Annotated in this window: 50 protein-coding genes, 2 tRNA genes and 2 pseudogenes (1 of these 54 cut by a window edge); 18 read left to right on the top strand and 36 right to left on the bottom strand. The window is 54.7% G+C overall.

Annotated features, from left to right (window positions below):
* A protein-coding gene (gene adhE / locus ACNQ0T_RS01860; RefSeq protein WP_032624107.1) for a bifunctional acetaldehyde-CoA/alcohol dehydrogenase crosses the window boundary here: on the top strand, positions 1-1,741 show its 3' portion. 941 nt of this gene lie to the left of the window's left edge; 1,741 of the gene's 2,682 nt are visible here — the last part of the coding sequence; its start codon lies beyond the left edge, outside the window; its stop codon occupies positions 1,739-1,741.
* A gap of 68 nt (positions 1,742-1,809) precedes the next feature.
* Here adhE and tdk read toward each other — a convergent pair whose 3' ends face one another.
* Positions 1,810-2,424, bottom strand: coding sequence for a thymidine kinase (gene tdk, locus ACNQ0T_RS01855; RefSeq protein WP_032622434.1), 615 nt, complete (start codon positions 2,422-2,424; stop codon positions 1,810-1,812).
* A 550-nt stretch (positions 2,425-2,974) separates the two neighbouring features.
* On the opposite strand from tdk, the gene hns reads away from it, so the two are divergent.
* Positions 2,975-3,388, top strand: a complete 414-nt coding sequence (gene hns, locus ACNQ0T_RS01850; protein ID WP_003856724.1) for a histone-like nucleoid-structuring protein H-NS — start codon at positions 2,975-2,977, stop codon at positions 3,386-3,388.
* Positions 3,389-3,589: 201 nt separating this feature from the next.
* On the opposite strand, the gene galU is transcribed toward hns, so the two are convergent.
* From galU to rssA, 3 genes are all read right to left on the bottom strand, one after another.
* Complete coding sequence (galU, locus tag ACNQ0T_RS01845) at positions 3,590-4,495, bottom strand: UTP--glucose-1-phosphate uridylyltransferase GalU (RefSeq protein WP_022648355.1); 906 nt, start codon at positions 4,493-4,495, stop codon at positions 3,590-3,592.
* 199 nt (positions 4,496-4,694) lie between these two features.
* Complete coding sequence (gene rssB / locus ACNQ0T_RS01840) at positions 4,695-5,708, bottom strand: two-component system response regulator RssB (RefSeq protein WP_003856721.1); 1,014 nt, start codon at positions 5,706-5,708, stop codon at positions 4,695-4,697.
* A gap of 89 nt (positions 5,709-5,797) precedes the next feature.
* Complete coding sequence (gene rssA, locus ACNQ0T_RS01835; RefSeq protein WP_022648357.1) at positions 5,798-6,700, bottom strand: patatin-like phospholipase RssA; 903 nt, start codon at positions 6,698-6,700, stop codon at positions 5,798-5,800.
* Positions 6,701-6,813: 113 nt separating this feature from the next.
* Between rssA and ACNQ0T_RS01830 the strand changes: the two genes are divergently transcribed.
* From ACNQ0T_RS01830 to ACNQ0T_RS01815, 4 genes are all read left to right on the top strand, one after another.
* Entirely contained in the window at positions 6,814-7,278 is a 465-nt protein-coding gene (locus tag ACNQ0T_RS01830) for a YchJ family protein (RefSeq protein ID WP_022648358.1), read from the top strand.
* Between the two features lie 41 nt (positions 7,279-7,319).
* Positions 7,320-8,162: a formyltetrahydrofolate deformylase gene (purU, locus tag ACNQ0T_RS01825; protein WP_003856715.1), complete on the top strand. Its 843-nt coding sequence runs from the start codon at positions 7,320-7,322 to the stop codon at positions 8,160-8,162.
* A gap of 157 nt (positions 8,163-8,319) precedes the next feature.
* Positions 8,320-8,404: transfer RNA gene (locus tag ACNQ0T_RS01820), tRNA-Tyr, on the top strand.
* Positions 8,405-8,438: 34 nt separating this feature from the next.
* Positions 8,439-8,523, top strand: a tRNA-Tyr gene (locus tag ACNQ0T_RS01815).
* 211 nt (positions 8,524-8,734) lie between these two features.
* Here ACNQ0T_RS01815 and narI read toward each other — a convergent pair.
* The 5 genes from narI to ACNQ0T_RS01790 all read right to left on the bottom strand — a co-directional run bounded on the left by narI (position 8,735) and on the right by ACNQ0T_RS01790 (position 17,173).
* Positions 8,735-9,412 (bottom strand): respiratory nitrate reductase subunit gamma, encoded by a 678-nt coding sequence (narI, locus tag ACNQ0T_RS01810; RefSeq protein WP_022648359.1) that lies wholly within the window; start codon positions 9,410-9,412, stop codon positions 8,735-8,737.
* Positions 9,412-10,122, bottom strand: a complete 711-nt coding sequence (gene narJ, locus ACNQ0T_RS01805; protein ID WP_022648360.1) for a nitrate reductase molybdenum cofactor assembly chaperone — start codon at positions 10,120-10,122, stop codon at positions 9,412-9,414. Before narJ ends, narI begins: the two co-directional genes overlap by 1 nt.
* Positions 10,119-11,654 carry a nitrate reductase subunit beta gene (narH, locus tag ACNQ0T_RS01800; RefSeq protein WP_032624103.1) on the bottom strand — a complete coding sequence of 512 codons (1,536 nt, stop codon included), beginning with the start codon at positions 11,652-11,654 and terminating at the stop codon, positions 10,119-10,121. Before narH ends, narJ begins: the two co-directional genes overlap by 4 nt.
* On the bottom strand, positions 11,651-15,394 hold the full coding sequence (locus ACNQ0T_RS01795; protein WP_023300281.1) for a nitrate reductase subunit alpha: 3,744 nt from the start codon (positions 15,392-15,394) through the stop codon (positions 11,651-11,653). The genes narH and ACNQ0T_RS01795 overlap by 4 nt, the downstream gene beginning before the upstream one ends.
* A gap of 381 nt (positions 15,395-15,775) precedes the next feature.
* Positions 15,776-17,173, bottom strand: coding sequence for a NarK family nitrate/nitrite MFS transporter (locus tag ACNQ0T_RS01790; RefSeq protein ID WP_022648363.1), 1,398 nt, complete (start codon positions 17,171-17,173; stop codon positions 15,776-15,778).
* Between the two features lie 309 nt (positions 17,174-17,482).
* On the opposite strand from ACNQ0T_RS01790, the gene narX reads away from it, so the two are divergent.
* Together narX and narL are read left to right on the top strand one after the other, a co-directional pair.
* Positions 17,483-19,279, top strand: coding sequence for a nitrate/nitrite two-component system sensor histidine kinase NarX (gene narX / locus ACNQ0T_RS01785; protein ID WP_023300282.1), 1,797 nt, complete (start codon positions 17,483-17,485; stop codon positions 19,277-19,279).
* A complete protein-coding gene (gene narL, locus ACNQ0T_RS01780; RefSeq protein ID WP_003856701.1) occupies positions 19,272-19,922 on the top strand; it encodes a two-component system response regulator NarL in 651 nt (216 codons plus the stop codon). Before narX ends, narL begins: the two co-directional genes overlap by 8 nt.
* A gap of 1 nt (position 19,923) precedes the next feature.
* Here narL and ACNQ0T_RS01775 read toward each other — a convergent pair whose 3' ends face one another.
* The 7 genes from ACNQ0T_RS01775 to nasR all read right to left on the bottom strand — a co-directional run bounded on the left by ACNQ0T_RS01775 (position 19,924) and on the right by nasR (position 32,316).
* Positions 19,924-21,342 carry a YchO/YchP family invasin gene (locus tag ACNQ0T_RS01775; protein WP_063199345.1) on the bottom strand — a complete coding sequence of 473 codons (1,419 nt, stop codon included), beginning with the start codon at positions 21,340-21,342 and terminating at the stop codon, positions 19,924-19,926.
* A gap of 174 nt (positions 21,343-21,516) precedes the next feature.
* Positions 21,517-23,994 carry a nitrate reductase gene (locus tag ACNQ0T_RS01770; protein WP_165746842.1) on the bottom strand — a complete coding sequence of 826 codons (2,478 nt, stop codon included), beginning with the start codon at positions 23,992-23,994 and terminating at the stop codon, positions 21,517-21,519.
* Positions 23,991-27,977: a nitrite reductase large subunit NirB gene (gene nirB, locus ACNQ0T_RS01765; protein ID WP_417929454.1), complete on the bottom strand. Its 3,987-nt coding sequence runs from the start codon at positions 27,975-27,977 to the stop codon at positions 23,991-23,993. The genes ACNQ0T_RS01770 and nirB overlap by 4 nt, the downstream gene beginning before the upstream one ends.
* 12 nt (positions 27,978-27,989) lie before the next feature.
* Positions 27,990-28,778: an ABC transporter ATP-binding protein gene (locus tag ACNQ0T_RS01760; RefSeq protein WP_022648368.1), complete on the bottom strand. Its 789-nt coding sequence runs from the start codon at positions 28,776-28,778 to the stop codon at positions 27,990-27,992.
* Positions 28,779-28,787: 9 nt separating this feature from the next.
* Positions 28,788-29,666: a nitrate ABC transporter permease gene (gene ntrB, locus ACNQ0T_RS01755; RefSeq protein ID WP_022648369.1), complete on the bottom strand. Its 879-nt coding sequence runs from the start codon at positions 29,664-29,666 to the stop codon at positions 28,788-28,790.
* A gap of 2 nt (positions 29,667-29,668) precedes the next feature.
* On the bottom strand, positions 29,669-30,916 hold the full coding sequence (locus ACNQ0T_RS01750) for a CmpA/NrtA family ABC transporter substrate-binding protein (protein ID WP_063146351.1): 1,248 nt from the start codon (positions 30,914-30,916) through the stop codon (positions 29,669-29,671).
* Between the two features lie 227 nt (positions 30,917-31,143).
* Positions 31,144-32,316, bottom strand: a complete 1,173-nt coding sequence (nasR, locus tag ACNQ0T_RS01745; protein ID WP_276169795.1) for a nitrate regulatory protein NasR — start codon at positions 32,314-32,316, stop codon at positions 31,144-31,146.
* Positions 32,317-32,389: 73 nt separating this feature from the next.
* Here nasR and ACNQ0T_RS01740 point away from each other — a divergent pair, with 73 nt between their 5' ends.
* The 3 genes from ACNQ0T_RS01740 (at position 32,390) to ACNQ0T_RS01730 (ending at position 35,070) form a co-directional block, all read left to right on the top strand.
* The gene (locus tag ACNQ0T_RS01740; protein WP_023300288.1) at positions 32,390-32,743 is read left to right on the top strand and encodes a DsrE/DsrF/TusD sulfur relay family protein; all 354 of its coding nucleotides are present in this window, start codon (positions 32,390-32,392) and stop codon (positions 32,741-32,743) included.
* A gap of 106 nt (positions 32,744-32,849) precedes the next feature.
* On the top strand, positions 32,850-34,634 hold the full coding sequence (locus tag ACNQ0T_RS01735; RefSeq protein ID WP_417929453.1) for a methyl-accepting chemotaxis protein: 1,785 nt from the start codon (positions 32,850-32,852) through the stop codon (positions 34,632-34,634).
* A gap of 196 nt (positions 34,635-34,830) precedes the next feature.
* On the top strand, positions 34,831-35,070 hold the full coding sequence (locus ACNQ0T_RS01730) for a hypothetical protein (RefSeq protein ID WP_058677189.1): 240 nt from the start codon (positions 34,831-34,833) through the stop codon (positions 35,068-35,070).
* A 30-nt stretch (positions 35,071-35,100) separates the two neighbouring features.
* On the opposite strand, the gene ACNQ0T_RS01725 is transcribed toward ACNQ0T_RS01730, so the two are convergent.
* Positions 35,101-35,796, bottom strand: coding sequence for a gamma-glutamylcyclotransferase (locus ACNQ0T_RS01725; RefSeq protein WP_017384255.1), 696 nt, complete (start codon positions 35,794-35,796; stop codon positions 35,101-35,103).
* Positions 35,797-35,973: 177 nt separating this feature from the next.
* On the bottom strand, positions 35,974-36,204 hold the full coding sequence (gene chaB, locus ACNQ0T_RS01720; RefSeq protein ID WP_003856674.1) for a putative cation transport regulator ChaB: 231 nt from the start codon (positions 36,202-36,204) through the stop codon (positions 35,974-35,976).
* A gap of 268 nt (positions 36,205-36,472) precedes the next feature.
* Between chaB and chaA the strand changes: the two genes are divergently transcribed.
* Positions 36,473-37,573, top strand: coding sequence for a sodium-potassium/proton antiporter ChaA (gene chaA, locus ACNQ0T_RS01715; protein ID WP_003856672.1), 1,101 nt, complete (start codon positions 36,473-36,475; stop codon positions 37,571-37,573).
* Between the two features lie 105 nt (positions 37,574-37,678).
* Here the strand turns inward: chaA and kdsA are convergent, their stop codons facing one another.
* Genes kdsA through hemA form a run of 6 tightly spaced genes read right to left on the bottom strand, consistent with a single transcriptional unit; the run spans position 37,679 to position 42,982 of the window.
* The gene (kdsA, locus tag ACNQ0T_RS01710; RefSeq protein ID WP_022648375.1) at positions 37,679-38,533 is read right to left on the bottom strand and encodes a 3-deoxy-8-phosphooctulonate synthase; all 855 of its coding nucleotides are present in this window, start codon (positions 38,531-38,533) and stop codon (positions 37,679-37,681) included.
* Positions 38,534-38,569: 36 nt separating this feature from the next.
* Positions 38,570-39,379 carry an invasion regulator SirB1 gene (gene sirB1, locus ACNQ0T_RS01705; protein WP_022648376.1) on the bottom strand — a complete coding sequence of 270 codons (810 nt, stop codon included), beginning with the start codon at positions 39,377-39,379 and terminating at the stop codon, positions 38,570-38,572.
* A 3-nt stretch (positions 39,380-39,382) separates the two neighbouring features.
* Positions 39,383-39,775, bottom strand: a complete 393-nt coding sequence (gene sirB2, locus ACNQ0T_RS01700; RefSeq protein WP_023300291.1) for an invasion regulator SirB2 — start codon at positions 39,773-39,775, stop codon at positions 39,383-39,385.
* Positions 39,772-40,602 (bottom strand): peptide chain release factor N(5)-glutamine methyltransferase, encoded by an 831-nt coding sequence (prmC, locus tag ACNQ0T_RS01695; RefSeq protein WP_417929452.1) that lies wholly within the window; start codon positions 40,600-40,602, stop codon positions 39,772-39,774. The genes sirB2 and prmC overlap by 4 nt, the downstream gene beginning before the upstream one ends.
* The gene (prfA, locus tag ACNQ0T_RS01690; RefSeq protein WP_003856667.1) at positions 40,602-41,684 is read right to left on the bottom strand and encodes a peptide chain release factor 1; all 1,083 of its coding nucleotides are present in this window, start codon (positions 41,682-41,684) and stop codon (positions 40,602-40,604) included. The genes prmC and prfA overlap by 1 nt, the downstream gene beginning before the upstream one ends.
* A gap of 41 nt (positions 41,685-41,725) precedes the next feature.
* Positions 41,726-42,982: a glutamyl-tRNA reductase gene (gene hemA / locus ACNQ0T_RS01685; RefSeq protein WP_003856666.1), complete on the bottom strand. Its 1,257-nt coding sequence runs from the start codon at positions 42,980-42,982 to the stop codon at positions 41,726-41,728.
* 201 nt (positions 42,983-43,183) lie between these two features.
* On the opposite strand from hemA, the gene lolB reads away from it, so the two are divergent.
* The 4 genes from lolB (at position 43,184) to dauA (ending at position 47,538) form a co-directional block, all read left to right on the top strand.
* A complete protein-coding gene (gene lolB, locus ACNQ0T_RS01680) occupies positions 43,184-43,795 on the top strand; it encodes a lipoprotein insertase outer membrane protein LolB (RefSeq protein WP_003856665.1) in 612 nt (203 codons plus the stop codon).
* Positions 43,792-44,661 carry a 4-(cytidine 5'-diphospho)-2-C-methyl-D-erythritol kinase gene (gene ispE / locus ACNQ0T_RS01675; protein ID WP_058677191.1) on the top strand — a complete coding sequence of 290 codons (870 nt, stop codon included), beginning with the start codon at positions 43,792-43,794 and terminating at the stop codon, positions 44,659-44,661. Before lolB ends, ispE begins: the two co-directional genes overlap by 4 nt.
* A gap of 125 nt (positions 44,662-44,786) precedes the next feature.
* Positions 44,787-45,734, top strand: a complete 948-nt coding sequence (gene prs, locus ACNQ0T_RS01670) for a ribose-phosphate diphosphokinase (RefSeq protein WP_003856663.1) — start codon at positions 44,787-44,789, stop codon at positions 45,732-45,734.
* Between the two features lie 124 nt (positions 45,735-45,858).
* Positions 45,859-47,538: a C4-dicarboxylic acid transporter DauA gene (gene dauA, locus ACNQ0T_RS01665; RefSeq protein ID WP_417929450.1), complete on the top strand. Its 1,680-nt coding sequence runs from the start codon at positions 45,859-45,861 to the stop codon at positions 47,536-47,538.
* Here dauA and ACNQ0T_RS01660 read toward each other — a convergent pair.
* Together ACNQ0T_RS01660 and ychH are read right to left on the bottom strand one after the other, a co-directional pair.
* Complete coding sequence (locus ACNQ0T_RS01660) at positions 47,524-48,582, bottom strand: MerR family transcriptional regulator (protein ID WP_417929449.1); 1,059 nt, start codon at positions 48,580-48,582, stop codon at positions 47,524-47,526. The genes dauA and ACNQ0T_RS01660 overlap by 15 nt on opposite strands.
* Positions 48,583-48,702: 120 nt before the next feature.
* Positions 48,703-48,978, bottom strand: coding sequence for a stress-induced protein YchH (gene ychH / locus ACNQ0T_RS01655; protein WP_022648382.1), 276 nt, complete (start codon positions 48,976-48,978; stop codon positions 48,703-48,705).
* A gap of 274 nt (positions 48,979-49,252) precedes the next feature.
* Between ychH and pth the strand changes: the two genes are divergently transcribed.
* Positions 49,253-49,837: an aminoacyl-tRNA hydrolase gene (gene pth / locus ACNQ0T_RS01650; protein ID WP_023306437.1), complete on the top strand. Its 585-nt coding sequence runs from the start codon at positions 49,253-49,255 to the stop codon at positions 49,835-49,837.
* A gap of 126 nt (positions 49,838-49,963) precedes the next feature.
* Positions 49,964-51,058, top strand: coding sequence for a redox-regulated ATPase YchF (ychF, locus tag ACNQ0T_RS01645; RefSeq protein ID WP_010432886.1), 1,095 nt, complete (start codon positions 49,964-49,966; stop codon positions 51,056-51,058).
* Between the two features lie 338 nt (positions 51,059-51,396).
* On the opposite strand, the gene ACNQ0T_RS01640 is transcribed toward ychF, so the two are convergent.
* The 10 genes and pseudogenes from ACNQ0T_RS01640 to ACNQ0T_RS01595 all read right to left on the bottom strand — a co-directional run.
* Positions 51,397-51,726, bottom strand: coding sequence for a hypothetical protein (locus ACNQ0T_RS01640; RefSeq protein WP_417929447.1), 330 nt, complete (start codon positions 51,724-51,726; stop codon positions 51,397-51,399).
* Between the two features lie 296 nt (positions 51,727-52,022).
* On the bottom strand, positions 52,023-52,250 hold the full coding sequence (locus tag ACNQ0T_RS01635) for a hypothetical protein (RefSeq protein ID WP_417929445.1): 228 nt from the start codon (positions 52,248-52,250) through the stop codon (positions 52,023-52,025).
* Between the two features lie 132 nt (positions 52,251-52,382).
* Positions 52,383-52,826 (bottom strand): DUF6386 family protein, encoded by a 444-nt coding sequence (locus ACNQ0T_RS01630; RefSeq protein WP_032676195.1) that lies wholly within the window; start codon positions 52,824-52,826, stop codon positions 52,383-52,385.
* Between the two features lie 8 nt (positions 52,827-52,834).
* Positions 52,835-53,155, bottom strand: coding sequence for a hypothetical protein (locus ACNQ0T_RS01625; protein ID WP_417929443.1), 321 nt, complete (start codon positions 53,153-53,155; stop codon positions 52,835-52,837).
* 104 nt (positions 53,156-53,259) lie between these two features.
* Positions 53,260-53,829 (bottom strand): annotated as a pseudogene (locus tag ACNQ0T_RS01620) (RHS repeat-associated core domain-containing protein); the annotation flags it as partial.
* Positions 53,830-53,963: 134 nt separating this feature from the next.
* Positions 53,964-54,284, bottom strand: a complete 321-nt coding sequence (locus ACNQ0T_RS01615; protein WP_232934624.1) for a hypothetical protein — start codon at positions 54,282-54,284, stop codon at positions 53,964-53,966.
* A 422-nt stretch (positions 54,285-54,706) separates the two neighbouring features.
* A pseudogene (locus ACNQ0T_RS01610) lies at positions 54,707-55,750 on the bottom strand (RHS repeat-associated core domain-containing protein); the annotation flags it as partial.
* Between the two features lie 296 nt (positions 55,751-56,046).
* Positions 56,047-56,565, bottom strand: coding sequence for a hypothetical protein (locus tag ACNQ0T_RS01605; protein WP_417929441.1), 519 nt, complete (start codon positions 56,563-56,565; stop codon positions 56,047-56,049).
* 284 nt (positions 56,566-56,849) lie between these two features.
* A complete protein-coding gene (locus tag ACNQ0T_RS01600) occupies positions 56,850-57,056 on the bottom strand; it encodes a hypothetical protein (protein ID WP_022648388.1) in 207 nt (68 codons plus the stop codon).
* A 5-nt stretch (positions 57,057-57,061) separates the two neighbouring features.
* On the bottom strand, positions 57,062-57,671 hold a 610-nt coding region (locus tag ACNQ0T_RS01595; protein ID WP_417929439.1), incomplete at its 5' end, for an RHS repeat-associated core domain-containing protein.

The following is a 57,671-nucleotide window of genomic DNA, read 5'->3' as shown; positions in this document are numbered from 1 at the left end:
TACCACCAAGATTCTGATTGGTGAAGTGAAAGTCGTTGATGAAAGTGAGCCGTTTGCTCACGAAAAACTATCCCCGACACTGGCAATGTACCGTGCGAAAGATTTCGATGACGCGGTAGAAAAAGCAGAGAAGCTGGTGGCGATGGGCGGTATCGGCCACACCTCTTGCCTGTACACCGACCAGGATAACCAGCCAGAGCGTGTTGCTTACTTCGGTCAGAAGATGAAGACGGCACGTATCCTGATCAACACCCCTGCTTCTCAGGGTGGTATCGGTGACCTGTATAACTTCAAACTCGCACCTTCCCTGACTCTGGGTTGTGGTTCCTGGGGTGGTAACTCCATCTCTGAAAACGTTGGTCCAAAACACCTGATCAACAAGAAAACCGTTGCTAAGCGAGCTGAAAACATGTTGTGGCACAAACTTCCGAAATCTATCTACTTCCGCCGCGGCTCTCTGCCAATCGCGCTGGACGAAGTGATTACTGATGGCCACAAACGTGCGCTCATCGTGACTGACCGTTTCCTGTTCAACAATGGCTATGCAGACCAGATCACCTCTGTTCTGAAAGCGTCTGGCGTCGAAACTGAAGTCTTCTTTGAAGTTGAAGCTGACCCAACCCTGAGCGTTGTACGTAAAGGCGCTGAACTGGCTAACTCCTTCAAACCTGATGTGATCATCGCACTGGGTGGCGGTTCCCCAATGGACGCCGCGAAAATTATGTGGGTCATGTACGAGCATCCGGAAACCCACTTCGAAGAACTGGCGCTGCGCTTTATGGATATCCGTAAACGTATCTACAAGTTCCCGAAAATGGGCGTGAAAGCGAAAATGATCGCCGTCACCACCACTTCCGGTACCGGTTCAGAAGTGACGCCATTTGCTGTTGTGACTGATGACGCAACGGGTCAGAAATATCCGCTGGCTGACTACGCACTGACGCCAGATATGGCTATCGTTGACGCCAACCTGGTCATGGAAATGCCGAAATCACTGTGTGCGTTCGGTGGTCTGGATGCGGTAACTCACGCCCTGGAAGCTTACGTTTCCGTACTGGCTTCTGAGTTCTCTGACGGTCAGGCTTTACAGGCACTGAAACTGCTGAAAGAAAACCTGCCAGCTTCTTACAACGAAGGTTCGAAAAACCCTGTAGCTCGTGAACGTGTACACAGTGCGGCAACCATCGCGGGCATTGCATTTGCTAACGCCTTCCTGGGTGTCTGTCACTCCATGGCGCACAAGCTGGGTTCACAGTTCCACATTCCTCACGGTCTGGCGAACGCCCTGTTGATCAGCAACGTTATCCGCTATAACGCCAACGACAACCCAACCAAGCAGACTGCATTCAGCCAGTACGACCGTCCGCAAGCTCGTCGTCGCTACGCTGAAATCGCAGACCACCTGGGTCTGAGCGCACCGGGCGACCGTACTGCAGCGAAGATCGAGAAACTGCTGGCATGGCTGGAAAGCCTGAAGGCTGAACTGGGTATTCCTAAATCTATCCGCGAAGCAGGCGTTCAGGAAGCTGACTTCCTCGCTCACGTAGATAAGCTGTCTGAAGATGCATTCGATGACCAGTGTACTGGTGCTAACCCGCGCTACCCACTGATTTCCGAACTGAAACAGATCCTGCTGGATACCTATTACGGTCGTAACTTCACTGAAAGCGATGTCGCTGCCGTAAAAGTCGACATCCCCGCAGTTGTAAAGGCTGACAAGAAAGCGAAGAAAAATGCTTGATTGACAGTGTGAAAAAAACCCGCCGCTGGCGGGTTTTTTTATATCTGAGGATCCGTAAGACATTTTTTTTATTTGCGATTGTCGCCCTGTAACGCCGTCAGCGAGCCTACAGCCAGCGCCTCTTTATAATGCTTGCGGCAGACCGAGACATAACGTTCATTGCCCCCTATCACCACCTGCTCGCCATCAGCATAAGGCTTGCCCGACTGGTCCAGGCGAAGAACCATGCTTGCCTTGCGGCCACAAAAGCAGATAGTTTTCAGCTCAACCAGCTTATCCGACCAGGCGAGCAGATACTGGCTACCGGCAAATAACTCACCGCGAAAGTCAGTGCGTAATCCATAGCAAAGAACGGGAATATCCAGCTCATCAACGACCTCTGAAAGTGCATGGACCTGCTCACGGGTCAGGAACTGGCTTTCATCTACCAGCACGCAATGGACAGGCTTAGAGGCATGCTGGGCACGAATGTCCTCAAGCAGGTCCGTTTCAGGGTTAAACAGCCTTGCAGGCGACGAGAGCCCTATTCTTGAGCTTACCTTCCCTGCCCCAAAGCGATCGTCGATTTCGGCGGTATAAACAACGGTACGCATCCCCCGCTCCTGATAATTGTATGAGGATTGCAGTAACGCCGTCGATTTCCCTGCATTCATTGCCGAATAGTAGAAATAAAGTTGTGCCATTGGCCGAAGAACCCTAATCAATGTGTAATATTCCCGATGGATCATTGTACCATATTTTGTATTGTCATCAGCGGCGGGCTGCGTGCTCCAGGCTGTTCTGCACCAATAAACTCTTCGTTGATAGCGCAAAATAATGCGTTAAAACAGACAGTAAAGGCTTTTAGCACGGACAATAAGGCGAGCTCGACACCGGAGATAACACTTCTTTTTATAGTGGCTTCTGCAATCTTTAAAATTCACTATTTATTAACTATTCTTCTGTTCGCTGCGCTTAGCCGGAGTAATACGAAAGGCTGATATTTATCAACCGCAACTATAATTCCTGAGGTAAAAGTCACAAAACAAACATGCAAATGACGCGCTTTTGCCGTTTGAAACGATATCTCATCGCCCCAGCAAACAATGAAATTTAAGTTAGCGTAATTAATAATAGCGTCATTAATTTTGTATTTTTTGAATTCCTTACATTCCAACCTATTGCACAAGTGAAATTAACGCTCTATTATTAGGACAACAAACCCACCCCCATTATAAGTTTGAGATTACTACAATGAGCGAAGCACTTAAAATTCTGAACAACATCCGTACTCTTCGTGCGCAGGCAAGAGAATGTACCCTTGAAACGCTTGAAGAGATGCTCGAAAAATTAGAAGTTGTCGTTAACGAACGTCGTGAAGAAGAAAGCGCAGCAGCGGCTGAAATCGAAGAACGTACACGTAAACTGCAACAGTATCGCGAAATGCTGATTGCCGATGGTATCGATCCAAACGAATTGCTGAACAGCATGGCTGCGGCTAAAACCGGTACCAAAGCAAAACGCGCAGCACGTCCTGCTAAATATAGCTACATCGACGAGAACGGCGAAGAGAAAACCTGGACCGGCCAGGGTCGTACTCCTGCTGTAATCAAGAAAGCTATGGACGAACAAGGTAAACAACTGGATGACTTCCTGATCAAGGATTAATCTGGAAAGATTCTGAAAAATCCCGCTTAATGCGGGATTTTTTATGCCCATAATATTCCCCAAACATCTCCTTACATTCTGTCATATTGCCTGGCTCACTATTTAACGTCCTTGACAATCTCCAGCCAATTACGGATCGACAGGCATAAAAAAACCGGTGGGCATCGCCACACCGGTCTTGTTCACTGGTCCGTGAGTTTATTACTTAATACCCACGCTACCTTTGAGCCAGGCTTTAAATTCTTCACCCAGGCTGTTATGGCGAATGCCATATTCGACGAATGCCTGCATATAACCGAGCTTATTACCGCAGTCATGGCTCTTACCTTTCATATGGTAGGCTTCCACGGTCTCTTTCTCGATCAGCATATCGATAGCATCCGTCAGCTGGATTTCATCGCCCGCACCCGGAGGCGTTTTGGCCAGCAGCGCCCAGATTTCAGCACTCAGTACGTAACGGCCAACGACAGCAAGGTTAGACGGCGCGACGTCCGCTTTAGGTTTTTCAACAACGCCAACCATTGGTACGCTTTCACCAGGTTGCAGGGCAACACCTTTGCAGTCAACCACACCGTAAGCAGTCACATCGTCGACTGGCTCAACCATAATCTGGCTGCTGCCGGTTTCGTCGAAGCGTTTAATCATTTCCGCCAGGTTTTCCTGGGAAAGATCGGACTCATACTCATCAAGGATCACGTCTGGCAGAATAACCGCGACCGGCTCATCACCCACTACCGGATGTGCACACAATACTGCGTGCCCCAGGCCCTTCGCCAGGCCCTGACGAACCTGCATAATGGTAACGTGTGGAGGGCAAATAGACTGCACTTCCTCCAGCAGCTGGCGCTTTACGCGTTTTTCCAGCATTGCTTCGAGTTCGAAACTGGTATCGAAATGGTTTTCGATAGAGTTTTTAGATGAATGCGTCACCAGTACAATTTCGGTGATACCTGCCGCAATACACTCATTCACGACATACTGGATTAATGGCTTATCAACCAGAGGCAGCATCTCTTTTGGGATTGCCTTCGTCGCTGGCAACATCCTGGTACCCAATCCCGCCACCGGGATAACGGCCTTTCTGACTTTCGAATTTAGGGCAGCCATTGAAATTCTCCTGAACTGTTCAAGTTTTGAACTTTTATGCATTGAATAACGCGTTGAGTATACAGTCTCAGCCACTAATACGGGTCTGAAAAGAACGCGTTGCCGATCAATTAAGACAAATACGCATGAAACTTGCAGCGATAGTAGCACTGCCAGCAAAAACACAGGTAAAGCAATCTGAAAAATAAAACCTGACTGCTTACTCCGTGGACAACATTAAGCGTAACCGCCCACCGGCACCCCAAATTTGGCACTGCCAGGAGGTACAGCGATGGCTAATTTGATTAAGGTAAGTATTACCCAACGTTCCCAACGGCACACCGTTACTCACCTGTATATGGTGTTCGCCGGTATTCAGCGTGGCATTTAATCCAGCAGAGACCAGAATAAGGTTATTCAACCCGCTGTGATAATAGCCAACCAGAAGCGGGAACTGCCCCGGCAAATTGGCCTGGCGAAAAAGTTGGTTGACCTGTTTTAGTAAACTGCCTAACTCAGGAAGTCGTTGCCCCTGATGGGATAATTGTTCCTGTAGCAATCCATTAAACAGCGCACGGAGTAATAAGGCCGCCAGAACGCCGTTATCACCCGCTCGGGTAACATCCAGGCAATAAAAAGCGAGGTCGGAATCTGATAGCGGCGCAATATCCAGCACCAGTCCAGGCTGGTCAGCCGCTACCAGCTGGCGATAATTTACTCTGCAATGAGAGATATTTTGCTGCACCGGCGGCTGAAGTTCCTGAAGCAGCTTCGCGGCCGCGAGCGGATTACTGACTAAAGCATCCCAGTCCTGGAAAAGACGTTCTTCTTCTTCCACCCGGGAATTAAACATATTGGGATACAGGCAGGCCAACACCGTTTCACGCAGTCGGTTTAAATCTTTAACCGGTTTGAGCAGGATATCCTGCACACCCAAACGCAACGCCTTAGCAATATCCGCCATATTTTCGGTTGCCGAGATCACCAGTATCGGTGTCTGATAACCTTCGTTACGCAGGTTTTCCACCAGCATTAATCCGTCCATGCGCGGCATCTCGAGATCGCAGATCATCAGATCAGGCGCCATGCTGGCCATTTTTTCCAGTGCCTCGACGCCATCTTCGGCAAGGGACGTGGTTGCACCCAGTGAGGATAACCACGAATCCAGTAGCGATCGGAAAACGGGCTCGTCTTCTACTATCAAAATATGTTTTCCGGCCAATGGCTGTGTCATGGTTCCTCCCCTGGCTGACAGTTACTCAATAGTGGCATGCTATTGGTACTATCGCCTGTCAGATTTTGCTGAAGTAATCAAAAAAGTGCTTAACGTGCTGTACGCACAAAAGGCAACAGTTCATCTATTTTCTTTTCGACGGCTAACGAGCCCGCTGCTATGGCGGCCTCAGCCCGGTGGAAATCAAGGGTAGAGATTTGTGGACAATAGGGCTGAATAAGAATATCCGGAGGATCGCCAGCCATACGGTTTCGCTTCAGGCGATTCTCAAGAATTTGAATGGAGGTCGTCATGATTTCAATAGCGTTCGGCGCGGTCACCGTGCGACGGGCAGTCAGGCGCCCTATTCTGCCGCGTAAACGCGCATGCCAGGCAAGTTTCTCTTCTTCCGCATCATCGCTCTGAAGATTAACCGGCATCAAATCCTGCTGCATAAGGTGAGCGTCGTGCTGTAAATCCACTGCAATGACGATATCTGCCCCCATGGCGCGCGTCAGAGAGATGGGGACAGGATTCACCACGCCACCATCAACGAGCCAGTAGCCATTATGAGGCACAGGCGCCATTAACCCAGGCATGCTACAGGATGCGCGAACGGCGAGATGAATATCCCCTTCGGTGAGCCATAACTCCCTGCCCGTACTGAGGTTGGTTGCAACGGCACCGAAAGGCATTTGGCAGTGGCTGAAGTCAGCGAGGGGCATTATCTTACGAAACTGATTGAATACGCGTTCGCCGCGCAGCAGGCCGCCACGCTGCCAGGAGAGATCCATCAGGCGCAGTACATCCCAGTAACTAAAGGAGCGCACCCAGCTTTCAAGCTGCGGGAGCTTACCGCAGGCGTACGCGGATCCGACCAGCGACCCGATAGAACATCCTGCGACAATATCAACGTCAATCCCCATCTGGTTTAAGGTATTGATAACGCCAATATGTGACCAACCCCGGGCTGCACCTGAGCCCAACGCCAGTCCAATTTTTACCTTTCTCATTAGCCCTGTTTTACTTCCCCTGGATTCCCGACATAGCGTCAACGCACCTGCTCAGTTAACATATTGCTACCTTAAGCGTTTAACGCCTTATTTTTTGTTCCAGGAAGAGAATCGTGTCTCAACTCTGCCCCTGTGGTAGCGCTCTGGAGTATAGCCTATGTTGCCAGCGATATCTTTCTGGCGAGCAGGTTGCACCAGACCCGTCACACCTTATGCGCTCGCGGTATACTGCTTTTGTGATCAAAAACGCAGACTACCTGATTAAAACCTGGCATCCGTCCTGTGATGCTGCCGATTTTCGGCAAGAGATTGAAGCCGGATTTGCCAACACCGTCTGGCTGGGCCTTACCGTCTTTGATGCCGCTCCCGGCCGCGATGCCAACGAGGGCTATGTCAGTTTTGTCGCCCGCTTTAGCGAACAAAACAAACCCGGCGCCATCATTGAACGCTCACGGTTCTTAAAGGACAGCGGGCAATGGTATTATATTGACGGCACACGTCCGCAATTCGGTCGTAACGATCCCTGCCCCTGTGGTTCAGGAAAAAAATTTAAAAAGTGTTGCGGCAGTAATGCCTGACAACTCAGATTTCGCAAATACATAAACAGGATTTCCCGGCGATGCAATCATTACAACGTAAAGTTCTGCGCACTATCTGTCCCGATCAAAAAGGACTGATCGCACGAATTACCAACATTTGCTACAAGCATGAACTGAATATCGTGCAGAACAACGAGTTCGTTGACCACCGTACCGGTCGCTTCTTTATGCGTACCGAGCTGGAAGGTATTTTCAACGACACAACCCTGCTTGCCGATCTGGACAGCGCCCTGCCGGAAGGCTCGGTGCGCGAGCTAAACCCGGCGGGTCGTCGCCGCATTGTCATTCTGGTCACCAAAGAGGCGCACTGCCTGGGCGATCTGCTGATGAAAGCCAACTACGGTGGCCTGGACGTCGAAATTGCCGCCGTCATTGGCAACCACGAGACGCTGCGTACTCTGGTTGAACGTTTCGACATTCCGTTTGAACTGGTCAGCCATGAAGGTCATACCCGCGAAGAGCACGACAACCTGATGGCTGCTGCGATTGAAGCGCATAACCCGGACTACGTGGTGCTGGCAAAATACATGCGCGTGCTGACGCCATCCTTCGTGGCGCGCTTCCCGAACAAAATTATCAACATCCACCACTCCTTCCTGCCAGCCTTTATTGGCGCGCGTCCGTATCACCAGGCATACGAGCGTGGGGTGAAGATCATTGGCGCAACCGCGCACTACGTGAATGATAATCTGGACGAAGGCCCAATCATCATGCAGGACGTGATCCACGTGGATCACACCTACACGGCAGAAGATATGATGCGAGCTGGCCGTGACGTTGAGAAGAACGTACTGAGCCGTGCGCTTTATCAGGTACTTGCTCAGCGCGTCTTTGTGTACGGCAACAGAACGATTATTCTTTAATCCTTCGGAAAATGAATTGATTAGCTTTACGCCTTTACGGATAAAAAGCAGGCAAACAGCTTCATTTTCCTAAAGGAATGCTTTACAGGGGCGTCTCATTTGATATGATGCGCCCCGCTTCCAGCAGGAAGCAGGCCAGTTAAAAGCATTACCCCGTGGTGGGGTTCCCGAGCGGCCAAAGGGAGCAGACTGTAAATCTGCCGTCATCGACTTCGAAGGTTCGAATCCTTCCCCCACCACCATCTCCAGCTTTACCTCAAAATATGAATTACCCCTGGTGGGGTTCCCGAGCGGCCAAAGGGAGCAGACTGTAAATCTGCCGTCATCGACTTCGAAGGTTCGAATCCTTCCCCCACCACCATCACTTCCAGATTTTTTAGCACTCTCCAAAAGCACAATGCCCCATGGTTCTCCCATGCGGGGAAAGATGAGAAGCTTCGACCAGGGTTCGATCCGAGCATAGTGAATTCCGTAGGCCGGGTAAGGCGCAGCCACCACCCGGCATCCGCACGAAACCCTGGTTCCAGGACAAAAAAAACCCCGCAAATGCGGGGTTGTATCAATACAGCGAATTAGCGACGAGCACGCACGATCTGATATTTGCGCGTCAGGTACTCCACCGGCGCACTCCAGATGTGCACCAGGCGAGAGAACGGGAACAGCACAAACAGGGTCATACCCAGCACCAGGTGAACGCGGAAGATGAACGCCACGCCGTCCAGATGCTCAGAGGCACCACCGCGGAAGGTCACGACAGACTGCGCCCATCCCACCAGCTTCATCATCTCGCTGCCGTCCATATGCTGCGCAGAGAATGGAATGGTCAGCAGACCCAGCGCACACTGCACCATCAGCAGGGAGAGGATCAGGATGTCCGCTCCGGTCGTGGTAGCCCGCACGCGTGGGCTGAACAGACGGCGTTTCAGCAGCAGCAGCCCACCCACCAGGGTCATCACGCCGCAGGCGCCACCGGCGAGCATCGCCATCTTCTGCTTCACTTCAATCGGCAGCCACGCTTCGTACATCCAGTGCGGCGTCAGCATCCCCAGGAAATGACCGGCGAAAATACCCAAAATCCCGATGTGGAACAGGTTTGACGCCAGGTTCATCCCTTTACGATCCAGCATCTGGCTGGAGGCAGCACGCCAGGTGTACTGGCCATAGTCATAACGCAGCCAGCTTCCCACCAGGAACACGGTGCCCGCGATATACGGGTAAATGTCAAAGAAGAACATATTCAGGAAGTGCATTAGTGCTGTCCTCCGTTAGAGATATTCAAATATTGCGGAGCCACCGCTCCGGCAAAACGACGCTGATGCGCGGAGATTTCAGATTCGCCACAGCTCTGGTCAGCAAAGAATTTCACCTGTTCTTCTTCCCAGACGGCATCCAGTGCTTGTGGGGTGTCGTCACGGGCTTCATCCGCAATTTTTTCCGCCACTTTTTGACTGTCAACCGAGGCGTTAGCCAGTTTCACCAGCAGATCGAACAGGACTGCATAATTGCTCTCACGTTGCTGGAGACGTGCGCCGAGCAACGCCAGAATGGGAGCGATGTCCTGCAACCCGCCCAGCGCTTCCTCTTTCGGCAGCTGCGCCAGATATTCCAGGTACAGAGGCAGGTGATCCGGCAGCTCGCGGCTGTCGAGTTGCAAACCGTGCTGCTCGTACTGGGCCATCAGATCCACCATCGCCTGACCACGGTCGCGGGATTCACCGTGAACGTGTTCGAACAGCAATAGAGACGTGGCACGACCACGGTCAAACAGCTGGCTGTAGTCCGCCTGCGCATCAAGAAGATCGCGCGCCAGCAGGTCGCGGAGGAAAATGCCCAGCGTCTGGGCATCCTCTTTATCCAGGTTTTCAGATGACGCGAGTGCATCAAAGAGTTCCTGCTGATGCTGCACAAGCGCAGCATCAGGGTACTCGAGCAGACGCGAAACAATGACGAGTTCAATCATTGGTGCGGCTCCGTTTTGCTGGTCACATCCATCGCGTCGATGCGGCGGCTGTTGAACAGGTTGAATTTGCTGTCTGAGCCGTGGCAACCGTCGCCAAAGGTAAAGCCACACCCACTTTTCTCCGGGAAGGCCTCGCGAGCCAGCTCGCGGTGACTGCTCGGCACCACGAAACGATCTTCGTAGTTAGCGATTGCCAGATAGCGGTACATCTCCTGCGCCTGCGCTTCGGTCAGGCCGACCTCTTCCAGCGCGCGGGTATCGTTAACGCCGTCAACGGTTTCCGCACGTTTGAAGTGACGCATCGCCAGCATACGTTTCAGCGCCAGCAGCACCGGCTGGGTATCCCCTGCGGTGAGCAGGTTGGCCAGATACTGAACCGGAATACGCAGGCTTTCCACGTCCGGCAGAATGCCGTTGCTGCCCAGTTCACCTGCGTCAGCCGCAGACTGAATAGGAGACAGAGGCGGCACGTACCAGACCATCGGCAACGTGCGGTATTCCGGGTGCAGCGGCAGCGCCAGCTTCCAGTCCATCGCCATTTTGTACACCGGGGACTGCTGTGCGGCGTCAATCACGCTCTGCGGAATACCGTCTTTCAGCGCCTGCTCGATCACCTTCGGATCGTTCGGATCGAGGAAGACGTCCAGCTGACGCTGATACAGATCTTTCTCGTTCTCGGTGCTTGCGGCATTTTCAATCGCATCCGCGTCGTACAGCAGCACGCCGAGGTAGCGGATACGCCCTACGCAGCTCTCTGAGCAGACGGTCGGCATACCGGCTTCGATACGCGGGTAGCAGAAGATACACTTCTCAGACTTACCGCTCTTCCAGTTAAAGTAGATTTTTTTGTACGGGCAGCCGGTGATGCACATACGCCAGCCGCGGCACTTGTCCTGGTCGATCAGCACAATGCCATCTTCTTCACGCTTGTAGATGGCGCCGCTTGGGCAGGTCGCAACGCACGCCGGGTTAAGGCAGTGTTCGCACAGGCGCGGCAGATACATCATGAAAGTGTTTTCGAACTGGCCGTACATCGCCTTCTGCATGTTCTCGAAGTTCTGGTCTTTGGCGCGTTTTTCGAACTCGCCGCCCAGAATTTCCTCCCAGTTTGGACCGCTGGTAATTTTGTCCATGCGCTTACCGGTGATCAGCGAGCGAGGACGGGCGATCGGCTGGTGTTTGCTTTCCGGCGCGTTGTGCAGGTTCTGATAGTCGTAATCAAACGGCTCGTAGTAATCGTCGATGCCCGGCAGATGCGGGTTAGCAAAGATTTTACCGAGCAGCATCGCACGGTTACCCATGCGCGGTTGCAGTTTGCCGTTGATTTTACGGATCCAGCCACCCTTCCACTTCTCCTGGTTTTCCCAGTCGGTCGGGAAGCCGGTGCCCGGCTTACTTTCCACGTTGTTGAACCAGGCGTACTCCATACCTTCACGGCTGGTCCAGACGTTTTTACAGGTGACTGAGCAGGTATGACAGCCGATGCATTTATCCAGATTCAGCACCATGCCGACTTGTGAACGAATTTTCATTTTACGCTCTCCTGTACCTGGTCATTACCTTCGCCATCTAACCAGTTAATATTCTTCATCTTACGTACCACCACGAACTCATCGCGGTTTGATCCTACAGTGCCGTAGTAGTTAAAGCCGTAGGCCAGCTGGGCATAGCCGCCGATCATATGCGTCGGTTTCGGCGTAATACGGGTCACAGAGTTGTGAATACCGCCGCGCTGCTCGGTGATCTCTGAACCCGGCAGGTTAACGATACGTTCCTGCGCGTGGTACATCATGGTCATCCCGGCTGGTACACGCTGGCTCACCACCGCACGTGCCGTCAGGGCACCGTTGCTGTTGAACACTTCGATCCAGTCGTTATCTTCGATACCCAAATCTTTGGCGTCCGCTTCGCTCATCCAGACAATCGGCCCCCCGCGCGACAGCGTCAGCATCAGCAGGTTGTCGCTGTAGGTGGAGTGGATACCCCACTTCTGGTGCGGCGTCAGGAAGTTCAGCGCCTTCTCAGGGTTACCGTTTGATTTCGCCCCCATCACCGCTTTCACGGAGCGGGTATCGATTGGCGGACGGTAAACCAGCAGGCTTTCACCGAAGTCACGCATCCACTGGTGATCCTGATACAGAGACTGACGGCCAGAGAGCGTGCGCCATGGGATCAGTTCGTGAACGTTGGTGTATCCGGCGTTATAGGAGACATGTTCATCTTCCAGACCAGACCAGGTCGGGCTGGAGATAATCTTGCGCGGCTGAGCCTGAATATCGCGGAAGCGGATTTTCTCTTCTTCTTTATTCTTCGCCAGATGCGTATGGTCACGGCCGGTAAATTCACTCAGAGCCGCCCACGCTTTCACCGCCACGTGGCCATTGGTTTCCGGTGCCAGGGTCAGGATCATTTCCGCTGCATCAATTGCCGTGTTCAGCATTGGCTGGCCTTTGGCCGGGCCGTCTGCTTTGGTGTAATTGAGCTTGCGCAGCAGGTCCATTTCGCTCTGGGTATTCCAGGCGATGCCTTTACCGCCGTTACCGATCTTCTCCATCAGCGGACCGATAGAGGTAAAGCGCTCGTACGTTGCCGGGTAATCACGTTCAACCGGAATAATGTGCGGCGCGGTCACGCCCGGGATCAGGTCGCATTCGCCTTTTTTCCAGTCCTTCACGTCAAGCGGCTGCGCCAGTTCGGCAGCGGAGTCGTGCTGGATTGGCAGCGTCACCACGTCGGTCTCTTTGCCCAGGTGCCCTACACAGACTTCGGAGAATTTCTTCGCGATGTCTTTATAGATTTCCCAGTCGCTTTTTGATTCCCACGCCGGGTCAACGGCCGCAGACAGCGGATGAATAAACGGATGCATATCCGACGTATTCATGTCGTCTTTTTCGTACCAGGTGGCGGTAGGCAGCACGATATCGGAGTACAGGCAGGTACTGGACAGACGGAAGTCCAGCGTTACCACCAGATCCAGCTTGCCGTCCAGACCGTTGTCTTTCCATTCAACTTCTTCCGGCTTCACGCCGCCCTGCTTGCCGAGATCCTTACCCTGAATACCGTTTTCGGTACCGAGCAGGTATTTCAGCATGTACTCATGGCCTTTACCGGACGAACCCAGCAGGTTGGAGCGCCAGATGAACAGGTTACGCGGATGGTTTTTGCCGTTCTCAGGCTGTTCTGCCGCAAAACGGATTGAGCCATCCTTCAGCGATTTCACGGTGTAGTCCACCGGTGACATGCCCGCTTTCTTCGCCGCTTCCGCAATGCGCAGCGGGTTAGTGCCCAACTGCGGTGCAGACGGCAGCCAGCCCATGCGTTCAGCGCGCACGTTGAAGTCAATCAGATGGCCGCTGTAGCGGGATTTATCCGCCATCGGCGACAGCAGCTCCTGCGCGGTCACCGTCTCGTAGCGCCACTGGCTGGAGTGGTTATAGAAGTAGGAGGTGCTGTTCATGTGACGAGCCGGACGCTGCCAGTCAAGGGCAAACGCCAGCGGCTGCCAGCCGGTCTGCGGACGCAGTTTTTCCTGGCCCACGTAGTGCGCCCAGCCGCCGCCGCTCTGCCCGACGCAGCCGCAGAAGATCAGCATGTTGATCAGGCCGCGATAGTTCATATCGAGGTGATACCAGTGGTTCAGACCGGCACCGACGATGATCATGGAGCGACCGTGAGTTTTGTCTGCGTTTTCCGCAAATTCGCGGGCGATACGGGTGATTTGGGCGCGTGGCACACCGGTGATCTGCTCCGCCCAGGCTGGTGTATAAGCCTTCACGTCGTCATAGCTGGTCGCGCAGTTTTCGTCGTTCAGACCGCGCTCCAGGCCATAGTTCGCCATGGTCAGATCGTAGACCGTAGTGACCAGAGCGGTAGAACCGTCCGCCAGTTGCAGGCGCTTAACCGGCAGTTTGTGCATCAGAACGTTTTGCAGCTCAACCTTGTTGAAGTGCTCGGAACCTTCACCACCAAAGTACGGGAAGCCGACATCGGCGATTTCGTCCTGGCTGCCCAGCATGCTGAGGCGAAGTTCTGTCTCTTCACCCGTGGTGCCGTTACGCTGTTCCAGGTTCCATTTGCCTTTTTCTCCCCAGCGGAAGCCGATAGAACCGTTTGGCGCCACCAGCTCGCCGTTGCTGTTGCAGGCGACCGTTTTCCACTCCGGGTTGTTTTCCTGACCCAGCGCGTCCACAAGATCCGCAGCACGCAGCATACGGCCAGCGGCGTAATAGCCGTCACGCTCTTCAAGCATCACCAGCATTGGCATGTCGGTGTAGCGACGCACGTAATCGGTGAAATACTGGCTTGGCTTGTCGAGGTGGAATTCACGCAACATGACGTGGCCCATCGCCAGCGCCATGGCGGCATCAGTACCCTGTTTCGGTGCCAGCCACAGGTCGCACAGTTTGGCGATTTCGGCGTAGTCCGGGGTCACGGCAACGGTTTTGGTCCCTTTGTAACGTACTTCGGTAAAGAAGTGCGCATCAGGGGTACGGGTCTGCGGAACGTTAGAGCCCCAGGCGATGATGTAGCTGGAGTTGTACCAGTCAGCGGACTCCGGCACGTCGGTCTGTTCGCCCCAGGTCTGCGGCGACGCTGGCGGCAGGTCGCAGTACCAGTCGTAGAAGCTCAGACAGGTACCGCCGATAAGTGAAAGGTAGCGCGCGCCGGAGGCGTAAGAGACCATCGACATTGCCGGGATTGGCGAGAAGCCTGCCACGCGGTCAGGACCGTAAGTTTTCACGGTATAGACGTTGGAGGCCGCAATCAGCTCGTTCACCTCTTTCCAGGAAGAACGAACGAAACCACCGCGACCACGCGCCTGTTTGAAGCTTTTCGCTTTGTCGGCGTCCTCGATGATGGATGCCCAGGCATCAACCGGATCGCTGTGCTGCACTTTCGCTTCACGCCACATTTTCATCAGGCGTTTACGCATCAGCGGGTATTTCAAACGGTTGGCGCTGTAGAGATACCAGGAGTAGCTGGCCCCACGCGGGCAGCCGCGCGGTTCATGGTTCGGCATATCCGGACGGGTACGCGGATAGTCGGTCTGCTGCATTTCCCAGGTCACCAGACCGTTTTTAACGAAAATCTTCCAGCTACATGAGCCAGTGCAGTTTACACCGTGGGTAGAACGGACAACTTTGTCATGCTGCCAGCGTTGACGGTAACCGTCTTCCCAGTCCCGGTTGGTATCCAGAACCTGGCCGTGCCCATCGGCAAAAGTTTCACCCTTCTGTTTGAAGTAGCGAAACCGGTCCAAAAATTTGCTCATCGGGTATCTCCTGTGTGGAGCCTGTGGCTCTCTAAATCGACATTGCTGATTTGCAGCGAAGGTAACGCTATGAAAGATGGTGAGAATTGATAACGATCAAGACGGAGGGGGTCTCTGAGGGGGGGTATTAGATCAAATACCACCAAAGCGGTAGCTATTAATATTTTTTAACTTAATGATTTATATGGATATATTTTATTTATCGTACAATAAGTGGAGCAAAATTTAACATCTAAGGTATTAAGGGGTAGAGACACCTGTAAAGCGATGGGGATCACAGCGTTACCTGTGTGCGACTACGGGAAACGCTATTAGTATGTTGTAACTATTAAGCGATTAAAAAAAGCGCGGCACTCAGGCCGCGCAAACGGATAATCAAGCTTACTTGTTTTTCTTGGTATTACGGCCATATACCAGCCAGGTGATAACCACACAGGCGATATAGAAGACGAGGAATACCTTCATCGCACCCGCCGGAGAGCCGGTCAGATCCAGTGAGATACCGAACGCTTTTGGAATAAAGAAGCCGCCAATCGCGCCAATCGCAGAGATAAACCCAAGCGCCGCAGCGGTATCGGTAGCGGCTTCACGCATCGCCTGCTCGTCGCTCCCGCCCTGCGCTTTCACGCGGTCCATGGTCAGCTTGCGGAAGATGACAGAGATCATCTGGAAAGTAGACGCACTGCCCAGCCCGGCGGTCAGGAACAGCACCATGAAGACGCCGAAGAAGGCAAAGAAGTTACCTCCCTCACCACCCGCAGGCAGCGTCAGGAACAGCAGCGCACAGAAGATGGCCATCAATACAAAGTTCACCAGCGTAACGCGCGTTCCGCCCAGACGGTCGGAGATCATCCCGCCCAGCGAACGTGCCAGCGCGCCAATAAACGGACCGAAGAAGGCAAACTGAAGGATCTGTACGTCCGGGAACTGGGTTTTCGACAGCATGGCAAAGCCTGCGGAGAAACCGATGAACGAGCCGAAGGTCGCCAGATACAGCAGTGCCATTACCCACAGGTGGCCACGTTTCAGAACCGGCAGCTGCTCGCTCAGGGACGCTTTGGACGCGGACAGGTCGTTCATGAAGAACCATGCCGCCAGGGTAAAGACCACCAGGAACGGTACCCAAATCCAGGAGGCATTTTGCAGGAACAGCACTGAACCGTCGGGCTGCGTCACACCGCCGCCGCCAAACGCCGCAAAGATGGAGACCGAGATCGCCAGCGGAGCAATCAGCTGCATCACGCTCACGCCCATGTTACCCAGACCGCCGTTAATGCCCAGCGCACCACCCTGCTTCGCTTTCGGGAAGAAGAAGCTGATGTTTGCCATACTGGACGCAAAGTTCGCCCCCGCAAAGCCGCACAGCAGAGAGATAATCACGAACACGCTAAACGGTGTAGAGGTATCCTGCACCGCAAAACCGAGCCACACGCACGGCACGATCATGATCCCGGTACTGAAAGCCGTCCAGCGACGACCACCAAAGACCGGCACCATAAACGCGTAAGGAACGCGCAGCAGTGCGCCTGAAAGCGACGGCAACGCAGTCAACATAAACAGTTGATCGGTGGTAAAGGTAAAGCCCACTTTTGGCAGGTTAACCGCAACCGCACTGAACAACATCCAGACGCAAAACGCCAGTAACAGACATGGCACGGAAATCCACAGATTACGACTTGCTATACGGTGGCCGCGCTGTTGCCAGAACGCCGGATCCTCTGGACGCCAGTCTGTAATAACGGCACCAGTTTCCCTTTCGGGAGCGGAAGAGTGACTCATAGACACCTCTGATTCTCGAATGATGCTGCAAACATTAGGGCTTTAGGGCGGCGGTAAGTTGATATAAATCAAAGGAAAAGTGGGAGGTTTTGCGGCGAAAAAAAAGCCATCACTCTTAATGAGTAGATGCAAAACGTAAAAAAGGTGTGGTTTTTCACGGTGCTGACGCATCCCTGCTTCGTCCACCCACTAACCGTTACCTCTCTGGCAATTTAGAGGTAATCCTTTATTGGTATGGGTATACTCCAGGGTATGCACCAGAATAGCGCCATTCCTGCAATCAGGTCACGTCAGGAGCCCGGCAACTCTATGTTAAAAAGATGTTTATCTCCGCTGACGCTGGTTAACCAGCTGGCGCTTATTGTTCTGCTGTCCACCGCTATCGGTGTGACCGGCATGGCTATTTCTGGCTGGCTGGTACAGGGTGTGCAGGGTAATGCGCATGCCATCAACGAGGCAGGCTCGCTACGTATGCAGAGTTACCGGCTGCTGGCGTCGGTGCCGCTGACGCAGGCTGACCAACCGCTTATCGACGAAATGGAGCGTACCGCATTCAGCCCTGAACTGGAAAGAGCCGCCATCCGTGACGGCCAGCAATCTCAGCTTAAGGCGCTTCAGGGCTACTGGCATACCCAGCTGGAGCCCGGGTTAAAGCGGGCGGAAGACCGGGAAACGGTCGCCCAGGATGTCGCCGGGTTTGTGTCACGCATCGATCATCTCGTCTCCTCGTTCGATCGCACCACAGAGTTACGCATTGACCGCGTAGTGATGGTTCACCGCGCAATGGCGCTGTTTATGGGTTTGCTGCTGATTTTCACGGTTATCTGGCTGCGCGCGCGGTTGCTTAACCCCTGGAAGCAACTCCTGGCGATGGCCCGCGCCGTCACACAGCGCGATTTTACCCAACGCACGCACATCAGCGGGCGCAACGAAATGGCGATGCTCGGCGAGGCGCTCAACACCATGTCGGCGGAGCTATCTGAAAGCTACGCGGTACTGGAAAAACGCGTCCAGGAGAAAACCGCCGGGCTTGAGCAGAAAAACGAGATCCTCTCTTTCCTCTGGCAGGCGAACCGTCGCCTGCATATGCAGGTACCGCTTTGCGAGCGTCTCTCGCCGGTACTGAACGGCCTGCAAAACCTGACTCTGCTCCACGATCTTGAGCTACGGGTTTATGACGTTGAAGATGAGGAAAACCATCAGGAATTTACCTGTCAGTCGGACGTCTCCTGCGACGATAAAGGGTGTCATCTGTGCCCGCGCGGCTTGCCGCCGCTTACCACCAGCGGCACGACCCTCAAGTGGCGGCTGATGGACAGCCATACCCAGTACGGTATTTTGCTGGCCACCCTGCCCGCCGGACGTCACCTGAGCCACGACCAGCAGCAGCTGGTCGATACTCTTGTAGAGCAGCTCACGGCCACGCTGGCGCTCGACCGTCACCAGGAAAAACAGCAGCAGCTGATCGTGATGGAGGAGCGCGCCACCATCGCTCGCGAGCTGCACGACTCCATCGCCCAGTCCCTCTCCTGCATGAAGATGCAGGTGAGTTGCCTGCAAATGCAGGACGAAGGCATGCCCGAGAGCAGCAAACAGCTGCTCAGCCAGATCCGCAACGAGCTTAACACCTCGTGGATTCAGCTTCGCGAGCTGCTGACCACCTTCCGTTTACAGCTCACCGAGCCGGGGCTACGCCCTGCGCTGGAGTCCAGCTGTCAGGAGTTTAGTGCCAGGCTGGGCTTCCCGGTGAAGCTGGATTACCAGTTGCCACCGCGTTTTGTCCCCTCTCACCAGGCGATCCATCTGCTGCAAATTGCCCGTGAAGCCCTGAGCAACGTGCTCAAGCATGCCGAGGCGACGGCCGTCACGGTCACCGTCAGCTGCCAGGATAATCAGGTGAAGCTCAGGGTTCAGGATAACGGCCGCGGCGTGCCGGAAAATGCCGAACGAACGAACCATTATGGTTTAATCATCATGCGAGACCGCGCGCAAAGCCTGCGCGGTGATTGCCAGGTTCGCCGGGGAGAGTCAGGTGGCACCGAAGTCGTGGTCACCTTTATACCCGAAAAGCCCCTCATAACTGCTCAAGGAGAAAACCATGACTAATCAGGAACCGGCATCTATCCTGTTGATTGACGATCATCCGATGCTGCGCACTGGCGTTAAACAGCTTGTCAGCATGGCGCCCGATATCACCGTCGTCGGGGAAGCCAGCAACGGCGAACAGGGTATTGAACTTGCCGAATCGCTCGATCCTGATTTGATCTTGCTCGATCTCAACATGCCGGGCATGAATGGCCTGGAAACCCTCGACAAGCTGCGGGAGAAATCCCTCTCTGGCCGGGTGGTGGTCTTCAGCGTCTCAAACCATGAAGAAGACGTGGTCACCGCCCTCAAGCGAGGGGCAGACGGCTATCTGCTGAAAGATATGGAGCCGGAAGATCTGCTCAAGGCGCTGCAACAGGCTGCCGCAGGCGAGATGGTGCTGAGTGAAGCGTTAACGCCGGTACTGGCCGCCAGCCTGCGTGCGAACCGCGCCACGTCTGACCGTGACGTCAGCCAGTTGACCCCGCGCGAGCGCGACATTCTGAAGCTGATTGCTCAGGGTCTGCCGAACAAAATGATCGCCCGCCGTCTGGACATCACCGAGAGCACGGTCAAAGTGCATGTCAAACACATGCTGAAGAAAATGAAGTTAAAATCCCGCGTCGAAGCCGCCGTCTGGGTGCATCAGGAGCGCATTTTTTAACTTACTCATCCGGCAGCAACTTCCACCGTGGATCGTCGGCAGGCATTGCGACGAGCGGTTGCACCACGGAAAGCGTGATCTCATTGGAGGAGACACGCTGCCCATCCTTATCTTCCACCACGGCCGTAAGCCGCCATTCGTTTTTCGTCCCTTCCGCGTCGTTCCAGGCGGGCATGATTATGCTCCAGCCATCGCTGCTGTTGCTGTTTGCCGGTGAGGTCAGGCTGAGCGCCTGGGTATCACCCAGCCAGTGGATCTGACGGATACCGTGCGTGCTGCGAATTTGCAGCTTCAGCATCACAGTTTCGCCTGGCTTAAGATCCCACGGCGGCGTGGCCAGATAGACCGAGAGGGTTTTACGCTGACGGAATTCCATCACGGGCAGATTATCACGCTCAGGTGAATCATAGCGGCTGCCCCGCAGCGAGCGCGTCGCCGCCACTTCCCCGGCGGAAAGCTGTTTCGCCAGCGGCACGCCAAAGCGATAGTTGAGCTTCAGCCCGAGGTTATTCTGGCTAACGCCGCTCTCCCCCTGCTTATGGGCAGCCGTCAGGGTGACCAGCGGAACGGGGGTATAGTTCAGCCCCAGGTTGACCGCAACCGGGTTGTGATACCCCGTACCGCTGTTAAACAGATCGACGTTATCGCCAAAATACTGTTCAAAGCTGACGCTGGTGTTCAGGTGATGAAACCAGGGAAGCCAGGCTTTGGCCGTTACGTCGTACCCGCGCGCCATGCGCTGCTCCCGGATGTCGGAACGCGGCTGCCAGCCAGCGAACGGCTGGTAGTAATTGGCCGACAGGCGAAGGTTTTCGCCCCACGCCTCTGCGCCCAGTCCGGCACGTTGCAGGTTGTCTTCCAGCAGGTTGTCGTAAAAGGTGTTGTAGCCCAGCAGCCAGTTTCCGGCAACCCAGCGCTGCCCGATCCCGACGTTGCTCACCAGCCCGTCTGTCTGCTGCGTCAGGCCAAGCTGGCTCCAGCTCAGATAGCGGGTGTTGTCGCTCCAGGGGATAAACCAGCTTCCGCTGCTGCCGTTAAAGTTACCGTCGTCATCCACCAGTACATTGACATTGGCGTTACCCCAGGGGGAAAGCCAGGATTCGATCTGCTCGTTGACTTCCCCGCTGACGGCATCCCGCACCTTGCCAAACGCGAACTGTCGCGCCTGCTGCCCGGCCGTCAGGCCGTTATCGATCATACTGGCTTCACCGAAGGCCTTTGCCATTTCAGCCAGGTGCTTTTCGCCTTCGGTAGTCGGTTGCGCCATACCGAGATCCGGCAGACTATCGCCGTTGTTATCAAACGGATTTTGCGCCTGCTGCACGAAGGATTTCGGCGCACCGTGAACGGCTCCAGCCGTAAAAAGGGGGAGTAACAGCAAAAAACGGATGCGGGACGATACAGCCTTCAACGTCGTCAATCAGAACCTGTGTTTATGAACAAACACTTATTATGTTAACGCCATAAGCCCTGAAAACCAGTCTTAACAGAAATTTCAGGAATATCCTGAACAGAATTGTCGGGAGGCGGCTTCGCCTTACCCGACCTACAAATTCGTGCCGGTGCGAAGCCGCCACCTGACGCCTTTACACTATTATCCCAACAACCCTTTCAGCTCCGGCAGGCAGGAGCCGCAGTTCGTACCGCAACGCAGCTTCACGCCCAGCGCTGCGGCAGAATTACAGCCTCCGGCTATCGCCTTACGTATCGTATTTTCACCCACGCTAAAGCAGCTACAGATAATTCGCCCGGGATCGGCATCTTCGCCCGGCCGTTGTCCCTGCAGCAGCGCGTGGCGTTCAGCGAGTTGTACGGGCGCAGCAGCAAAGGCTTCTTCAATAAACGCATGCGCCAGCGCCGGCAGCGTCTGGCCCTCCCAGTAGCCCAGCATCAGCTCGCCGTGATGCCAGGCGAGCACGCTGCTGCGTTCTCCCGTCTGTGCCACCTGTAACTGCCAGCCCCGACCGCTGGCGTACGCCATGACCCACGACAGCAACGGCTGCTCCCCCGCCACCGTCAGACGTGAGGCTTTACGCCACCAGCAGACCGACAGCGGCAGCGCTGGCAACTCGCGGGCATACAGCTCCCCCTGCCAGGCGGGTAGCCAGGGCAGGATCCTCACCGCGGTTTGTTTACTCTCCGGCTGGCCGGACCAGGCATCAACCCGCCCTTCCACCAGCGCGTTGACCTTCCCCTGCCGGGCAAACTGCGCGTTCCAGTGCATCGGCGCAAACAGCTCGCCCGCACGCTGTGCGGTAGAGATACGTACTCTGGCAACCATGACCCCGCGCGGGGAACTTATCCGCGCCAGCTGGCCGTCAGTCAGCCCCGCGCGCGCCGCATCGGTTGCGTTCATCTCAATAAAAGGCTCATCGATATGCTGCATCAGGCGCGGAACATACCCCGTGCGCGTCATGGTGTGCCACTGATCGCGGATCCGCCCGGTATTCAGTATCAAGGGGTACAATTCGTCGACGCCTGCCCCATGTGAGAAAGGATCAACCGGTACAAGATTTCTTTGCGGGAAATCACCGGCATGCCACTGATAAGGCGCCAGCTCGTCCCACGCCTCTCGCGACAGCGACGCCAGTTCGCGCAGGTTTAGCGCCCGTTCGCCGTTATTTTCAAACGCCGTCAGCGCCGCATGTTCACAAAATATCTCATGAGGGTGTTCCCAGGCGAAGGCATCGCCATAACCGAGCTGCTCTGCGATCCGGGCGATGATCCACCAGTCCGGTCTGGCCTCGCCCGGCGCAGGCAGAAACGCGCGCTGGCGCGAAATACGCCGCTCGGAATTGGTCACCGTTCCGTCTTTTTCGCCCCAGCCCAGGGCGGGAAAACGGATATGAGCAAACCGGCTGGTGTCCGTCTCCTGCATCACCTCAGATACTATAACCAGCGGGCAGGCTGCCAGGGCCTGGCACACCGCGTGGCTGTCGGGAAGTGACACGGCAGGATTGGTGCCCATGATCCACACTGCCTTCACCTCGCCGCGGGCAATCGCGTCAAACAGCTCTACCGCCATCAGCCCCGGCGTTTGTGCCAGCCGCTCGGTTCCCCAGAAACGCGCCACGCGCGAAAGATCGTCCGGCTCGAAGTTCATGTGCGCCGCCAGCTGGTTCGCCAGCCCACCCACTTCCCGCCCGCCCATGGCGTTTGGCTGTCCGGTCAGCGAAAACGGGCCGCAGCCCGAACGGTTGAACTTCCCGCTGGCAAGATGCACGTTAATGATGGCGTTACACTTGTCGCTGCCGCTGGAGGACTGGTTGATCCCCATGGTGTAGAGCGTGATCGCGCGTGGCGCAGTGACAAACCAGTCGTAGAAGGTGCCAATCTCGTCTGAAGGCAGATCGCAAAACGCGGCCACGTGAGGAATCGGCCACTCGCCGCTCCCCTGAATCAAATTGAGCAACCCCACAAACAGCCCGGCATCGCTGCCGGGCTTAAGCGCCAGATGCAGGTCAGCGACATCGCAGGTGGCGGTTTTGCGCGGATCGATCACGACCACTTTCATCTGCGGGTTACTGCGTTTTGCCTGCACCAGCCGCTGATACAGCACCGGATGCGTCCAGGCCGCGTTTGAGCCAACGAGTACCACCAGATCGCTGTTTTCCACGTCCTCGTAGCTGCACGGCACAATGTCTTCACCGAAGGCGCGTTTGTAGCCCACCACCGCTGACGACATGCACAGCCGCGAGTTGGTATCAATGTTCGCCGCCCCGATAAAGCCTTTCATCAGCTTGTTGGCCGCATAGTAATCCTCGGTCAACAGCTGGCCGGAGGCATAAAACGCCACCGCCTGCGGCCCCCATTCGTTGATGATCTTCCGTAGCCGCTCGCCCGCTTCACCCAGCGCCTGCGGCCATGCCACCTCCATGCCGTCAACAACCGGGCGCAGCAGACGTCCCTGCAACCCCGTCGTTTCCCCGAGGGCAGATCCTTTTACGCACAGGCGGCCAAAGTTCGCCGGATGAGTTTCATCCCCACGAACGCTTACCGCGCCATCTTCCACACTGGCGACCACGCCGCAGCCCACCCCGCAGTAAGGGCACGTTGTACGGGTTTCCGTCATGAGGCCTCCGCACGCATCACCAGCTCTTGGCTTCCAACCCAAACCTTGCCGTTTTCAATTTTTACCGGCCAGGCGCGCACCACGGGTTCGCCGTTCTCCACCTGACATCCATCGCGCAGACGTATGCGCTGCTTGTAAAGCGGGGAAATCACCACCGGCTCGCCCGCTGCATCGCCAAGGATGCCGCGCGAAAGCACGTTCGCGCTGCTGCCCGGCTCCAGGTCGTCCAGGGCATAAACGGACGTTCCAAAGCGGAACAGCGCAATCGGTTTTCGGCCAAGCCGCGCGCCGATGCCCGCCTGCTCGGGGATATCATTGATGCCGCAAATTTCCTGCCAGCGCTTGCTCTCCGCCGCGGCAGGGACATTCACCGCGGTGCGGAACAGCGCCAGGCGATCAGGATCGTTGAGGGTGGTTTGCCATTCGCACTGATAGGTCTCCACCACCCGGGCCATCTCCTGCTCCAGCTCGTGGGCGATCCCAAGGCTGTCGTTCAGGATCACCTCGCGCAGATAGTCGAGGCCGCCTTCCAGGTTATCCATCCAGGTACTGGTGCGTTGCAGACGATCTGCCGTGCGAATGTAGAACATCAGGAAACGGTCAACGGTGCGGATCAGCGTTTCGTCGTCCAGATCGCTGGCAAAGAGATCCGCGTGGCGCGGCTTCATCCCGCCGTTGCCGCACAGATAAAGGTTCCAGCCCTTGTCCGTGGCAATCACCCCCACGTCTTTGCTCTGCGCCTCTGCGCACTCACGGGTACAGCCGGAGACCGCCATTTTGATTTTGTGCGGCGCACGTAACCCCTTGTAGCGATGCTCCAGTTTGACCGCAAGGCCGGTGGAGTCCTGCACGCCATAGCGACACCAGGTCGACCCGACGCAGGATTTCACCGTGCGCAGGGATTTCCCGTACGCATGACCGGTCTCAAATCCGGCCTCCACCAGCGCCTGCCAGATTTCCGGCAATTGTTCGAGCGTGGCGCCAAACAGGTCAATACGCTGTCCGCCGGTGATTTTGCTGTAAAGGCTATAGCGTTTCGCAATCTGGCCGATGGCGATCAGCCCGTCGGCCGTCACTTCCCCGGCAGGCATGCGCGGCACGATGGAATACGTTCCATCCTTCTGAATATTGGCAAAGTAGCGGTCGTTGGTGTCCTGCAGCGGCAGATGCGCCGGTTTCAGCAGGTATTCGTTCCAGCAGGAGGCCAGCACTGATCCCACCAGCGGTTTACAGATCTCACAGCCGTGCCCTTGTCCGTAACGGCTGATAAGCTGGTCGAAGGTGCGGATATGGTTGACGCGCACCAGGTGGTATATCTCCTGACGCGAGTACGGGAAGTGCTCACAGATATCTTTTTTCACCTCCACGCCCTGCTCCGCAAGCTGGAACTCCATCACCTGCTTCACCAGCGCGCTACAACCTCCGCAGCCGGTCGCCGCTTTGGTGCACTGCTTAATGGCGCCGATATCCGTTGCGCCCGCGCTTACCGCCAGGCAGATATCCCCTTTGCTGACGTTATGACACGAACAGATCTGCGCGCTTTCCGGCAGCGCCGCCACGCCCAGCGCTTTTGGCGTGCAGCCTGACGACGCGGGTAAGATCAGCGTTTCCGGCTCTTTTGGCAGACTGATGCCGTTAAGCATCATCTGCACCAGCGTGGCGTATTCGCTGGCATCGCCCACCAACACGCCACCCAGCAGGGTTTTGCTGTCGTGACTGACCACAATTTTTTTGTAGATTTGCTGCGGCCCGTGCGTCCACTGGTAGCTCAGCGCCCCCGGCGTGCGCCCGTGGGCATCGCCAAACGACGCCACATCCACACCCAGCAACTTGAGTTTGGTACTCATATCCGCGCCGGTGAAGCGCTTCTCCTCACCCGCCAGCACAGCGGCGGCCACGCGCGCCATCTGGTAGCCCGGTGCCACCAGGCCAAAGATTTTCCCCTCCCACAGCGCGCATTCCCCGATGGCAAGCACGTCCGGATCGGAGGTCCGGCAGCCGTCGTCAATACAGATCCCGCCGCGCTCGCCAATAGCCAGCCCGCTGTTGCGCGCCAGCGCGTCCTGCGGACGAATACCGGCAGAGAAGACGACCATGTCCGTTTCCAGCTGTTCACCCTCGGCAAAACGCAGCACCAGCCCGTCGTCTGCGGTGGCAATCTCCGTCGTCGATTTACTGGTGTGTACCCCTACGCCCAGCGCCTCAATTTTCCTGCGCAGCATTGCCGCACCGTCGCTGTCGAGCTGCACCGCCATCAGGTTCGGCGCAAACTCCACCACGTGGGTTTCCAGCCCTAGCTGCTTAAGCGCATTCGCCGCCTCCAGCCCCAGCAGGCCGCCGCCAATTACCACGCCGCGGCGAGAGCCTGCCGCATGGGCCGCAATGTTGTCCAGATCGTCGAGGGTGCGGTAGACAAAACAACCCGGCAGATCGCTGCCCGGAACGGGCGGTACGAACGGGTACGAGCCGGTCGCCAGCACCAGCTTATCCCAGTGGGTTTCATGGCCGCTGGCGGTACGCACAACGTGTGCATCACGATCGATAGCGACAATCTGCTGCGAGAGGCGCAGCTCTATACCGTTATCGGCAAAGAACTCCCCCGCCACCAGCGAGAGCGAGTCCGCGCTGCGTCCGCCAAAATATTCCGACAGATGCACGCGGTCATAGGCCGCATAGCGCTCTTCGCCAAAAACAATAATCTGATACTGCTGATGCAAATTGCGGTTAACGCAGTCTTCGAGGAAATGATGGCCGACCATACCGTGCCCAACCACCACCAGAGTAGGTTTTGTCATAGCGTTCTGTCCTGCAACCTGCGGTTGCGTTGTGAAACGATCGAACAGCCAGTCCGCGTGGGCGGGCGCAGCCGTTGCCAGTAAATCGGTAAAGGTTGCCGCGCTGCGGCAGTCACCCAGCAGCAGCACGCCAGCCAGCGCCCCCTGATGGATCAGTAATCGTCGATAGTGACGGGTCAGCGGATCCCATGAACTCCATACCACATCGTCCGCCTGCGCCGTCGCGCGTCCGAGGCTGAACAGCTCCACACCGGTCACCTTAAGACGCACGCCGTTGTCGGTCCGGGTAAACGGCGCGGTGACCTCCCCGGCCAGCCGCGCGGCGAGAATATCCGCCTGCGCCAGACAGGGGGCGACCAGGCCAAATGTCTGGCCGTCAATTTCGCAGCACTCGCCGATGGCGTAGATATCCGGCACGGAGGTTTGCATCTGGTGATCCACCACGATGCCGCGCGCGCAGTGAATGCCGCTGGCTTTTGCCAGCGCAACGTTGGGTTGTACACCCGTGGCCAGCACCACGCGCGCGGCGGTGACGCTGTGCCCGTTGAGTAGCGTCACGCTCTTGCCGTTAATCGCCGCGATGCCAGAGGCGAATTCACAGCTAACACCCCGCGCCGCCAGCGCTTCTTCAAGCAGCAGTCCCGCCTGCTGATCCAGCTGCTGTTCCATCAGCCAGGGACCACGATGGATGAGCGTGACGTTGTCACCGTTACGCGCCAGCGCTGCCGCTGCTTCCACGCCAAGTACGCCACCGCCCAGCACTACCGCCGGACCGGAGAGGTTCTGGATGGCGCGGGTCTCTGCCAGGGTGCGAAAGGTGAACACATGCGGCGCATCGCCGCCGGGGATCGGCGGCACTACAGGGGTAGACCCGGTGGCAAACACCAGCGCATCCCAGCCCAGCGTGCGAGCAGAGGTACGCACTTTATGCGCGTTAACGTCTACTGCGAGCACCGTTTCTCCTCGCAGCACCGTCACGCCTCGTGCCGTGTACCAGTCTTCATCGTGCAGACAGATGTGCTCCGCCTGCTTTTCACCACTCAGCACCGGCGAAAGCTGGATGCGGTTGTACGCCTGCTCCGGCTCGTCACCGATGACGGTGATAGCAAAACGACCGGGCACACGCCCGGTGAGCGATGCAATCAGCCGGGTTGCCGCCATACCATTACCGATAATGACCAGTCGCATCGTGCCCCCTCATTACGCCGCTTTCGGCTGTTTTTCGTAGAGGAAATGGAGGATCTGCTGGCGCATGTGGTGATAGCGGCTATCGTCCGCCAGCTGCACCCGGTTGCGCGGGCGCGGCAGATCGACGCGCAGGATCTCACCCACGGTGGCCGCCGGGCCGTTGGTCATCATCAGTACGCGGTCAGAGAGCAGTACCGCCTCGTCCACGTCGTGGGTGATCAGCACAATGGTGGTGTTCAGCGCCTGCTGGATCTGCATCACCGAGTCCTGAAGATGGGCACGCGTCAGCGCATCGAGCGCGCCAAACGGCTCATCCATCAGCAGCACTTTCGGCTTCATTGCCAGCGCCCGGGCAATACCGACGCGCTGCTTCATACCGCCGGAGATCTCCCCGGGGCGCTTATTCAGCGCGTGGCCCATCTGCACCCGGTCGAGATTGTGCTCAATCCACTCTTTGCGCTCGGCCTTACTCATGGTGCGACGGAAGACCTGATCCACCGCCAGCGCCACGTTGTCGAAGCAGGTTAACCACGGCAGCAGCGAATGATTCTGAAACACTACCGCACGCTCAGGCCCCGGCCCGGCGATTTCGCGGTTGTCGCAAATCAGCCCGCCTTCCGTCGGCAGCGTGATCCCGGCGATCAGGTTTAACAGCGTCGACTTGCCGCAGCCGGAGTGACCAATCAGACTGACGGTTTCGCCCTCGTGGATATCAAAAGAGACGTTTTGCAGCGCCAGAAACTCGCCGCTGGCGGTGGAAAAACGCTGGCTCACGGCCTGGACCTGAATTAAAGGTTTCATCTTCACTCCTTATTTTTCCTGCCAGCTAAAGCGACGGGCGATCAGCATCAGCCCCTGCTCCAGCAGCAACCCGACCACGCCAATGATGACGATGGCGATGAGAATGTTTTCGACGTTGAGGTTGTTCCACTCATTCCAGATCCAGAAGCCAATGCCTAAACCTCCGGTGAGCATCTCGGCGGCGACAATCACCAGCCAGGCAATGCCAATGGAGAGACGTACCCCGGTCAACACCGCAGGCAGCACGGCGGGGAAAAGAATGCGGCGCATGATGGTCCACTCTGAGAGTTGCAGCACCCGGGCCACGTTGAGGTAGTCCTGCGGAATACGGCGCACCCCTTCGGCGGTGTTAATGACCATCGGCCAGATGGAGCAGATGAAAATGGTCCAGCTCGACGCGGGCTCCGCTTTCTGGAACAGCAGCAGGCCGATAGGCAGCCAGGCCAACGGGCTGACCGGACGCAGGAGCGCGATCAGCGGGTTGAACATGCGGGAGAAAAAGGTGAAGCGCCCAATCAAAAAGCCCAGCGGAATGCCCGCCAGCGCCGCCAGACCGAAGCCGATGGCGACGCGCTGCAACGACGCCAGCACGTTCCAGCCAATGCCCATATCGTTTGGCCCGTCGCGATAAAACGGATCGGCAAACAGGGTCATGGCCGAATCGAGCGTGCTGAGCGGCGTCGGGAAACCTTTACTGTTTATCGCCGCCAGCTGCCAGAGCACCACCAGCAGACCGAGACCGAGCAGCGCCGGGATGACGCGCTGTAAAAACTCATTCATCCGACGCGTAAACGCTGGCGCACGACGGCGAACCTGTAGCGGAGGCAGGACAATCACTTCCCCGCTCTCTGACTTCTCTTGTGGTTGCGTATTTTGCAGATGCTGCATACTCAGGCCCCTTTACGGTGAATGGCGAAGCGGTTGGCGTACCCTTCCGGATCGGTGCCGTTCCAGACGGTGCCGTCCATCAGGGTACTGCTGCGATACGGTGATGACGGTGTGGACATGCCGCCCACGGCGGTCGCGGCATCCTGCCAGACCGCGGTCTGGTTAATGCGCTGTGCGATGCCCGCATAATCCGGCGCGGCGTTGAGCAAGCCCCAGCGACGGAACTGGGTTAAGAACCACATGCCGTCGGAGAGATACGGGTAGCTCACGGCACCCTCATTGAAGAAACGGATCGGGTGCGCATCCTGCCAGCGCTGACCGAGCCCGTTGTCGTATTCGCCGAGCATGCGTCCGGTGAGGTATTGTTCCTTGCAGTTGAGCCATGCGCGGCGCGAGAGGATCTGCGCGGTTTCACGTTTGTTTTCCGCTGACGCCTCGATCCAGCGCGCGGCTTCCATCACGGCGCTCACCAGCGCCCGTGCGGTGTGCGGATTTTTCGCCACCCAGTCGCGTCGGGTGCCGAGGATCTTTTCCGGGTGATCGGCCCAGATGGACTGTGACGTGGCGGCGGTAAACCCGATGCGGTCGTTAATCGCCCGCGCGTTCCACGGCTCGCCGACGCAGAACCCGACCATGTTGCCGATGCGCATGTTCATCACCATCTGTGGCGGCGGGACCACCACAGTGCGCACGTCGTCAAACGGGTTAATGCCCGCACTGGCCAGCCAGTAGTAGAGCCACATAGCGTGTGTCCCCGTCGGGAAGGTATGCGCGAAGGTGTAGGTTCCCGGTGCCTGCTGTGTAATCAGCTTTTTCAGCCCGTCGAGATCACGAACGCCCTTCTCCGCCAGATCGCTGGAGAGCGTAATGGCCTGACCGTTCTGGTTGAGAGTCATCAGGTTCGCCATCTGCTGCGGCTTGCCCGCGATACCCAGCTCCAGTCCGTACAGCAGGCCGTAAAGAATGTGTGCGGCGTCCAGCTCCCCTGCCACCAGCTTGTCGCGCACCGCCGCCCAGCTCGCCTCTTTAGTAGGTACAATGGTAATGCCGTGTTTTTTATCGAACCCTTTCAGGGCCGCGATAACCACTGGCGCGCAATCGGTCAGGGGGATAAACCCGATACGCACGGTATCCTGCTCCGGCTTATCTGACCCCGCCGCCCATGCGGCCTGCATGACACCCGGCAACAGCAACGCACCACTCGCCAGCATGCTGGCCTGCAATAACCGCCGTCTCGACAAATCCGCCATAATTGCTCCTGAAAAAAGGCAAAAAAAAGCGCCCGACGGTGCTGAAGCACCGCTGGACGCCTTTATCCCGAAGACGTATGCACCACCGTTGGCGCATCGTCAAAAATAGTTAATCTGTTAATGCAAAGGTGATGCCAGCTTTTTAACCCCGGCGTTACGGGGTTTCTGCAAGGAGAGCGCTCTTTTACGCACCTCAATCAGGCATTAAATGCCCACTGACTGTGCAACTACTCCCCAGGGGGTATCTTCCACAGATTTTTCACCGTAAGGAGCGCACGGGCGATATCCACCATGCGTTGGTTTTTATCCATCGCCATTTTGCGCAGGGCTGTCCACGCCTGCTCCTCGCTCATGTTCTGATGCGTCATTAGCACGCTTTTGGCCTTGTCGATGGTCTTGCGCTCCTCCAGCGTGTCGCGCAGGGAAGCAAGCTGACGGGAGAGTTGCTCAATTTCACGCGCCTGCTGGCGCACCAGCGGCAGCAGTGGTCTATCCGGAAATCGCGCCAGGATATCGTCGTACTCATCGTCTATGTGCAGGTTTTCGCTATAGCGACGCTCCTCAACTGCCGTCATCAGATCGGCAATGGCCACCTCCTCCAGCGTGCGCAGATGTTCAAGACGCGCGGTTTGCAGGGCAAACCATTTGAGAGCGGTATCGCCATTATCTGCCGGAGGCTGGCGGGTGCACGCTTCACGCCTGAGTTTTTCAGTCTCCAGACCCGGCTGACAGTTGAGGGTAAACGTCTCCTGCACGTCTGGAGTGCAATGGGAGATAAAAACCTCAAAGCAGGCCTGCTGGCCATCAATGCGATCCACCAGCCGCTGGCGAGTTTCATCGTCAAAGAATCCCTGGGTGAAACCAATAGCCCCTAACGCCCGCTCTTGTCCCACAAGTTCTTTGCCCTGCATCAGGCTGTAAAGGGCCACAAATCGGCCCGCGATGTGCGGATCGTCAATGCTGTCGCTGAGTTGAGGTACGATATTGAGCAGATGCCGCAGTATGCGGCTGTAGTGTTCCATCGCCTGCGGCGCGGTGACGCGTTGACCTGTAACGCCATCACGCAGCACCGTCAGCGTTTCAAGGCCGTGCAGTGCACTGGCGATACGTTCGCAGAGGGCGCTGCCCGGCAGCGGTTCGCTAAACAGGAGGTGCAATGCCGCAAGGTTTTCATCCACCAAAGCCCTGCTGGCCTTGCATTCAGGCCCGTACAATTTACCCTGCGAGCAGAGCCAGACATTTGACGCACCGCGTTCGCACTGTAGCATATGCACCAGTCGACTGATGCCGTTCACCAGTGCGCCCAACTGCGCTAATCTGCCGAGCTGTTCCTCCCGCAGCATTCTTGCACGCTGGAACCATTCGGTCGCGCCAGGCGAACTGCCAGCCACTATTGTCATCGTTTCTCTCTCCGATACATATTCTTCGGTATGAGAAGCAATATTCGTGCCTTTTCAAAGAACAGGAGTCAACATGCAGAAGATTGTGATCGTCGCCAACGGTGCGGCCTACGGCAGTGAATCCCTTTTTAACAGTCTGCGCCTGGCAATCGCGCTGCGCGATAAGGAGAGTGAGCTGGAGCTGCGCCTCTTTTTGATGTCCGATGCCGTCACGGCCGCGCTGAAGGGGCAGAAACCCGCTGAGGGCTACAACATACAACACATGCTGGAGATCCTGACCGCGCAAAACGTTCCGGTCAAGCTGTGCAAAACCTGTACCGACGGTCGCGGCATTACCGGGCTGCCCCTGATTGATGGCGTGGAAATTGGCACGCTGGTTGAACTGGCTGAATGGACTCTTACCGCTGATAAAGTATTAACTTTTTAATAATAAATCGCTAAAAATATTATTTTCTTATGGACGCGGTTTCAGCATCAAGTTTACCTGCGCCATTGCCGATAGGCATGGAAACAACACAGCAGGTATTACACTTATGTTCAGATCCATTCGCGCCCGCATTATTGCGGCGACGACAGGCTGTATGGTCGTCGCCCTTCTTCTTAATACCATTATCAACTTTCAGGTCACGCGCCAGGATAATCAGCAGTCGCAGCGCGATATACTGACCAGCACCAGCGCCAGCCACAATATGGCGATTGCCGACTGGGTCAAAAGCAAAATGACGGTGATTGCCTCCGCGCAGAGCATCGCGCTGGCTGACGATCCGGTTCCGGTGTTTAAGCAATTAGCCCAGGCGGGCGGCTTCACCAACGTCTACGCAGGCTACGCCAGCAAGACGGCGAAATTCTCCGATCCTGCGGGGGTCCCGGCGGATTATGACCCAACCATGCGTCCCTGGTATCAGCAGGTGGTGAGCACGGACGGCCCGGTTGTGACGGCGCCCTACGTTGATGCCGGGACCGGGAAGCTGGTGGTGACGTTTGCCGTACCGGTGAAGGAGAATGGTACTCTGAAAGCAGTGGTAGCGGGCGATGTCGCCATGGATAGCGTGGTGGCGAACGTGCGCGGGATCCACCCAACGCCTGCCAGCAGCGGGTTGCTCCTGAACAGCGACGGCACGGTTATTGCCGCCAACGAGCCAACCCTGACGCTGAAGCCGTTTACCGGGACGATCAAAGGCATCGACCTTGCGGCGCTGAAGAGCGGTAATCCGGTCGACGGGACGCTGAATGATGAGGAAAAAACCTTTATAGCCTCAGCCGTGCCGGGCACGAACTGGCTGCTGGTCGTCGCCCTCGACAGCAGCGACGCTACCTCCGGCATGCGTTCCTTGCTGAAAGCGTCGGCAATCTCGCTGGTGATTCTGGCGCTTCTGAGCGGCGCCATTGTCCACCTCTTGATAGCCCGCCTGCTTAAGCGCCTGTCCGACATTCGCGACGCGATGCACAGCATTGCCAACGGCACCAACGATCTATCCCAGCGTCTGCCGGATAGCGGCGATGACGAAGTGGCGCAAATTGCGCAGGCGTTCAACGCCTTCAGCAATAAGCTCTCGGTGGTGATGGTCCAGCTTCGCGACGCCAGCGCCTCAGTGAAAAACGCCGCGCAGGAGATTGCGGCAGGCAATCAGGATCTCTCCGGACGAACCGAGCAGGCCGCGTCCAGCCTGCGTGAGACCGCCAGCGCCGTGGAAGAGATAACCGCCTCCGTTACCCAGTCGAATGAATCGGCCGAAGAAGCCAACGACCAGGCCAGTAAGGCCTCTGCGGCCGCAGCGCGCGGCGGCGAAGTAGTATCGCAGGCAATCAGCACCATGCAGTCCATCGAAGTGGCTTCTGCAAAGATTGGCGATATCACCAGCGTGATTGACGGCATCGCCTTCCAGACCAACATTCTGGCGCTTAACGCCTCCGTCGAAGCGGCTCGTGCCGGTGAGCAGGGCCGTGGGTTCGCGGTCGTTGCGGGGGAAGTGCGTAATCTGGCCAGCCGCAGCGCTCAGGCGGCGAAAGAGATCAAATCCCTTATTGACTCCACTACCGAAAGCGTTGCAACCGGCTCCCGGTTTGTGCACCTTGCGGGCGACAGCATGGATGAGATCCGCGCCAGCGTCGGGAGCGTGTCTGGCATTATGCGTGAAATATCTATTGCCACCCGCGAGCAGATGAAAGGCATCCATGAAATTAACCACGCGGTGACTCACCTGGATCGCATGGTGCAGCAGAACGCTGAACTCGTTGTACAGTCTGCTGCTGCGGCCAGCGCGCTGCAAAGCCAGGCGGGCGACCTTGCTGAGACCGCTGGCCATTTCCGCATATAATTTTTCCCGGACGCGCGTTAAGCAGGGAAAACGCGCGTCGGCTGAAAGGTTTCAGAAATTTTGTCATTTTTGTTTAATCGTTGCGCCATTTTTTGATCGAAATCAGCATCACCCACCTTCCCCTTTGGTGTTATGCAATGAGTAAATTGTGAACAACATCACGCTCGGGATGGGCAAAAACGACGGGGTATAAAAAATGGCACGAGTTAAAACGAGTCTGAAACTGTTTGGCGGGGATACGGTAGTGGTGCGTTGCTCAGAACGTTGCTGCATCCATCTGATGAGTACAAAAGGGCAAAAGCAATCGCAGGCAGATATCCTTACCGTCCAGGATGATAAGGCCTGGCTGACGGTGCCTTACACCGGCACCTGGGATGTGCTGATCGACAGCCACAGCCAGTCGCTCGAACATTCTGTAAGTTACGTGGCAGCATAACCATAAACGCCCGGCCAGCCGGGCGTATTATCAGGCAAAACCCGGGCGCAGCGTATTGCTGAGCGGGTTCCCTTCCAGCAGCGCTTTAACCTTCACCACCAGCTCACTCAGACAGTCGTCCTGCATACCGAGACGCGTCAGTTCCTGATCGAGCGAGAAAAGGTACTGGGCGTTAGTGCCCAGCGGTCCACTGGCGGCGGCAATCAGCGGGGCAATCACCTGGGTTCGGGTGTCGGCTTCATACAGCGGGTGGCGCGGATCCATAATGAACACCAGCGCGTTGACGGTGCGGCCGTCGTCCAGTTCCAGCTTGCACCAGCTGGGCATATAGCAGCCGGTGATCATCTCGCGCTTCCACAGCAGCGTCAGCTCATCTTCCAGCGTGGTATCCGGCAGCCGGTATGCCACGCCCGTGGTGCGCCCGCCCTCTTTTAGTGCAAGCATACGTCCAGGCTGACAGGCGCTGCCGCGTCCGGCGGTCAGGCGCAAACAGAAGGCGCGGTGCCAGCCAGGCAGCGTTCCGGTTGCCGATTCAACAAACTCGAGCGCCGGGTTCCACATCAGAGAGCCGTAACCAAAAATCCAGACCGGGCCATCATCCGGGCGGCAGGCCAGCGTTGCCGCAAGCGACGCCGCACGTTGTTCAGCCGACCACAGAAGCGATTCCTCAATAGCACCAAATGCCGTCTTACAATCTGCCTTCATCAAGAAATCACGCGTTAACACATTCCACCTCCGCCACTGCATGCTTCCTTGCGACATCTTTAATGCGCCTTCCCGGCATTCTGTGCTGTTCATTTTAACAGCAGTTGAGCAACGATAAGCAATTCGCGGGCCAGATGCAATACAGCGGCAGTTCAACCGCCTGAAATGTCAAAATGGAGGCAGTGTATTATTCGGCAGCTATTTCTTTTTGTGCCATTTGTCATCATCCCCTTTCTCATAGTCATTTTTTACGGCGGCCCAGGCCACTTTATGCGCCGTCTCTTCACGGCTGGCATCGTCCCGGCGATCTTCTTTATCTTTGTACTGATCCCAGGCGCTGTTAAAGGCTTCTTTGTAGATATCCTGAGCGTGGGCAGGCAGTACGTTTTGCACGTTATCCGGTAATTCGCTTTTCGATTTGTATGGCATCGTTAACCTCTCTTTTGGCTAAAAGATAAGTGTGGACGACGATACGCCAGGGTGCCAGCCGACAGCGAGAAATGAACTAATTAAGAGCGCAAGGCGTTGTTATTAAATTAATATTTTGTGTAAATAAGGTATTATAAGCTTCAGGAAGAAAATCCCCATTAAAGGGTAAAATTAAGTAAAAAATACAGGGTATTTAACCGTTTTCTGTTAATTTAACACCCTCAAAATCTATCTATAATTACAAGCACCTGCACTGTTGGAGAAACACATGACAGCAACACACGAGGCGGTAAAGACCCGCCACAAGGAGACCTCTCTCATTTTCCCGGTTCTGGCACTGGCTGTGCTGCTCTTCTGGGGAAGCAGTCAGTCATTGCCAGTGGTTGTGGGGATCAATATTCTGGCTCTGGTGGGTATTTTAACCAGTGCATTTAGCGTGGTACGCCATGCGGATGTTTTAGCCCACCGTCTTGGAGAGCCGTATGGGTCATTAATTTTAAGCCTTTCGGTTGTGATTCTTGAGGTCAGTCTAATTTCCGCATTAATGGCCACCGGCGACGCCGCACCAACGTTAATGCGCGATACGCTCTACTCCATCATTATGATTGTTACCGGCGGCCTGGTCGGTTTTTCGCTTTTATTAGGTGGCCGCAAATTTGCCACCCAGTACATGAACCTTTTTGGCATTAAACAGTATCTGATCGCCCTGTTCCCGCTGGCGATTATCGTGCTGGTATTCCCGATGGCATTGCCGGGCGCAAACTTCACCACCGGCCAGGCGCTGCTGGTGGCGCTGATTTCCGCGGCAATGTACGGCGTGTTCTTGCTGATCCAGACCAAAACGCACCAGAGCCTGTTTGTTTACGAGCATGAAGACGACGGCGACGATGATGACCCGCATCACGGTAAGCCGTCGGCCCACAGCAGCGCGTGGCACACGGTTTGGCTGATCGTGCATCTGATTGCGGTAATTGCGGTCACCAAGATGAATGCGAACCCGCTGGAGGCGCTGTTAACTGAACTGAACGCGCCGGTCGCCTTTACCGGTTTCCTGGTAGCCCTGTTGATCCTGTCGCCAGAAGGCCTGGGAGCGCTGAAAGCGGTGCTCAATAATCAGGTGCAGCGTGCGATGAATCTGTTCTTTGGCTCCGTTCTGGCGACCATCTCCCTTACCGTTCCGGTGGTAACGCTTATTGCCTTTATGACGGGGAATGAATTGCAGTTTGCGCTGGGTGCACCAGAGATGATTGTGATGGTAGCGTCGCTACTCCTGTGCCAGATTTCCTTCTCAACCGGGCGCACCAATGTGCTGAACGGCGCGGCGCATATGGCGCTGTTTATTGCGTATCTGATGACGATATTTGCGTAATTTTTTTGCCGGGTGGCGCTGCGCTTACCCGGCCTACGAAACCCGTAGGCCCGCGCAAGCGTAGCGCCGCCGGGCAAAGAAAAACCCGCCGAAGCGGGTTTTTTATTAGTTGCTGGTATCCAGCTCGTCGAAGCTCTTCACCAGATCGTCAATCGCTTTAATCTGTTTCAGGAATGGCTCCAGCTTATCCAGCGGCAGCGCGGATGGACCGTCGCATTTCGCGTTAACCGGATCCGGGTGCGCTTCAATGAACAGACCCGCCAGGCCGGTTGCCATACCGGCGCGCGCCAGTTCGGTCACCTGCGCACGACGCCCGCCAGACGCGGCGCCAAACGGGTCGCGACATTGCAGGGAGTGGGTCACGTCGAAAATCACCGGAGACTGGTTAGAGACGTTCTTCATTACGCTGAAGCCCAGCATATCCACAACCAGGTTGTCATAACCGAAGTTTGAACCACGGTCGCACAGGATCACCTGGTCGTTACCACCTTCGATAAACTTATCGACGATATTACCCATCTGGCCAGGGCTCACGAACTGCGGTTTTTTCACGTTAATCACGGCACCGGTTTTCGCCATCGCTTCTACCAGGTCAGTCTGGCGCGCCAGGAACGCCGGAAGCTGAATCACGTCTACCACATCAGCCACGGGCTGTGCCTGAGACGCTTCGTGCACGTCGGTGATCACTTTCACGCCAAACGTCTGTTTCAGCTCCTGGAAAATCTTCATCCCCTCTTCCAGGCCCGGGCCACGGTAGGAGTGAATGGAGGAGCGGTTGGCTTTGTCAAAAGAGGCTTTAAACACGTACGGGATGCCCAGCTTTTGGGTCACGGTCACGTAGTGTTCGCAGATGCGCATAGCGAGATCGCGGGATTCCAGAACGTTCATACCGCCAAACAGCACGAACGGCAGGTCGTTTGCCACGTTGATATCACCAATGCTAACCACTTTTTGTTTCATAGGATCGCCTTATTCAGGTGTGAATCGGAATTAAGATTAATGCAGTGTAATGTGTTTATGCGCGATCGCGTTGATCTGCGCGCGAATCATTTCGCTGATCGGGTCTTCCGGACATTGCTCGACGAAATAATTCAAATCATTCAGCGCCACGTGCTCGCAGTCGAGCTGCGCATAAATCAGGCCGCGGTCGCGGATTTCGTACGGATCTTCCGGATTGAACTGCAACAGCACTTCGCTTGCGCGCAGGGCCAGCTCCATCTGACGCTCTTCCATCAGCGCAGACTTCAGCGTATCCAACAGCTTGCGGATCACTTCGGCGTTATCGGCTTCATCGAGATCTTCATTGAACAGCTCCGCTATCGGGCTGATGTTGCCTTTCAGCCAGACGTCCAGCGTATGCTCATCCAGCGTGTCGCCGTTAAACGGATTGATTAACCACATCTCACCGTCCAGCCACTCCGCCCGCAAAATCATCTGCGTGGGGAAAATGACCGGCACCAGTGGAATATCCAGTCGGTGCGCAACCCACAGTAAAATGGCGCCCAACGCGACGGCGCTACCCTGTCGATTTTTCAGCACCTGGTCCAGCCACAGTGCGTCAGACAGGCGATACACGCCTCGCGTGTCGCAGAAACCCCATTCGCCGTAGAAAAGCTCAATCAGCTTCTCTAATTGCCAGTCTTGCGGACGTGCCTGATTGATCTCTTCGCGCGCCAGGCTGACCAGATTTTCCAGTTCAGCGTAAACGTACTGTGATGTGAAATCGTCGCGGATCATCTCTGAAATCAGGATCATACCATCGCATAGCGGCACTTTGTTAAATTCGAAATCGGCTAAGGACCTCATGACTTACCCCAGTAACGGTATTCTTGTGGTGGCGAGTTTAATGATGATGTACAGCACCACCAGACCCAGCAGAAAGGCGATAAACCCTGTCTGCTGGCTGCGCGGACGATGACGCCCAAGCGCGATAAAACCCAAAACGATGTAGATGATAACGCCAAACAGCTTTTCAGTCAGCCATAGGCCTTTATCAGTAAATGGCAGATAGCCGGTCTTCCACATTAACCCGGCTCCGGAAAGGAACAGCACTGTGTCGATACCGTGTGGGGCGATACGTACCCAGCGGGCGTTAATCAGCGGATTATTGCTGTAGCGCCACCAGTAGCGGACAATGAAAAAGCCGATGGTCATAGCAACGGAAACCAGGTGAACGGAGATCAGTAGCGTAAACAGGCTCATGACCACTGCCCCAGCGTCAGACGTTCATTGCCGCCGTAATCCCGGCAGGTTTCCACGGCGGCGTATCCGGCACGCGTAAACAGCGCTCGCACCGCCTCTCCCTGCGTCCACCCATGTTCCACCAGCAGCCAGCCACCGGGAAGCAAATGTTGCCGTGACGTTGTCACAATGTGATCGAGATCCGCAAGTCCCTGATTCGCAGCGACCAGCGCGGTCAACGGTTCAAAACGCACGTCGCCCTGCGCGAGATGCGGATCGTCTTCGTCGATGTAGGGCGGATTGCTGACAATCATTTCGAACATGCGGCTTTCAAGCGCGGCAAACCAGCTGCTTTGCAGAACGGAAACATTGTTCAGCCTCAGCCGTTCAACGTTGCGCCGCGCGAGGGCGACCGCATCAGGCATCACGTCTACCGCCGTCACGATACAGTCCGGCCGCTCGCTGGCAAGCGCCAGCGCAATCGCACCGGTGCCGGTACCGAGATCGAGGATCTGACACGACTGCGCCGGTAACCGCGCCAGCGCCTGCTCCACCAGACACTCGGTGTCCGGGCGCGGGATCAGCGTCGCCGCTGAAACATACAGCGGAAGTGACCAGAACTCGCGCTCGCCAACCAGATGCGCCACCGGCTCGCCGGTTTTACGGCGGGCGAGCAGCGCCTCCAGCTGCGATAGCTGTTCAGCTGTCAGTTCGGTTTCGCCGAAAGCCAGCAGATACGTGCGGGCTTTACCCGTCACATGCTCAAGCAGAATTTCGGCGTCCCGCTTCGGGCTTTCACTTTCTGAAAGTTCACGGGCCGCCTCACGTAACCAGCGCTGAAAATCCATTAATCCTGCTCGGACAGCGCCGCCAGCTGGTCGGCCTGGTATTCCTGCACGATAGGCTCAATCAGCATATCGAGCTTGCCTTCCATTGCCTCATCCAGACGGTAGAGCGTCAGGTTGATGCGGTGGTCGGTTACGCGCCCCTGCGGGAAGTTATAGGTGCGGTTACGATCGCTACGGTCGCCGCTGCCCAGCAGGTTACGGCGGGTAGAGGCTTCCGCCTGCTGGCGTTTCGCCATTTCCGCCGCGTGGATACGGGCACCCAGCACGGATAACGCCTTAGCTTTGTTCTTGTGCTGGGATCGCTCGTCCTGACACTCAACCACAATCCCGGTGGGCAGGTGAGTAATACGGATAGCGGAGTCGGTGGTGTTAACGTGCTGACCACCCGCCCCTGAAGAGCGGAAGGTGTCGATGCGCAGATCCGCCGGGTTGATATCCGGCAGTTCCGCTTCCGGCAGCTCGGGCATGACCGCCACCGTACAGGCCGAGGTGTGAATGCGTCCCTGAGATTCTGTCGCAGGCACGCGCTGCACGCGGTGACCGCCGGATTCAAACTTCAGCCGACCATAAACGCCGTCGCCGCTGATTTTGGCGATAACCTCTTTGTAGCCGCCATGCTCGCCTTCGTTGGCGCTCATGATCTCCACGCGCCAGCGGCGTGATTCCGCATAACGGCTGTACATACGGAACAGATCTCCGGCGAACAGCGCCGCTTCGTCGCCGCCGGTACCGGCGCGGACTTCCACAAAAGCGTTACGCTCATCATCCGGATCTTTTGGCAGCAGAAGGACCTGAAGCTGCTGCTCCATCTCTTCTGACCGTGCTTTAGCGTCCTGCAACTCTTCCTGGGCCATCTCGCGCATTTCAGGATCGTCGAGCATCATCTGCGCGGTTTCGATATCTTCCTGGACCTGTCGCCAGTCGGTAAAGCATTTTGAAACATCACTTAGCTGCGCGTATTCACGCGACAGCGCGCGAAAACGTTCCTGGTCGGCAATGGTCCCGGCATCGCCGAGCAGCGCCTGGACTTCTTCATGGCGCTCGTGCAGAGCTTCCAGTTTAGCGACGATAGAAGGCTTCATAGGCGTAAATGCACCTTGTCTTAGAAAATGGGTATAGGGCGCTATTCCAGCCCGAGGCTGTTGCGCAGAATAGTCAGGCGTTCATCGTCCCCGTCACGGGCAGCCTGCTGAAGAGATTTGGTTGGGGCATGGATCAGGCGGTTGGTCAGTTTCCAGGCCAGATCCTGCATAATCGCCTGCGCGTCGCCGCCCTGTTCAAGGGCCGCTAACGCTTTGGCCGTCAGGTCATCACGCACCTGCTCCGCCTGACCGCGGTATTCGCGGATGGTCTCGCTGACGCTCTGCGCGCGCAGCCAGGCCATAAATTCGCTGGTTTCCTGTTCAACGATGGTTTCCGCCTGCACAGCCGCCGCCTTACGCTGGGCAAGGTTGTGCGAAATGATGCTTTGCAGGTCATCCACGCTGTACAGGTAGGCGTTCGCCAGTTTGCCCACTTCCGGTTCGACATCACGCGGAACGGCGATATCCACCAGCAGCATCGGCTGATTGCGGCGGGATTTCAGCGCACGCTCGACCATCCCTTTCCCGATAATCGGCAGCGGGCTGGCGGTAGAACTGATAATAATGTCCGCCTCTTTCAGACGTTCATCGATGTCGCTCAGCGCAATCACCTCAGCGCCCACTTCATCTGCCAGCACCTGCGCACGTTCGCGGGTGCGGTTAGCGATGATCATCTTCTTCACCTTGTGTTCGCGAAGATGGCGCGCCACCAGCTCGATGGTTTCGCCCGCCCCCACCAGCAGTACGGTGACGGTCGACAGCGATTCAAAGATTTGACGGGCAAGAGTACAGGCCGCGAAAGCAACCGAAACCGCACTGGCGCCAATGTCGGTTTCGGTTCGCACACGCTTCGCCACGGAGAATGACTTCTGGAACATTCGCTCCAGTTCGCTGGCTTTCAGATGCCCTTTCTGGGAATCCGCGAAGGCTTTTTTCACCTGGCCGAGGATCTGCGGCTCGCCCAGCACCAGCGAATCCAGACCGCTGGCCACACGCATCAGATGGCTGACCGCATCGTTATCCTGATGCCAGTACAGGCTGTTGCGCAGCTCTTCTTCGTTGAGGTTGTGATAGTCACATAGCCAGCGGATCAGCGCCTCGTGCAGGTTGTCCTGCTCTTCCACGCTTAAATAGAGCTCGGTACGGTTGCACGTCGACAGCACCACGCCACCCTGCACCATCGGCTGTGCAAGCAGGCTATCCAGCGCCAGGTCGAGCGTATCCGGCGAAAACGTAACGCGTTCTCGCAGTGAAACCGGGGCCGTTTTGTGGTTAATACCGAGTGCTAATAGGGTCATGTTGAGCGGGAGTAGTACCAGCGTTAATAAGGTTAGCAGGACGCATCATACAGGATGCGCGAGATCAATAAAAGAGACTGCCCCCTTTCGGAGTAATAGCTTACGCCGCGCTTTGAGATAATTTGAACGTAGACGGTGGCACCCTTCAACGCTAGCATTAACAGTTATAACTGCAACGTATCTCAAGGATTTGTCATCATTATGACCCGAATGATTCGCCTGCTGCCTCTGGCGGCCCTGGTTCTGACCGCCTGTTCCGTTCATCAGCCGAAAGGCCCGGGCAAAAGCCCAGACTCACCGCAGTGGCGTCAGCACCAGCAGGATGTGCTGAAATTAAGCCAGTACCAGACCCGCGGTGCATTTGCATATCTCTCTGACGAACAAAAAGTTTATGCTCGCTTCTTCTGGCAGCAAACGGGGCAGGACAACTATCGCCTGCTGCTGCTCAACCCGCTGGGCAGCACCGAGCTGGAGCTTAACGCGAAGCCTGGCGAAGCGCAGATCACCGATAACAAAGGCCAGCACTACACCGCGACCGACGCCGAAGAGATGATTGGCAAACTGACCGGGATGCCGATTCCGCTCAATAGTCTGCGCCAGTGGATCCTTGGCCTGCCGGGTGACGCCACCGACTATACGCTTGATGACCAATACCGTCTGAGCCAGGTTAACTACACCCAGGGCGGTAAAACCTGGAAAGTGGTGTACAGCGCGTATGACAGCAAGACGCAACCATCGCTGCCCTCCAATATGGAGCTGACGCAGGGTAGCCAGCGTATCAAGCTGAAAATGGATAACTGGATCGTTAAATGATGACCCACTGGCCCTCTCCCGCAAAACTGAACCTGTTTCTCTACATTACCGGGCAGCGCGCTGACGGCTATCACACCCTGCAAACCCTGTTTCAGTTTGTTGATTACGGCGACACGATTTTCATTGAGCCGCGTCAGGACGGGCAGATTTGCCTGCTGACGCCGGTCGACGGCGTGGCGCACGACGATAACCTGATCGTGCGCGCTGCCCGCCTGCTGATGAAAACGGCGTCGTCGTCGGGTCGTCTGCCAGCGGGAAGCGGTGCGGATATCCGTATCGACAAACGCCTGCCGATGGGCGGCGGTCTTGGCGGCGGTTCGTCAAATGCTGCAACCGTTTTGGTGGCGCTTAACCATCTGTGGGGCTGCGGTCTGACAACGGACGAGCTGGCAGCGTTAGGGTTGACGCTGGGCGCCGATGTACCAGTGTTTGTGCGCGGCCACGCGGCGTTTGCTGAAGGGGTGGGCGAAATCCTCACGCCGGTCGATCCGCCGGAAAAATGGTATCTGATCGTTCACCCTGGCGTGAGCATTCCTACCCCGGTCATCTTTAAAGATCCTGACCTGAAAAGAAATACCCCGGTACGGTCAATAAAAACGTTATTAAATTGTGAATTCAGCAACGATTGCGAGGATATCGCAAGAAAACGTTTTCGCGAGGTTGATGCGGTGCTTTCCTGGCTGTTAGAATACGCGCCGTCGCGCCTGACCGGTACAGGGGCCTGTGTCTTTGCTGAATTTGACACCGAATCCGCCGCCCGTCAGGTGCTTGAGCAAGCGCCGGACTGGCTGCATGGTTTTGTAGCACGCGGGATGAACACCTCCCCCCTACAGCAGGCCATTCTGGCGCAGACTGAGTTTCGGTGACAACGTCACCCTGTTCCAGACGTTGCATCGCGCTCTATAATACACCGCCTGGATAGCGTTTGCTTAGGCCCCGCAGTTTGCGGCGAACGCTATCCACCACTGGACGCATGCCTGAGGTTCTTCTCGTGCCTGATATGAAGCTTTTTGCTGGTAACGCCACCCCGGAACTAGCACAACGTATTGCCAACCGCCTGTACACTTCCCTCGGCGACGCCGCTGTAGGTCGCTTTAGCGACGGCGAAGTCAGCGTACAAATTAACGAAAATGTACGCGGTGGTGATATTTTCATCATCCAGTCCACCTGTGCTCCAACGAACGACAACCTGATGGAATTGGTTGTTATGGTCGACGCGCTGCGTCGCGCTTCTGCTGGCCGTATCACTGCTGTTATTCCTTACTTTGGCTATGCACGTCAGGACCGTCGCGTCCGTTCCGCGCGTGTGCCAATCACCGCTAAAGTTGTCGCAGACTTCCTCTCCAGCGTCGGCGTTGACCGCGTACTGACAGTCGACCTGCACGCAGAGCAGATCCAGGGCTTCTTCGACGTGCCGGTTGATAACGTTTTCGGCAGCCCAATCCTGCTGGAAGACATGCTGCAACTGAATCTGGACAACCCGATTGTGGTTTCTCCGGACATCGGCGGCGTGGTACGTGCTCGAGCTATCGCGAAGCTGCTGAACGATACCGACATGGCGATCATCGACAAACGCCGTCCGCGTGCTAACGTTTCTCAGGTGATGCACATCATCGGTGACGTGGCTGGCCGCGACTGCGTGTTGGTGGACGACATGATCGATACCGGCGGTACGCTGTGTAAAGCCGCTGAAGCGCTGAAAGAGCGTGGTGCGAAACGCGTATTCGCTTACGCAACTCACCCGATCTTCTCCGGCAATGCGGTAAACAACCTGCGTAACTCCGTCATCGACGAAGTTGTGGTGTGCGATACCATCCCGCTGAGCGACGAGATCAAAGCGCTGCCAAACGTGCGTACGTTGACTCTGTCCGGGATGCTGGCCGAAGCGATTCGTCGTATCAGCAACGAAGAATCCATCTCTGCAATGTTCGAACACTGATCGAACACGGCCAAAAAACCCGCTACGGCGGGTTTTTTTGTTTATAGTATTTATTTGTATGACTTATGCCTCCTTCACCTGCCATTCATATGACAGATGATGCGCACACGGATGATAGATAATTGTGAAAAACGTAACCTCCTCACATGTTCTGCCCTTTCGCGCCCTCATCGACGCCTGCTGGAAAGAGAAATACACGTCGTCACGCTTTGTTCGTGACCTGATAGCCGGGATCACCGTCGGGATTATTGCCATCCCGCTGGCGATGGCACTGGCGATTGGTAGCGGCGTCGCGCCGCAGTACGGGCTGTACACCTCAGCCGTTGCGGGGATTGTGATTGCGCTGACGGGCGGGTCCCGCTTCAGCGTCTCCGGCCCAACTGCCGCCTTTGTGGTGATCCTCTACCCGGTTTCCCAACAGTTTGGTCTGGCAGGCCTGCTGATTGCCACCCTGATGTCTGGCATCTTTTTAATTCTGTTCGGTCTGGCCCGCTTTGGTCGCCTGATTGAATATATTCCCCTTTCCGTGACGCTGGGGTTCACCTCGGGGATTGGGATTACCATCGGGACCATGCAGATTAAGGATTTCCTCGGCCTGCAAATGGCCCATGTTCCGGAGCACTACTTACAGAAAGTGGGCGCGCTGTTTATGGCGTTGCCGACGGCCAACCTGGGCGATGCAGCCATTGGCATCGTTACCCTCGGCACACTCATCGTCTGGCCTCGCTTAGGCATTCGTCTCCCGGGGCATCTCCCCGCTCTGCTGCTGGGCTGCGCGGTGATGGGCGTCGTCAACCTGCTCGGTGGACAGGTCGCCACCATTGGCTCCCAGTTCCACTATGTTCTGGCGGATGGCTCACAAGGTAACGGTATTCCGCAGCTGCTGCCGCAGCTGGTTCTGCCGTGGGACATGCCGGGCTCCAGCTTCACCCTGAGCTGGGATTCCCTTCGCGCTCTGCTGCCTGCCGCGTTCTCCATGGCAATGCTGGGCGCGATTGAATCCCTGCTCTGCGCCGTCGTGCTCGACGGCATGACCGGCACTAAGCACAAAGCCAACAGCGAACTGGTCGGTCAGGGCTTAGGGAACATCGTTGCACCGTTCTTCGGCGGTATTACGGCTACGGCTGCGATTGCCCGTTCCGCCGCGAACGTACGTGCGGGCGCGACATCACCGGTTTCCGCGGTCATTCACTCCCTGCTGGTGATCATGGCGCTGCTGATCCTTGCCCCGCTGCTTTCATGGCTTCCACTCTCGGCCATGGCTGCGCTGCTGTTGATGGTGGCCTGGAATATGAGTGAGGCGCATAAGGTGGTGAATCTGCTGCGCCGTGCGCCAAAAGACGACATCATCGTGATGCTGATCTGCATGTCGCTGACCGTGCTGTTTGATATGGTTATCGCTATCAGCGTCGGCATAGTGCTGGCCTCGCTGCTGTTTATGCGCCGCATCGCGCAGATGACGCGTCTCTCTCCGGTTAACGTTGAGGTGCCTGACGATGTGCTGGTGTTGCGCGTGATTGGCCCGCTGTTCTTCGCCGCGGCGGAAGGTTTGTTCAGCGATCTGGCGTCCCGCATCGCGGGCAAACGGATTGTGGTGCTGAAGTGGGATGCCGTCCCGGTGTTGGATGCCGGCGGTCTGGATGCCTTCCAGCGCTTTGTTGCCCGCCTGCCGGAAGGCTGCGAGCTGCGGATCAGTAACCTCGAATTCCAGCCCCTGCGCACCATGGCGCGCGCGGGCGTGCAGCCGATCCCTGGCCGATTGTCCTTCTACCCTAACCGTGAAGCTGCATTAGCGGATCTGTGAGTCATCTGATGCAGAGACACGTCTTTGCATCATCACCCCGATCGCCTGCTGGAGCCATTCAAGCACGGCAGGCGTCATCCACGTGCCTTTCATCAGATGCGGCTCCTGCTGCATGGCGAGACGAAATTTTTGCTGGGTCTGCGGGTTTGTTCCCGCATAGGACTGGAATAAAACCAGCCACTTTTCTGCCAGCTTTTGCGCATCGTCAGAAGCGGGACTGAGATTATCCCGCTGCGCCTGATGCAGCTTCGCCACCAGCGGCGGCCATTCCATCATCCGGTCAAAGTAGTGCGCCCGGGTAAAGGCCATCTCTTCGGCAGTGAGATATTGCTCCCAGATGCTGAGCTTTGATTCGGCAAACGCCCGCGTGATGTAATCCGTAATCTCCGGTGTAATGCCGGTTTGCTCCTGCATCTGCGGCTCCACGCTGTGCATTTCGTTCAGACGGGTCAAAAATTCCGGTTTACCTGCGGTATCCTGTTCCAGGCGTTCCATCCACCGTGAAGCCAAATCGGTCGCCCGCGCGTCCGTGACGCTGACGTTCTGTTCCAGCAAGTGTTTAACCTCCGTCACCAGACCCGACCAGATATCCGCCAGCGCCTCTTTCTCTGCCGCAAACGGCAGTTGCTGCAACTCTTCATTGCTAAACCAGCGATCGTACATATTCATTAACTCCAGAGTCTGTAGCCAGGATTCCAGATCCGGCGTCGCATCGTCGGTCAGCCCGGTACGCAATTCCACCAGCCGGTTGCGCAGCGTATGGATGCTACGCAGTTGCTTGTCCAGCAAAATGATTTGCCCGTCGAGTAATTCCGCTAATGACAGCGAACGCTGTTCCAGAAAATCCCTGATTTCGGCAAGCTCCAGCCCGGCTTTTGCCAGCGTCTGGATCATATGCAGACGCTGCACATCCGCCAGGTTGTAAAGCCGGTAGCCTGCCGCGCTTCTGGCAGAAGGTAACAACAGCCCTGTTTGCTCGTAGTGATGCAAAGTCCGCACGGTGATCCCAGCACGTTTCGCCAGTTCACCCACCTGAATCAACATAACGGCTCCTTTTGTTCTGCCAGTGTCGCTACTCTGAAGCCTTACGTTACGTGAGGGTCAATGCGTCATGCAAAAAAAAACGACTTCAGATGAAGTCGTTTTGGTGTTCTTTATGGGGCACTAGCCGTGCTTATGCTGGTCGCGGCGGCATCGTTTATCGTAATGGCGCACCCACCAGTATTTATCGCAGACTTCCTCATGTCCGCTCACGCGCGCCCCGGCGAGCCACAATACCGCACCGAGGAAGATACTCAGCACCGCGCCATGCGCAAAGTATTGTGGGAGGTCAAGCTGCGGTAATTGGTTTAAAATTGAATAACCGACACCGGCGACCATCACGAACAGTCCCAACCCCATTAGCACGTTACCGAGCATTGAAGCGTTTTTGCGTTTCATATGTCACCTCCGGAACTTTGGGTTGTCAGGGGAAAAACCCCTTCTCCTTGTGTGTAAAGTATAGACAACGCCACTTATATGAGTTGCGTGAATGATCACATTTACAGATAACTCCCGGACAAAAATTTACAAATAAGACATTGAACAGCTTGAAATTCTAATTGTTCAAAGAAGAAATTATTCGCATTTCGGTGTACAGCAGGCAGAACTTTGTCAAGCGGCGCGCCAGACAGTAAACTACGCGCCAGATCTGGAACCCATTAGGAAGTAAATCGTGACGATTAAACTGATTGTCGGCCTCGCCAATCCGGGCGCAGAGTATGCCGCTACCCGCCATAACGCCGGCGCCTGGTATGTTGATCTGCTGGCGGAACGTCTGCGCGCGCCCCTGCGTGAAGAACCCAAGTTTTACGGGTATACCTCACGCATCAATCTTGCGGGTGCCGACGTGCGGTTGCTGGTGCCAACCACCTTTATGAACCTGAGCGGCAAAGCCGTGTCGGCCATGGCAACGTTTTATCGCATCAATCCGGATGAGATCCTGGTGGCCCACGACGAACTGGATCTGCCGCCAGGCGTGGCGAAGTTCAAGCTGGGCGGCGGTCATGGCGGCCACAACGGCCTTAAAGACATCATCAGCAAACTGGGTAATACCCCTAATTTCCACCGTTTGCGCGTGGGAATCGGCCATCCGGGCGATAAAAACAAAGTTGTTGGTTTCGTACTGGGTAAACCACCGGTTTCTGAGCAGAAGTTGATTGACGAAGCGGTGGACGAAGCGGCCCGCTGCACCGAGATTTGGCTTCAGGACGGCCTGACGAAAGCCACCAATCGACTGCACGCTTTCAAAGCGCAATAATCGGCGCCATGGGGCTTTTTTACCGCGCGTCGTGCGGGTTACGTGTATAATAGGCGTAGTTATTTACTTTTCTTCAATCGGTTATCGTTAACGGATTGATTATCAAGATATTAAGGTGATTTAGAAATGGGATTCAAATGCGGTATCGTCGGTCTGCCAAACGTGGGCAAATCCACCCTGTTCAACGCGCTCACCAAGGCAGGTATTGAAGCGGCGAACTTCCCGTTCTGTACCATCGAGCCGAACACCGGTGTTGTTCCTATGCCCGATCCGCGTCTGGACCAGCTCGCGGAAATCGTGAAGCCGCAGCGCATTCTGCCGACCACCATGGAGTTCGTGGACATCGCGGGCCTGGTAAAAGGCGCATCCAAAGGTGAAGGCCTGGGCAACCAGTTCCTGACCAACATCCGTGAAACCGAAGCGATCGGCCACGTTGTGCGCTGCTTCGAGAACGACAACATTATCCACGTTAACAACAAAGTGGATCCGGCTGACGACATCGACGTCATCAACACCGAGCTGGCCCTCTCTGACCTCGACACCTGCGAGCGCGCCATTCACCGCGTGCAGAAGAAAGCCAAAGGCGGCGACAAGGACGCGAAAGCGGAACTGGCTGCCCTGGAAAAATGTCTGCCACAGCTGGAAAACGCGGGCATGCTGCGCGCGCTGAAAAACCTGACTGAAGAAGACAAAGCGGCGATCAAATACCTGAGCTTCCTGACCCTGAAGCCAACCATGTACATCGCCAACGTTAACGAAGACGGTTTCGAGAACAACCCGTACCTCGACAAAGTACGTGAAATTGCCGCGGCTGAAGGTTCTGTGGTTGTTGCCGTGTGCGCGGCCGTTGAATCTGATATCGCCGAGCTGGACGATGCCGACCGTGAAGAGTTCATGGCCGAACTGGGTCTGGAAGAGCCGGGCCTGAACCGCGTGATCCGCGCGGGCTATGAGCTGCTGAACCTGCAAACCTACTTCACCGCTGGCGTAAAAGAAGTGCGTGCGTGGACCATCCCTGTGGGTGCGACTGCGCCTCAGGCGGCCGGTAAGATCCACACCGACTTCGAGAAGGGCTTCATTCGTGCGCAGACTATCGCGTTTGAAGACTTTATCACCTACAAGGGTGAGCAAGGCGCGAAAGAAGCTGGCAAGATGCGTGCTGAAGGGAAAGACTACATCGTTAAAGATGGCGATGTGATGAACTTCCTGTTTAACGTTTGATTTGTTTTGAATGAAAAAAATCCACGCTTTGGCGTGGATTTTTTTATTGCGTGGCTAAAAGACATTGTTTAAGAGTTCTGTTTTCATTCTGGGTTCAAAAGGAATGATATCGGCAGTCACAAGCTTTAACGCCTGAAAAAGATCCTCGCGTAAGCGCTCTTCAAGAGTGTCAAGAGTCTCACATTTAGCGAGAATGACACTGCCGTTTCTTGGGATCCGTTTTCCGGAGGCCAGGAGAATCCCCTTTACGTACCCCTTTTTAAGCCACTTGTTGGAATTATTTATATAGTATCTTTTTGCCACCAGCTATTGTTACCATTTTTTGGGCGCATTTGATATTAATACGCAGGGCTTGATCGAGACAGCGTGTTAATCTTCATATCATAGGTATAAAACCAGTCATACCAGCCATTTTGGTGAATTGCGAAACTACAGACAACAATGACTTCCTTCGACAAATTAAATGTTAAGTAATAGAAATAAGCGTTTTCAGGTGGTGCAGAAAGTAATAGCTCTTGGCCCTCAGCATTGAAGATTTTCAAAACGGTTGGTAATGGTTCTGGTTCGCATATCGCAAAGACTAATTGGCGTACAGGATCGACCTTTGCGGCATCTAAGCGAGGTATATTTAGTCTAATAATTTTTGAACAGAAAATCCATTCTAGCACGTTGTTTTCTCAGATAAACCTGAAGTCAGCGATCATATTCGCTCTCAATAAAAAATTATTTTTATACATGGATGATGTTGAAAGTTTTTGATATTGATGCTGACTTTACTCTTTAAAACGGCCTCAAGATTCCAATGAGGCTTCAGGTTTTTATCATTAAGAATAACAACCTTAAATTTAGTTTTGATTTGAATATCTTATCTGAGAAATAATAAAAATATCATCTATTTGGTTGTTGATAGCTTTCCAGGCTCTGGAATTATAATATTTTAAAAGAAAAGAATTGATATGCTTAATCACGGGCCATAAAAATGCATCAATGTACTAAGATCATCTAAATCTTGTGCGGTGAGTTCATTTTTCTCCATTTTGTCATACTTATACATTATACCTTTCATCGGAGGGCCGGAATCATGTTTAGTTGCCATGCTCATTAACTCATCAATATCCGATTCTTTTATTAAAGTTCTCTTTAAAAATTCAAAGAGCATTTTTTCTGCATCTTTTCTTTCTAAAAAATACATTTTGATTACCTTACTGATTTTATGTAATAAGTCACAAGTATAACTAGAAGTGCCTTTTTGTCGCTGATCTATGGTTTTTCATTTTAACATTTTTTTGGATGAAAAAATCCACGCCAGGGCGTGGATTTTTATTCAGAGATAAACACCCTCTTCTAATGAGTTTTCAGTAAACGTTGCTTTTGTAAAGGAAATTAGCACATCTGAACCATGCTTTTTATATTTAACCTCGTAACTACCTGGTTCTAAAGTAATAAACTCGCCTGAAATAGCATCTGAATCATCTGGCTCCAGATCTCCGCCAGTGACATCCTCTCCCGCCCCTATGAAAACCTTTCCAGTAGGTACGTTTAAAAATAACGATCCGGCATATTCACCAATATCACTTTTAATATCAACTTTATAGTTACCATCATCTCCAAGATTGAGAAATAATACATTCCCTTTATTTATTTCTTCAACTTCATCTTCTGGAAGACTCCACCAATCTGCATCATCATTAATCCTATGCTTTAATGACATCAAATCATAAATTACTAATGTGGCAGTATCCGTCTGTATATTAATAGATTTATTCATTTTACCCCCTATTGAAATATTATTTCACTGATGGCATCTCCGGGCTGAAGCCCCGCCTTTCTGCCTGCATTTTTCAAAGAACTACCGACACTTTTATTAATAGTTTCATTCAGCATTTGTAATCTTTGTGTAGGCGAACCTCCAACAATTAAATCAACAGGATGATCAGCATTTAATTTACTTAGATCAGGTGCTGAACCAAACATTTTTTCAAAGCGTGCTGAAACAGCCTGCCTGTAAGAACTTTGCAAAGATGAAATCTTAACCTCATGGGTGCCAGGGGACCAAACTAACTCTCCTCTTTGAGCCGCTCGGTTTAAGGCATTCATTTTTTCATAAACTGTCTTTCGAGGAATTTTCTCTAAGTTGATGACAGCTTTGTGCTGCTTAAAATCTTCGGTTTATTAACAGTTAAGCGGGTACCTCCAGAACACCTACTCAACCCCCACGGATCCACCCACCCCAGCGCATTTGGCGCATACTGGTAAAGGTTTATCCCCCCCGCCAGCCCTATCGGGTCCTGCTGCGTAAACCGTCCGCAGTCCGGGTCATAATAACGGAACAGATTGTAGTGCAGCCTGTCTCACGATCCAGGTATTGCCCCTGCATACGCAGGTTCTGGGAATATCCTGATACCTGCGTCTCGCTTTCCCGCAGCAGTTTTCCCCAGGCGCTGTTCACCCCTTCCCAGCGCACCTGCCCTTCGCTATCCGTCATCCGCTCCGGCGTGCCGTTGGGCTGACAGTGGAACCAGAAGATTTCCGGGGCATCAACGCCGTCAATACGTGCCAGCGGATCGTAGCTGTCCTGATCGCTGTAGACATAGGTCAGCGGCACATCCCCGTGCACTTCCTGCAACAGCCGGAACCTTTCCCAGACAAACCGGGTGATGCCAGTGAGTCTGACAGTTAACCATCACCACGATGCGGCCGTGGATATCATAACGCCAGCGAATGCCGTTCAGCTGCGTCAGGCGGTTATGGATAATATTCTCAATCCCCCCTTAGAGCAGGTTCTACTAAGCGGCAAGCGGATGGCGAATAAAATCAAGAGAGGGGAATCAGGCGAAATGCGTGGCATATAAAATAAAATCCATAAATACCTAGGATATATTTTACATCTTTTATTTTTGGAGGGTTACCTTTCCTCTATATGGTACGTATCTTTATCACTCCAATATATAATCTTGTAATTGCCGAAATTTATGCCTTGATCTTTGTAATATTCCATCACTTCTGATGGATACCAACCATTCCCATATAAAAAAAGAGCACCCTCGCTAATTAGAATTCTAATAATTCTCTGCTTATCCAGATCATCGCTTACAGGCCTAACCATAAACTCATCTAATAATGAAAAACCTAATACCTGCATTTTTTTAATAAAATGCTGACCAAAAGCCCGGGTTTTTATAAGGTTCCCAGCTATATCAATAACAATAATCGCTTCATTTGGCATCTTATTCAATTTACATTCACCCTTATAGCTACTGGAGTTGATGTTGGTACGGAATTTATCACCATTTCTGGAGCCCCACCAGGTAAATGTTGACCCGGGCCTAAGAAATAATCATTACCACTTAATGGACTTCGTGGCTGCATATTAGAGATTCCGCCAATCTTTCTGATATTAAATCCTTCACTTAGTGAACCTGGATATAACCCCATATCTTTTTCAATTATTGAGGAAAGAGACTTAGATATAGTTACATCTCCGTCTTCAATGCCATTGAAATATTTCAACGCTCCTTTTTTGTCCGTAATGAATGTACCATCGCGACCAATTGCAGGATATTGGTCCCAACTTTTTGGACTAATATTATATCCTACATCATCCTTTAGCATTTTCGCTTGTCGCGCTCTTGCGCTTTTAACCTTACATAATCCAAGCGGGTCAATGTACTTGAGCGCATTCGGCCCATACTGGTAAAGATTTATCCCTCCCGCCAGCCCTATCGGGTCCTGCTGCGTAAACCGTCCGCAGTCCGGGTCGTAATACCGGAACAGATTGTAGTGCAGCCCTGTCTCGCGGTCCAGGTATTGCCCCTGCATGCGCAGGTTCTGGGAATATCCTGATACCTGCGTTTCGCTTTCCCGCAGCAGTTTGCCCCAGGCGCTGTTCACCCCTTCCCAGCGCACCTGCCCTTCGATATCCGTCATCCGCTCCGGTGTGCCGTTGGGCTGACAGTGGAACCAGAAGATTTCCGGGGCATCAACGCCGTCAATACGTGCCAGCGGATCGTAGCTGTCCTGATCGCTGTAGACGTAGGTCAGCGGCTCATCCCCGTGCACTTCCTGCAACAGCCGGAACCCTTCCCAGACAAACCGGGTGGTGACCGGCCTGCCGGTTGGCTGGCCGCCCAGCATCTGGCGGCGCGTTTTGCTGATGCGTCGCCCGAGCGGATCGTAGCGGAAGCTGACCTCCGTCTGCGGTCTGTTGCGGTCCCGTGGCTGGCTGTTGACCTCCGTCAGGCGGTGCTCGCCGTCGTAGCGGTAGTGCCAGCGGGTCTGGCCATTATCCTTCTCCACGGTGCGGCCATGGATGTCATAACGCCAGCGAATACCGTTGAGCTGCGTCAGACGGTTGTGCGTGACTTTCTCAGCAGCCCCCTCGAGCGGGTTACCGGCCGCATCCCAGCGCCACTGCTCCTGACCGGGCAGCGTGCCGTCCTGAACGAGCAGGCGCCCTGCGCTGTCGTACTGCCAGCGGTACCAGCTGAACGGGTTATCGTCCCGCTCTTCGCGGACAAGATTATTGCGATAGTCGTAATCCCAGCGGCGGGACCAGCGGCGCGGCGACGGGCGCTGGGCATTGCCGGTAAAAACGTCCCGGCGATGCAGTCGGCCAAGGCGGTCGTATTCGCTGCGGGTGGTCAGCAGCCTCTGGGTGCGGCTGGTCTCACGGTGGAGTTCGTCGCGGGTATACTGACAGCTTATTGAGGGTAGGATTCAGCAAGGAGCGTAAGAGGCAGCCCGAATATGAGCTGAAGGTAAAAATTACATCGTTAAAGATGGCGACGTGATGAGCTTCTTGTTTAACGTTTGATTTGTTTTGAATGAAAAAAATCCACGCTTTGGCATGGATTTTTTTCGATTTTCACCCTGAGCGTTGAAGATGGTCAAAACAGTTGGCAACGGCTTTGTCTCGCTTAACACAAACACTAATTGGCGTGTTGAATCGATCATTGCATTATCTCAAAATGGTATGCTGAAAATATATTTTATCCTTTAGCGATTAAAACGCTTCTATGATCAGTTTCATTTTTTATCCAGAACATTTCATCTTGAGGTAACGATCCATTACTGCAAAAATCAACAAGTTCACCGTGCCAACCATCAGGCACATATTCTTGATAATGCATACTCTCAACATATTCCGAATATAATTTTTTATTATCAAAGTCTATAAATAAATCCGGCATAAGTTCATATATATCCCACCAAGTTGTTTTTTGCGAAAGCCTATTATAAAACTCCTCAGCTATGTCATCCTTTTCGTATGAATAACCATCTTTAATTAAATCATCAATGAATATCTGCGCGTTTCCTTCATTTACTACTGGTATGTCATATCTTTCCTTATGGATATCCTGAAGGTTTATTTCCACCCCACTTTTCACAAAATCCTCTACCCATTTAACTCTGTCTAAGACCCACATTTCCTTGAACGCAACGAACCAATAAAATCTTCCTTCATACTTAACTATCACAAGGAGTTCGTCATCTTTATTGATATTCATATAGTAACCTATCTTACATTCCCGGAGCCTGGAATCGCTACTTCTTCAAGCCATTCTGGCCATATTGATGGTAATTCATGCGACCTACCTGGCGTAGTCGGATCCACGCGTTTAGGAGCTAATCCCCCTTGATTTAACGGATTAGTACGATAACCTGCCTGAGGTATTGCACTTTCTTCAATGAAATCCGCCATCCATTTAGGTACTTTAAAGAGACAACTTCAGCATTTCCACCTCTAATATCAAGGAAATGCTGAGCATGTGAGCTATCTCCAATATATCTGTCAACAAAAATAAAAGTAAATATCCCGTATTAAATCTCCATCAACTTCATCGACAGTTCTGGTTTTGATTTTATTAAAGTCAGCTAAAATACCTTTCACTGGCACAGTAGACTTTGATATATCATCATAAAATGCTTTTTGTTGACTTTCCGGAACATATTTTTTTATTAAAAAAACAAGATTCTTTCGTAACTCTTCATCTGTCATCACTTTTACTCCGGAATTATAGTAACACGTTCAAAAATAACAGGGTAATTTCGTTCGATTGGTAGCAACTGTAATGCCCCACCTTTACCATACTCAGGATATGCACTGGTGAAAAGCTCATATCCAGGCCCTCGACCACCATTGGCAAGAGGTACTTGCACTTGAGGTACTCCATTTTTATACAGTTGTAATGTATCAAACTCACCTAATAAACGTGCATCACTCCATGAATCAGGATTACCTTTCTCATAAAAAATTTGATAGGCGTCCCTGGCTTCATTTGCAGATTTATATTTCGTATACCCAAAATAACTTAACGGGGCTGATTTATTTTCTATTGTCTGTGGAGCATATTTGCTATCCATATAACGATATGCTGTAGAAGGCATAGTCGAACTAGGGCCACTTGGACCAACATAGAAATCAGGTTTTGTTTTACCACTACACTCACGGCTCAACCCCCACGGATCCACCCATCCCAGCGCATTCGGCGCATACTGGTAAAGATTTATCCCCCCCGCCAGCCCTATCGGGTCCTGCTGCGTAAACCGTCCGCAGTCCGGGTCGTAATACCGGAACAGATTGTAGTGCAGCCCTGTCTCGCGGTCCAGGTAT

The sequence above is a fragment of the Enterobacter cloacae complex sp.6700776 genome (assembly GCF_048284255.1).
Taxonomy (GTDB): Bacteria; Pseudomonadota; Gammaproteobacteria; order Enterobacterales; family Enterobacteriaceae; genus Enterobacter; species Enterobacter intestinihominis.
Note: the sequence above shows the minus strand (reverse complement) of the source record. Positions and strands in the feature narration are given on the sequence as shown.

Excerpts from the sequence above, each read along its gene's own strand:
- galU (WP_022648355.1), bottom strand. The coding sequence starts at position 4,495 with ATGGCTGCCCTAAATTCGAAAGTCAGAAAGGCCGTTATCCCGGTGGCG.
- ACNQ0T_RS01740 (WP_023300288.1), top strand. The coding sequence starts at position 32,390 with ATGCAGAAGATTGTGATCGTCGCCAACGGTGCGGCCTACGGCAGTGAA.
- prmC (WP_417929452.1), bottom strand. The coding sequence starts at position 40,602 with ATGGATTTTCAGCGCTGGTTACGTGAGGCGGCCCGTGAACTTTCAGAA.
- prfA (WP_003856667.1), bottom strand. The coding sequence starts at position 41,684 with ATGAAGCCTTCTATCGTCGCTAAACTGGAAGCTCTGCACGAGCGCCAT.
- nasR (WP_276169795.1), bottom strand. The coding sequence starts at position 32,316 with ATGACAATAGTGGCTGGCAGTTCGCCTGGCGCGACCGAATGGTTCCAG.
- chaB (WP_003856674.1), bottom strand. The coding sequence starts at position 36,204 with ATGCCATACAAATCGAAAAGCGAATTACCGGATAACGTGCAAAACGTA.
- tdk (WP_032622434.1), bottom strand. The coding sequence starts at position 2,424 with ATGGCACAACTTTATTTCTACTATTCGGCAATGAATGCAGGGAAATCG.
- ACNQ0T_RS01600 (WP_022648388.1), bottom strand. The coding sequence starts at position 57,056 with ATGACAGATGAAGAGTTACGAAAGAATCTTGTTTTTTTAATAAAAAAA.
- ACNQ0T_RS01735 (WP_417929453.1), top strand. The coding sequence starts at position 32,850 with ATGTTCAGATCCATTCGCGCCCGCATTATTGCGGCGACGACAGGCTGT.
- narX (WP_023300282.1), top strand. The coding sequence starts at position 17,483 with ATGTTAAAAAGATGTTTATCTCCGCTGACGCTGGTTAACCAGCTGGCG.
- sirB1 (WP_022648376.1), bottom strand. The coding sequence starts at position 39,379 with ATGAGGTCCTTAGCCGATTTCGAATTTAACAAAGTGCCGCTATGCGAT.
- ACNQ0T_RS01795 (WP_023300281.1), bottom strand. The coding sequence starts at position 15,394 with ATGAGCAAATTTTTGGACCGGTTTCGCTACTTCAAACAGAAGGGTGAA.
- ACNQ0T_RS01770 (WP_165746842.1), bottom strand. The coding sequence starts at position 23,994 with ATGACGGAAACCCGTACAACGTGCCCTTACTGCGGGGTGGGCTGCGGC.
- purU (WP_003856715.1), top strand. The coding sequence starts at position 7,320 with ATGCAATCATTACAACGTAAAGTTCTGCGCACTATCTGTCCCGATCAA.
- narL (WP_003856701.1), top strand. The coding sequence starts at position 19,272 with ATGACTAATCAGGAACCGGCATCTATCCTGTTGATTGACGATCATCCG.
- lolB (WP_003856665.1), top strand. The coding sequence starts at position 43,184 with ATGACCCGAATGATTCGCCTGCTGCCTCTGGCGGCCCTGGTTCTGACC.
- narI (WP_022648359.1), bottom strand. The coding sequence starts at position 9,412 with ATGCACTTCCTGAATATGTTCTTCTTTGACATTTACCCGTATATCGCG.
- ychF (WP_010432886.1), top strand. The coding sequence starts at position 49,964 with ATGGGATTCAAATGCGGTATCGTCGGTCTGCCAAACGTGGGCAAATCC.
- narJ (WP_022648360.1), bottom strand. The coding sequence starts at position 10,122 with ATGATTGAACTCGTCATTGTTTCGCGTCTGCTCGAGTACCCTGATGCT.
- sirB2 (WP_023300291.1), bottom strand. The coding sequence starts at position 39,775 with ATGAGCCTGTTTACGCTACTGATCTCCGTTCACCTGGTTTCCGTTGCT.
- ACNQ0T_RS01730 (WP_058677189.1), top strand. The coding sequence starts at position 34,831 with ATGGCACGAGTTAAAACGAGTCTGAAACTGTTTGGCGGGGATACGGTA.
- ACNQ0T_RS01760 (WP_022648368.1), bottom strand. The coding sequence starts at position 28,778 with ATGAAACCTTTAATTCAGGTCCAGGCCGTGAGCCAGCGTTTTTCCACC.
- hemA (WP_003856666.1), bottom strand. The coding sequence starts at position 42,982 with ATGACCCTATTAGCACTCGGTATTAACCACAAAACGGCCCCGGTTTCA.
- rssB (WP_003856721.1), bottom strand. The coding sequence starts at position 5,708 with ATGACACAGCCATTGGCCGGAAAACATATTTTGATAGTAGAAGACGAG.
- ACNQ0T_RS01605 (WP_417929441.1), bottom strand. The coding sequence starts at position 56,565 with ATGAATATCAATAAAGATGACGAACTCCTTGTGATAGTTAAGTATGAA.
- hns (WP_003856724.1), top strand. The coding sequence starts at position 2,975 with ATGAGCGAAGCACTTAAAATTCTGAACAACATCCGTACTCTTCGTGCG.
- ACNQ0T_RS01635 (WP_417929445.1), bottom strand. The coding sequence starts at position 52,250 with ATGTATTTTTTAGAAAGAAAAGATGCAGAAAAAATGCTCTTTGAATTT.
- narH (WP_032624103.1), bottom strand. The coding sequence starts at position 11,654 with ATGAAAATTCGTTCACAAGTCGGCATGGTGCTGAATCTGGATAAATGC.
- rssA (WP_022648357.1), bottom strand. The coding sequence starts at position 6,700 with ATGAGAAAGGTAAAAATTGGACTGGCGTTGGGCTCAGGTGCAGCCCGG.
- ACNQ0T_RS01625 (WP_417929443.1), bottom strand. The coding sequence starts at position 53,155 with ATGAATGCCTTAAACCGAGCGGCTCAAAGAGGAGAGTTAGTTTGGTCC.
- ACNQ0T_RS01790 (WP_022648363.1), bottom strand. The coding sequence starts at position 17,173 with ATGAGTCACTCTTCCGCTCCCGAAAGGGAAACTGGTGCCGTTATTACA.
- ntrB (WP_022648369.1), bottom strand. The coding sequence starts at position 29,666 with ATGCAGCATCTGCAAAATACGCAACCACAAGAGAAGTCAGAGAGCGGG.
- kdsA (WP_022648375.1), bottom strand. The coding sequence starts at position 38,533 with ATGAAACAAAAAGTGGTTAGCATTGGTGATATCAACGTGGCAAACGAC.
- ACNQ0T_RS01615 (WP_232934624.1), bottom strand. The coding sequence starts at position 54,284 with ATGCCAAATGAAGCGATTATTGTTATTGATATAGCTGGGAACCTTATA.
- ychH (WP_022648382.1), bottom strand. The coding sequence starts at position 48,978 with ATGAAACGCAAAAACGCTTCAATGCTCGGTAACGTGCTAATGGGGTTG.
- ACNQ0T_RS01750 (WP_063146351.1), bottom strand. The coding sequence starts at position 30,916 with ATGGCGGATTTGTCGAGACGGCGGTTATTGCAGGCCAGCATGCTGGCG.
- chaA (WP_003856672.1), top strand. The coding sequence starts at position 36,473 with ATGACAGCAACACACGAGGCGGTAAAGACCCGCCACAAGGAGACCTCT.
- ACNQ0T_RS01630 (WP_032676195.1), bottom strand. The coding sequence starts at position 52,826 with ATGAATAAATCTATTAATATACAGACGGATACTGCCACATTAGTAATT.
- nirB (WP_417929454.1), bottom strand. The coding sequence starts at position 27,977 with ATGCGACTGGTCATTATCGGTAATGGTATGGCGGCAACCCGGCTGATT.
- ispE (WP_058677191.1), top strand. The coding sequence starts at position 43,792 with ATGATGACCCACTGGCCCTCTCCCGCAAAACTGAACCTGTTTCTCTAC.
- ACNQ0T_RS01660 (WP_417929449.1), bottom strand. The coding sequence starts at position 48,582 with ATGTTGATTCAGGTGGGTGAACTGGCGAAACGTGCTGGGATCACCGTG.